Annotated in this window: 38 protein-coding genes, 1 tRNA gene and 1 pseudogene (1 of these 40 running past the window's edge); 20 read left to right on the top strand and 20 right to left on the bottom strand. The window is 65.3% G+C overall.

Annotation, left to right across the window (positions count from 1 at the left end):
* The first annotated feature begins 130 nt into the window (after positions 1–130).
* Positions 131–207 (top strand) — tRNA-Asp (locus tag RT688_RS01820).
* 182 nt (positions 208–389) lie between these two features.
* Here the strand turns inward: RT688_RS01820 and RT688_RS01815 are convergent.
* From RT688_RS01815 to RT688_RS01785, 7 genes are all read right to left on the bottom strand, one after another.
* Positions 390–1,553 carry a GGDEF domain-containing protein gene (locus RT688_RS01815; protein ID WP_313703140.1) on the bottom strand — a complete coding sequence of 388 codons (1,164 nt, stop codon included), beginning with the start codon at positions 1,551–1,553 and terminating at the stop codon, positions 390–392.
* Positions 1,554–1,823: 270 nt separating this feature from the next.
* Complete coding sequence (locus RT688_RS01810) at positions 1,824–4,073, bottom strand: YgiQ family radical SAM protein (protein WP_409521867.1); 2,250 nt, start codon at positions 4,071–4,073, stop codon at positions 1,824–1,826.
* Positions 4,074–4,239: 166 nt separating this feature from the next.
* The gene (locus RT688_RS01805) at positions 4,240–4,533 is read right to left on the bottom strand and encodes a DUF4404 family protein (RefSeq protein WP_313703138.1); all 294 of its coding nucleotides are present in this window, start codon (positions 4,531–4,533) and stop codon (positions 4,240–4,242) included.
* A gap of 12 nt (positions 4,534–4,545) precedes the next feature.
* On the bottom strand, positions 4,546–4,758 hold the full coding sequence (locus tag RT688_RS01800; RefSeq protein WP_312547380.1) for a VF530 family protein: 213 nt from the start codon (positions 4,756–4,758) through the stop codon (positions 4,546–4,548).
* Positions 4,759–4,947: 189 nt separating this feature from the next.
* Entirely contained in the window at positions 4,948–7,068 is a 2,121-nt protein-coding gene (locus tag RT688_RS01795) for a M3 family metallopeptidase (RefSeq protein WP_313703137.1), read from the bottom strand.
* Positions 7,069–7,209: 141 nt separating this feature from the next.
* Positions 7,210–9,333, bottom strand: coding sequence for a M3 family metallopeptidase (locus RT688_RS01790; protein WP_313703136.1), 2,124 nt, complete (start codon positions 9,331–9,333; stop codon positions 7,210–7,212).
* A gap of 89 nt (positions 9,334–9,422) precedes the next feature.
* Complete coding sequence (locus RT688_RS01785; RefSeq protein WP_313703135.1) at positions 9,423–11,558, bottom strand: M3 family metallopeptidase; 2,136 nt, start codon at positions 11,556–11,558, stop codon at positions 9,423–9,425.
* A gap of 217 nt (positions 11,559–11,775) precedes the next feature.
* On the opposite strand from RT688_RS01785, the gene RT688_RS01780 reads away from it, so the two are divergent.
* Positions 11,776–13,071, top strand: coding sequence for an FAD-dependent oxidoreductase (locus tag RT688_RS01780; protein ID WP_313703134.1), 1,296 nt, complete (start codon positions 11,776–11,778; stop codon positions 13,069–13,071).
* Positions 13,072–13,209: 138 nt separating this feature from the next.
* Here RT688_RS01780 and RT688_RS01775 read toward each other — a convergent pair whose 3' ends face one another.
* Positions 13,210–13,413 carry a SlyX family protein gene (locus tag RT688_RS01775; protein ID WP_313703133.1) on the bottom strand — a complete coding sequence of 68 codons (204 nt, stop codon included), beginning with the start codon at positions 13,411–13,413 and terminating at the stop codon, positions 13,210–13,212.
* A gap of 25 nt (positions 13,414–13,438) precedes the next feature.
* Positions 13,439–15,520: a UvrD-helicase domain-containing protein gene (locus tag RT688_RS01770; protein WP_313703132.1), complete on the bottom strand. Its 2,082-nt coding sequence runs from the start codon at positions 15,518–15,520 to the stop codon at positions 13,439–13,441.
* A 69-nt stretch (positions 15,521–15,589) separates the two neighbouring features.
* On the opposite strand from RT688_RS01770, the gene modA reads away from it, so the two are divergent.
* The 4 genes from modA to RT688_RS01750 all read left to right on the top strand — a co-directional run bounded on the left by modA (position 15,590) and on the right by RT688_RS01750 (position 18,445).
* Positions 15,590–16,360: a molybdate ABC transporter substrate-binding protein gene (gene modA, locus RT688_RS01765; RefSeq protein ID WP_313703131.1), complete on the top strand. Its 771-nt coding sequence runs from the start codon at positions 15,590–15,592 to the stop codon at positions 16,358–16,360.
* Entirely contained in the window at positions 16,357–17,055 is a 699-nt protein-coding gene (gene modB, locus RT688_RS01760) for a molybdate ABC transporter permease subunit (protein ID WP_313703130.1), read from the top strand. The genes modA and modB overlap by 4 nt, the downstream gene beginning before the upstream one ends.
* Positions 17,056–17,224: 169 nt before the next feature.
* A complete protein-coding gene (locus RT688_RS01755; RefSeq protein WP_313703129.1) occupies positions 17,225–17,710 on the top strand; it encodes an SRPBCC family protein in 486 nt (161 codons plus the stop codon).
* 174 nt (positions 17,711–17,884) lie between these two features.
* On the top strand, positions 17,885–18,445 hold the full coding sequence (locus tag RT688_RS01750; protein ID WP_409521866.1) for an REP-associated tyrosine transposase: 561 nt from the start codon (positions 17,885–17,887) through the stop codon (positions 18,443–18,445).
* Between the two features lie 101 nt (positions 18,446–18,546).
* Here the strand turns inward: RT688_RS01750 and RT688_RS01745 are convergent, their stop codons facing one another.
* The 3 genes from RT688_RS01745 to hemE form a co-directional block, all read right to left on the bottom strand.
* Positions 18,547–19,986, bottom strand: a complete 1,440-nt coding sequence (locus RT688_RS01745; RefSeq protein WP_313703128.1) for a dihydrolipoyl dehydrogenase — start codon at positions 19,984–19,986, stop codon at positions 18,547–18,549.
* Positions 19,987–20,033: 47 nt separating this feature from the next.
* Positions 20,034–22,040 carry a primosomal protein N' gene (locus tag RT688_RS01740; protein WP_313703127.1) on the bottom strand — a complete coding sequence of 669 codons (2,007 nt, stop codon included), beginning with the start codon at positions 22,038–22,040 and terminating at the stop codon, positions 20,034–20,036.
* A gap of 607 nt (positions 22,041–22,647) precedes the next feature.
* Positions 22,648–23,730, bottom strand: a complete 1,083-nt coding sequence (gene hemE, locus RT688_RS01735; protein WP_313703126.1) for a uroporphyrinogen decarboxylase — start codon at positions 23,728–23,730, stop codon at positions 22,648–22,650.
* A 154-nt stretch (positions 23,731–23,884) separates the two neighbouring features.
* On the opposite strand from hemE, the gene RT688_RS01730 reads away from it, so the two are divergent.
* The 5 genes from RT688_RS01730 to RT688_RS01710 all read left to right on the top strand — a co-directional run bounded on the left by RT688_RS01730 (position 23,885) and on the right by RT688_RS01710 (position 34,600).
* On the top strand, positions 23,885–25,822 hold the full coding sequence (locus RT688_RS01730) for a prolyl oligopeptidase family serine peptidase (protein ID WP_313703125.1): 1,938 nt from the start codon (positions 23,885–23,887) through the stop codon (positions 25,820–25,822).
* 32 nt (positions 25,823–25,854) lie between these two features.
* The gene (locus RT688_RS01725) at positions 25,855–29,988 is read left to right on the top strand and encodes a DEAD/DEAH box helicase (RefSeq protein WP_313703124.1); all 4,134 of its coding nucleotides are present in this window, start codon (positions 25,855–25,857) and stop codon (positions 29,986–29,988) included.
* A gap of 211 nt (positions 29,989–30,199) precedes the next feature.
* Complete coding sequence (locus RT688_RS01720) at positions 30,200–32,113, top strand: DUF885 domain-containing protein (protein ID WP_313703123.1); 1,914 nt, start codon at positions 30,200–30,202, stop codon at positions 32,111–32,113.
* Between the two features lie 293 nt (positions 32,114–32,406).
* Positions 32,407–33,879, top strand: a complete 1,473-nt coding sequence (locus RT688_RS01715) for an aldehyde dehydrogenase family protein (protein WP_313703122.1) — start codon at positions 32,407–32,409, stop codon at positions 33,877–33,879.
* Between the two features lie 160 nt (positions 33,880–34,039).
* Positions 34,040–34,600 carry a TetR/AcrR family transcriptional regulator gene (locus tag RT688_RS01710; RefSeq protein WP_313703121.1) on the top strand — a complete coding sequence of 187 codons (561 nt, stop codon included), beginning with the start codon at positions 34,040–34,042 and terminating at the stop codon, positions 34,598–34,600.
* A 21-nt stretch (positions 34,601–34,621) separates the two neighbouring features.
* Here the strand turns inward: RT688_RS01710 and RT688_RS01705 are convergent, their stop codons facing one another.
* A complete protein-coding gene (locus RT688_RS01705) occupies positions 34,622–34,969 on the bottom strand; it encodes a tRNA-binding protein (protein WP_313703120.1) in 348 nt (115 codons plus the stop codon).
* A gap of 267 nt (positions 34,970–35,236) precedes the next feature.
* Between RT688_RS01705 and RT688_RS01700 the strand changes: the two are divergent.
* The 9 genes and pseudogenes from RT688_RS01700 to RT688_RS01660 form a co-directional block, all read left to right on the top strand.
* Positions 35,237–35,578 (top strand): annotated as a pseudogene (locus tag RT688_RS01700) (DUF885 family protein); the annotation flags it as partial.
* Positions 35,579–35,961: 383 nt separating this feature from the next.
* Positions 35,962–36,750 carry an alpha/beta hydrolase gene (locus RT688_RS01695; RefSeq protein WP_313703119.1) on the top strand — a complete coding sequence of 263 codons (789 nt, stop codon included), beginning with the start codon at positions 35,962–35,964 and terminating at the stop codon, positions 36,748–36,750.
* A gap of 70 nt (positions 36,751–36,820) precedes the next feature.
* Positions 36,821–37,831 carry an alpha/beta hydrolase gene (locus RT688_RS01690; RefSeq protein WP_313703118.1) on the top strand — a complete coding sequence of 337 codons (1,011 nt, stop codon included), beginning with the start codon at positions 36,821–36,823 and terminating at the stop codon, positions 37,829–37,831.
* 116 nt (positions 37,832–37,947) lie between these two features.
* A complete protein-coding gene (locus RT688_RS01685) occupies positions 37,948–38,403 on the top strand; it encodes a MarR family transcriptional regulator (protein ID WP_313703117.1) in 456 nt (151 codons plus the stop codon).
* A 184-nt stretch (positions 38,404–38,587) separates the two neighbouring features.
* Positions 38,588–38,941 carry a hypothetical protein gene (locus RT688_RS01680; RefSeq protein ID WP_313703116.1) on the top strand — a complete coding sequence of 118 codons (354 nt, stop codon included), beginning with the start codon at positions 38,588–38,590 and terminating at the stop codon, positions 38,939–38,941.
* 155 nt (positions 38,942–39,096) lie between these two features.
* Positions 39,097–39,984, top strand: coding sequence for a DUF2167 domain-containing protein (locus RT688_RS01675; RefSeq protein WP_313703115.1), 888 nt, complete (start codon positions 39,097–39,099; stop codon positions 39,982–39,984).
* A 76-nt stretch (positions 39,985–40,060) separates the two neighbouring features.
* The gene (locus RT688_RS01670; RefSeq protein ID WP_313703114.1) at positions 40,061–41,017 is read left to right on the top strand and encodes a retropepsin-like aspartic protease; all 957 of its coding nucleotides are present in this window, start codon (positions 40,061–40,063) and stop codon (positions 41,015–41,017) included.
* The gene (locus RT688_RS01665) at positions 41,014–41,577 is read left to right on the top strand and encodes a hypothetical protein (RefSeq protein ID WP_313703113.1); all 564 of its coding nucleotides are present in this window, start codon (positions 41,014–41,016) and stop codon (positions 41,575–41,577) included. Before RT688_RS01670 ends, RT688_RS01665 begins: the two co-directional genes overlap by 4 nt.
* Positions 41,578–41,658: 81 nt before the next feature.
* On the top strand, positions 41,659–41,922 hold the full coding sequence (locus RT688_RS01660; RefSeq protein ID WP_313703112.1) for an MbcA/ParS/Xre antitoxin family protein: 264 nt from the start codon (positions 41,659–41,661) through the stop codon (positions 41,920–41,922).
* Positions 41,923–41,985: 63 nt separating this feature from the next.
* Here the strand turns inward: RT688_RS01660 and tatC are convergent, their stop codons facing one another.
* The 7 genes from tatC to hisF all read right to left on the bottom strand — a co-directional run.
* Positions 41,986–42,744 carry a twin-arginine translocase subunit TatC gene (gene tatC / locus RT688_RS01655; protein ID WP_313703111.1) on the bottom strand — a complete coding sequence of 253 codons (759 nt, stop codon included), beginning with the start codon at positions 42,742–42,744 and terminating at the stop codon, positions 41,986–41,988.
* Positions 42,745–43,245 (bottom strand): Sec-independent protein translocase protein TatB, encoded by a 501-nt coding sequence (gene tatB / locus RT688_RS01650; protein ID WP_313703110.1) that lies wholly within the window; start codon positions 43,243–43,245, stop codon positions 42,745–42,747.
* 15 nt (positions 43,246–43,260) lie between these two features.
* Positions 43,261–43,503, bottom strand: a complete 243-nt coding sequence (tatA, locus tag RT688_RS01645; protein ID WP_313703148.1) for a Sec-independent protein translocase subunit TatA — start codon at positions 43,501–43,503, stop codon at positions 43,261–43,263.
* Between the two features lie 136 nt (positions 43,504–43,639).
* Positions 43,640–44,014 (bottom strand): histidine triad nucleotide-binding protein, encoded by a 375-nt coding sequence (locus tag RT688_RS01640; RefSeq protein WP_313703109.1) that lies wholly within the window; start codon positions 44,012–44,014, stop codon positions 43,640–43,642.
* A gap of 113 nt (positions 44,015–44,127) precedes the next feature.
* Complete coding sequence (locus RT688_RS01635) at positions 44,128–44,469, bottom strand: phosphoribosyl-ATP diphosphatase (protein WP_313703108.1); 342 nt, start codon at positions 44,467–44,469, stop codon at positions 44,128–44,130.
* Positions 44,462–44,899, bottom strand: coding sequence for a phosphoribosyl-AMP cyclohydrolase (gene hisI, locus RT688_RS01630; RefSeq protein ID WP_313703107.1), 438 nt, complete (start codon positions 44,897–44,899; stop codon positions 44,462–44,464). Before hisI ends, RT688_RS01635 begins: the two co-directional genes overlap by 8 nt.
* Before the next feature lies 1 nt (position 44,900).
* Positions 44,901–45,619 carry the 3' portion of an imidazole glycerol phosphate synthase subunit HisF gene (hisF, locus tag RT688_RS01625; RefSeq protein ID WP_313703106.1) on the bottom strand. 43 nt of this gene lie beyond the right edge of the window, so 719 of the gene's 762 nt are visible here — the last part of the coding sequence; its start codon lies beyond the right edge, outside the window — the gene reads right to left on this strand; its stop codon occupies positions 44,901–44,903.

Genomic DNA, 45,619 nt, shown 5'->3' with positions numbered 1-45,619 from the left:
AATACCGGCCTGTCACGCCGGGGGTCGCGGGTTCGAGCCCCGTCCGCTCCGCCAGCATGAAAGAGAAGGGTCCGATAAATCGGGCCTTTTTTCTTGTCTTAGTAGTGGTCTTCGCAAGACCGAAAAAACTGGAGCGGTAGTTCAGTTGGTTAGAATACCGGCCTGTCACGCCGGGGGTCGCGGGTTCGAGCCCCGTCCGCTCCGCCAGCTTCAAGAAAGAAGGGTCCGATTCGTCGGACCCTTCTTTCGTTTACGCGTCGTAGGGTTGGACAGCTTCGCTGCCCACGCGGTGATCGATAGCGCCAAGATCGTCGCGCCCGCGCTGGTACCGCCAACAATCACCGCGTGGGCAAAACATCCGGGCTGCTGGCCCGGATGGTTTGCCCACCCTAAGCCGCGCGCCTGACCGCCCCACCCTCTTCGATCCGGTTACGTCCATTGCGCTTGGCCGCATACAGCCCGCGGTCGGCGCGCGCCAGCGCCGCCGGCAGGTCTTCGTTGGATTCGATCACGACAAGGCCGATACTGACCGTCATCGTGTAGTGGTTGCCGCAGGTGAGCAGGCGGATCTCCATCGTCGCCTGGCGCAGGCGCTCGGCGGCCTGCATGGCGCCGGCCAGGTCGGTGCCGGGCAGCGCCAGCGCGAACTCCTCGCCGCCCATGCGTCCCAGGATATCGTGTTCGCGCAGGATGCCGTCCGTGGTGCGGGCGAACAGCAGCAGCGCCTCGTCGCCGGTGGCGTGGCCGAAACGGTCGTTGAGCTGCTTGAAGTGGTCGATGTCGAGCATCAGGAGCGCGATCGGCTGGCGCTGGCGCAGCGCCAGCATGCGCGCCGCGTCGGCGCGGGCGAGGAATTCGCGCCGGTTCAGGAGGCCCGTCAGGTCGTCGGTGCTGGCCAGGCGCTTCATGGCGGCGTCGTTGCGCTGCTTGCACATCAGCAGGAAGCCGAAGCCGTTCACGATCATTAGCGCGTAGCCGGAGATGTAGGCAGTGAACTGGGTGGCCCCGAGTTCGAACAGGTCGAGCTGGCCCCGCTCGACGGCGCCTGCCGCCCAGACGACGATCGCCAGCCCGAATACCGCATCGTTGACGCCGATGATACGCTGCAGCAGTGACGGATTCTTCAGCGCCGGATGCAACAGCACATAGGCGGTCGAGATCGCACATAAGGCGAACAGGAAGGAAATCAGGAGCATCAGCTCGCTGTAACTGGCGCCCGCCAATGGCGCGGTGCAGGCCACCAGCAGCGCCAGGCCGGCCAGCGGATAAACGATGCGCTGCCAGTTGCGGAACCCGAAGAAGGTGCAGTAGGCCGCGACCTCGAGCGCGAGGCCGGCTATCCAGCCGACCGGTTCGAGCAAGACCAGGACCGGCACGCCCAACTGCGGACGTGCAAAGGCCATCAATTGGGTAGCGCCCGCGATCAGGCGCGCCCAGGTCCAGATGCGCAGGCCGGGGCTGGGTTCGGTGTCGCGTATGTAGGCGACCATCAGCAAGGCAAACGAAATGTTGCCGATGCCGAGCGCCAGCATGAAAGTTTGGATGTCGATCACTGCGCGTTCCTTGCGGGAGCGTCATTGCCGCCGCGCCGCACGCTTCCGGTGCAACGCTATCAAATTCACAACAACTATTTCCTAAAGGAACTATATTACAGACTTTCGTATGCTCCGTACGCACAATTGAAAGATTTAGGCGATGTCCTCGACTCCCAAGCCCGTACTGACGATCAAGACATGTCTATGCATGTCGCCAACGGACAACAACCGTGAAAAAGGCCAGTGCACGCATGGCGACGTGGCTGGCCTGACCGTGTTCCAGAACGTTTATTTGCGTCCGGCTTTCGGTTTCGCCTTGATGGTCGACAGGATCGAAGGCCGGTTCTTCTCCAGCGCGGCAGGCGCTCCACGGCCGCCGGCCTGGGCACGTTCCGGCTGGCGCCGCGCATTGGCCGCGATCTGGTGCGGCTGCGGCATGCCGTTGCCGCGCTTGCGCTCGCCCTGCGGCGCCGTGGTCTGGCGCGCGCCGGTCTGGCGTGCGGGCTGCTGGCGTGCGCCGGTCTCGCGCACCGCGCCCGCTCCGCCCTCTTCCGACGGATGCCAGGCCGGCACCAGGTGGCGCTCGCCATTGCCGATCAGGTCGCCGCGGCCTATCTTGGTCAGGGTTTCGCGCAGGATCGGCCAGTTCTCCGGGTGGTGGTAGCGCAGGAAAGCTTTATGGGCCTTGCGCATCTTGCCGCTGCGCGCGGTCTCCACGGTTTCCGAATCGTCCGTCACCTTGTGCAGCGGATTCTTGCGGCTGTGGTACATGGTCGTCGCCATCGCCATCGGCGTCGGCGTGAAGGTCTGCACCTGGTCGAGCTTGAAGTTGTTCTTCTTCAGCCACAGGGCCAGGTTCAGCATGTCCTCATCCGTGCTGCCCGGGTGGGCGGCGATGAAATAGGGGATCAGGTACTGCTTCTTGCCCGCTTCCAGCGAATACTTGTCGAACAGGCGCTTGAATTCGTCGTAGGCGCCGATGCCCGGCTTCATCATCTTCGACAGGGTGCCCTGCTCGGTGTGTTCCGGCGCGATTTTCAGCAGGCCGCCCACGTGGTGGGTGACCAGTTCCTTCACGTATTCCGGCGAGCGCACGGCCAGGTCGTAGCGCAGGCCCGAGCCGATCAGGATCTTCTTGATGCCGGGGATGGCGCGCGCCTTGCGGTACAGCGAGATCAGCTTGCTGTGGTCGGTACCCAGGTTGCTGCAGATGGTCGGGTACACGCAGGACAGGCGGCGGCAGGATTCCTCGATCTTCTTGTCCTTGCAGGCCAGGCGGTACATGTTCGCGGTCGGGCCGCCGAGGTCGGTGATCGTGCCGGCAAAGTTCTTCGTCGTGTCGCGGATCAGCTCGATCTCGCGCAGGATCGACGGCTCCGAGCGGCTCTGGATGATGCGGCCCTCGTGCTCGGTGATCGAGCAGAAGGTGCAGCCACCGAAGCAGCCGCGCATGATGTTGACCGAATAGCGGATCATTTCCCAGGCCGGGATGTGGGCCTTGCCGTAGCTCGGGTGCGGTGCGCGCGCATACGGCAGGTCGTAGACGTTGTCCATCTCGTCCATGGCCAGCGGCAGCGGCGGCGCATTGAGCCAGACGTCGCGGTCGCCGTGCGCCTGCACCAGGGCGCGCGCATTGCCCGGGTTCGATTCCAGGTGGAAGACGCGCGAGGCGTGCGCGTACATCACCGGGTCCTCGCTGACGGTTTCGAAGGACGGCAGGCGCACCACGGTCTTGCGTGCTTGCTCGCGCTTGGCGGCCTGGCGCTCTTCGCGCGTCATGATGAGGACCGGCTTGACTTCCGGTTCCGGCGCGGCGTTGTCGAGCGCGCAGGCCTTCGGGTCTTCCAGCGCCATCGCATACGGATTCGGCTGCTTGTCGATGCGACCCGGCACGTCCACGCGCGTGGAATTGTGCACGCTCCACTCCGCGTCCGGCAGCCAGCCTTGCGGCACCAGGAAGGCGGTACCGCGCAGGTCGCGGATGTTCTTGATGTTCTCCCCGGCCGCGATGCGGCGCGTCAGGTCCACCAGGGCGCGCTCGGCGTTACCGAAGATCAGCAGATCGGCCTTCGACTCGAACAGCACCGAGCGGCGCACCTTGTCCGACCAGTAGTCGTAGTGGGCGATGCGGCGCAGCGAGGCCTCGATCGAGCCGATGATGACCGGCACGCCGGGATAGGCTTCGCGCACGCGCTGGGCATACACCGTCACCGCGCGGTCCGGCCGCTTGTTCGGCTCGGCGTTAGGCGTATACGCGTCGTCCGAGCGGATTTTCCTGTCAGCCGTATACCGGTTGACCATCGAGTCCATGTTGCCGGCGGTGATGCCCCAATACAGATTCGGCTTGCCGAGCGCGCGGAAGGGATCCACGGAAGTCCAGTCCGGCTGGCTGATGATGCCGACCTTGTAGCCCTGCGCCTCGAGCAGGCGGCCGACCAGCGCCATGCCGAAGCTCGGATGGTCGATGTAGGCGTCGCCGGTGACGAGGATGATGTCGCACGAATCCCAGCCCAATGCGTCCATTTCGGCGCGGGTCATCGGGAGGAAAGGCGCGGCGGGTGCGCGGCTGGAGCGCTTGGGCACGCTCGCGAAGAGATTGGTTGGGGAGTTCATTGGCCGGCATTGTACCGGAAAACCATTTTTCCGGCTGCTCCCCGGCCTTAAAAATGGCTTGAATATCAATGACTTGTGGTTGAGATGCCGCTTAAATCCCCATGCTCGACAGGATATTGCCGAGTTCGCGCAGCGTGGTCGCCACGTTCGGATGGCGCGCGGTGAAGCGGGCACTCAGTTCCTGGGTGCGCGAACCCAGGCCGTAGGTGTTGGCGTCCAGGTCCTGGTCGGCGCGGCGTTCCAGCACCTGCTTGATGTCGCCGTCGAGCTGGCGCAGCAGCATCTGCAGTTCCTCGTCGACCTGCTCGGTCTCGGACAGGCTGCGGTGCAGCGTTTTGAGGTGCGCCTTCAGGTTCGATTCGTTCGATTCGTTCTCGTTCAGCATGTCTTTCTCGCTCTAGTTGGGGAAGCGGGTCTCGAGATACAGCTTCTCGACCTGCTCGCGCGCCCAGGGCGTGCGGCGCAGGAACTTCAGGCTCGACTTGATGCTCGGATCTTTTTGAAAGCAGTTGATGTCGATCCGGCGGCCGAGTCCGTCCCAGCCATAGTGCTCGACCAGGCGGGTTAACAGTGATTCTAAGGTAATACCGTGCAGAGGTTGAGCACTCATCGCTTGGGGTGGTTCGTCGTGGTGGAAAACGGGTGATTTATACACCGGATCGTGGTGTGCATGGACACGAAAGAACGCGTGGGCACAAGTGCCCACCCTACGCTTGCCGCCTTTCGTAGGGTGGGCACCCGTGCCCACGCGGTGATCGCTACCGGCCGATCGCTCGCGACCGCGCCGGTATCAACTGACTTACTCGCCCGTCAAACCACGGCGCTCCAGCAGCGGCTGCACTTGCGCATCGCGCCCGCTGAAGTTGCGGTACATCTGCATCGCGTCGAGCGTGCCGCCGCGCGAGAGCAGGGTCTTGCGGAAGTGGTCGCCGTTCTTGCGGGTCAGGCCGCCATGCTCCTTGAACCAGTTGACGGTGTCGGCGTCCAGCTTCTCGGCCCACAGGTAGCCGTAGTAGCCGGCCGAATAGCCGCCCGAGAAGGTGTGCGAGAAGTAGGTAGTGCGGTAGCGCGGCGGCACCAGCGCGAAGTCCACGCCCGCTTTCTTCAGCGCTTCAGCCTCGAAGGCCAGCACGTCGGTCGGGATCTGGTTCGGCGCCAGCTGGTGCCAGGCCTGGTCCAGCAGCGACGCGGCCAGGTACTCGGTGGTGCGGAAGCCTTCGTTGAACTGGGCGGACGCCTGCACTTTATCCAGCAGTTCCTTCGGCATCGGCTCGCCGGTCTGGTAGTGCTTGGCGTAATTCGCCAGCACTTCCGGCCAGGCCATCCACATCTCGTTCACCTGCGACGGGAACTCGACGTAGTCGCGCGGCACGCGCGCCAGGCGCGGGTATTTCACTTCCGAGAACATGCTGTGCAGCGCGTGGCCGAACTCGTGGAAGGTGGTGCGCACTTCGTCGTAGGTGAGCAGGGTCGGCTCGCCCGCGGCCGGCTTGGCGATGTTCAGGTTGTTGGCGATGACGGGTTTCGTGCCCAGGAGCTTAGCTTGGCCGACCAGGGCATTGGCCCAGGCGCCGCCGCGCTTGTTCGAGCGCGCGTACGGGTCGAAGGTGAAGATCGCCAGCTGGCTGCCGTCGGCGTCGAACACGTCGAAGGTGCGCACGTCCTCGACATAGGTCGGCAGGTCCTTGCGTTCCTTGAAGGTCAGGCCGAACTCTTTGTTTGCGGCGAAGAACACGCCGTCCTGCAGCACGCGGTTCAGCTCGAAGTAGGGGCGCAGCTGGCCGGCGTCGAAGGCGTAGCGCTGCTGGCGCACCTTGTCGCTGTAGAAGGCCCAGTCGTGGGCGGCGGCCTGGAAGCCGCCTTTCTCGGCATCGATCGCCTTCTGGATCTCGGCCGCTTCCTTCCTGGCGTTGTTCACGGCCGGCTTGGCGAATTCGGCCAGCAGCTTGTTGACGGCGCCGGTGGTCTTCGCGGTCTGGTCTTCCAGGTTGTAGGCGGCGTAGTTCGGGTAGCCCAGCAGCACGGCGCGTTCGGCGCGCAGCTTGGCGATCTGCAGCACGATGTTCTTGTTGTCGAACTCGCCGCCGCGCGAGCCGCGCGCCAGCGATGCGGCCAGCAGTTTTTCGCGGGTGGCGCGGTTGGTCAGTACCGACAGGCCGGCCTGCTGGGTCGTGTTCACGACCGGGATCACGAACTTGCCGTCCAGGCCGCGCTTCTTGGCTTCAGCCGCGGCGGCGTCGATCTGCTTGTCCGACATGCCGGCCAGTTCGGCGCGGGTGTCGACCACCAGCGCCGAGGCGTTGGCTTCCTTCAGCACGTTCTGGGCGAACTGGGTCGACAGCGCGGCCAGCTGGCCGTTCATCGCCTTCAGCTTGTCCTTGTCGGCGCTTGAGAGCTGGGCGCCGGCGCGCACGAAGTCGGTGTGGTAGCGCTCGAGCAGGTATTTCGACTCGGCGTCCAGGTTCAGCTTGTCGCGCTTGTCGTACAGCGCCTTGATGCGCGCGTACAGCTTCGGGTTCAGGCGGATCGCATCGTTGTGGGCAGCCTGCTTCGGCGCCAGTTCCTTGGCCAGCGCCTGCAGGGTGTCGTTCGTGTACGAGCCTTGCAGGGTGCCGAAGGCCGCGCCGACACGGTCGAGCAGGCGGCCCGAGCGCTCCATGGCGACGATGGTGTTCTCGAACGTGGGCGCCGCCTTGTTGTTGGCGATCGCTTCGATCTCGGCCGCTTCCTGGCGCATGCCTTCGGCAAACGCGGGCGCGAAGTGCTCGTTCTTGATCTTGTCGAACGGCGGGTACTGGAACTGCAGGGTGCTCGGCTTGGCGAACGGGTTCGACGCTTCGAGCATCGACGCCGGTTCGGCATAGGCCAGGTTCGCGACGGCGACGCTGGCGGCGATCAACAACATTTGGGGACGATTCATAAACACTTTCTTCTCGAATAACCCGGGCGGTCACCGAAGCCACCCGTAGGGTGGGCACTCCGTGCCCACGCGTGACCTGTGATCATTGTTGGCGGCACAAACGATGGACCCGAGGCCCAACCGCCAGCCCGCCACGTTCGATCACTCCGCCGTCAATCCACGACGCTCCAGCAGCGGTCCGATTTCCGGATCGCGGCCGCGGAAGGAACGGTACATCTCGACCGCGTCCATGGTGCCGCCCTTCGACAGCACCATCTGGCGGAAGCGCTCGCCGTTCTTGCGCAGCAGGCCGCCGTTTTCCTTGAACCACTCGCCGGCGTCGGCATCCAGGCGCTCGGCCCACAGGTAGCTGTAGTAGCCGGCCGAGTAGCCGCCCGCGAAGGCGTGCGAGAAGTAGGTCGTGCTGTAGCGCGGCGGGACCGGGCCGAAGTCCAGGCCGGCCTCCTTCAGCGCCTGCGCCTCGAAACTCTTCACGTCGGTCGGGATCGCCTTCGAGCCCAGCTGGTGCCATTTCTGGTCCAGCACCGCGGCCGCCAGGTATTCGGTGGTGCGGTAGCCCTCGTTGAAGCGCTGCGACGCGCGCAGTTTATCGAGCAGTTCCTTCGGCATCGGCGCGCCGGTCTGGTAGTGCTTGGCATAATTCGCCAGCACTTCCGGCCAGGCCATCCACATCTCGTAGACCTGCGACGGCAGCTCGACGTAGTCGCGCGGCACGCTGGTGCCCGAGAAGCGCGGGTACTTCACGTTCGAGAACCAGCCATGGGTGCCGTGGCCGAATTCGTGGAAGGTGGTGCGCACTTCGTCCCAGGTCAGCAGGGTCGGCTCGCCGGCGGCCGGCTTGACCAGGTTCAGGTTGTTGGTGATGACCGGCTTGTTACCCAGCAGCTTGCTCTGGGTGACCAGGGCGCTCATCCAGGCGCCGCCGCGCTTGTTCGCGCGCGCATACGGGTCGACGACAAAAATCGCCAGGTGGGTGCCGTTCTCTTCGAAGATGTCGTACACGCGCACGTCCGGGTCGTAGACCGGCAGGTCTTTGCGCTCCTTGAAGGTGATGCCCCACAGCTGGTTGGCGGCGAAGAAGGCGCCGTTCAGGACGTTGTTGAACTCGAAATAGGGCTTCAGTTCGTTCGCATCGAAGGCGTACTTGGCGGCGCGCACCTTGTCGCTGTAGTAGTTCCAGTCGGAGGCCGCGACCTTGAAACCGCCATTCTCGGCATCGATCACCTGCTGGATCTCGGCCGCTTCCTTGCCGGCGTTGCGCACGGCCGGCACGGTCAGGTCGGACAGCAGCTTGTTGACGGCGCCGGTGGTCTTGGCGGTCTGGTCCTCCAGCGAATAGGCGGCGTGGCTCTCGAAGCCGAGCAGCTCGGCGCGTTCGGCGCGCAGCTTGGCCAGCTTCAGCACGACGTCGCGGTTGTCGAACTCGCCGCCGCGCGAACCGCGCGCCATCGACAGGGTCAACAGTTTCTCGCGGGTGCCGCGATTGCTCAGGGTCGACATCAAGGGCTGCTGGGTCGTGTTCACGACCGGGAACACGAACTTGCCTTCCAGGCCGCGCTTCTTGGCTTCGGCGGCGGCGGCGGCGATCGCCTTTTCAGGCAGGCCGGCCAGTTCCTCGCGGGTGTCGACCACGAAGGCCGAGGCGTTCACTTCCTTCAGCACGTTCTGGCTGAACTGGGTCTGCAGGGCGGCCAGCTGGCTGTTCATCGCCTTCAGCTTGGCCTTGTCCGCTTCGGACAGCTGGGCGCCGGCGCGCACGAAGTCCTTGTGGTAGCGCTCGACCAGGTAGGCCGATTCGGCGTCGAGCTTGAGGCTGGCACGTTTGTCGTACAGGGCCTTGATGCGGGCGTACAGTTTCGGGTTCAGGCGGATCGAGTCGGCATGCGCGGCCAGCTTCGGCGCCAGCTCCTTGTCCAGCGCCTGCAGCTGGTCGTTGGTGTAGGAGCCGATCAGGGTCTGGAACACGGCCTGCACGCGGGTCAGCAGCTGGCCCGAGCGCTCCATCGCGACGATGGTGTTCTCAAAAGTAGGCGCGGCCTTGTTGTTGGCGATCGCTTCGACTTCGGCGGCATGCTGGCGCATGCCTTCGGCGAATGCGGGTGCGAAGTGTTCGTTCTTGATCTTGTCGAAGGCCGGGTAGCCGTATTGCAGGGTGCTCGGCTTGGCGAACGGGTTGGCGGCGTCGAGCGCGGCGCTCGGTGCGGCCCAGGCGAGGTTGGCCATGGCGACGCTGGCGGCGATCAGGAGCATGCGGGGACGATTCATGTGTCTCTGTTTATGGTGGTGGTGAATGATGTGGTGATGCATGCCGGCCTGTCTCCCGGCCGGCATGCACGCGAAGCGGGCGCCTGGAATTACTGCGCCGTCAGGCCACGACGTTCGAGCAGGGGCTCGATGATCGGATCGCGGCCGCGGAAGTTGCGGAACAGGTCCATCGCCTCGGCGGTGCCGCCGCGCGACAGCAGCGTCTTGCGGAAGTGGTCGCCGTTCTTGCGCGACAGGCCGCCGTTCTCGGTGAACCACTGCACGGTGTCGGCGTCGAGCTTTTCGCTCCACAGGTAGGCGTAGTAGCCGGCCGAGTAGCCGCCGTTCATCGAGTGCGAGAAATAGGTCGTGCGGTAGCGCGGCGGCACCGGCGCGAAGTCGACGCCGGCGTCCTTCAGCGCCTTCGCTTCGAAGGCGAGGACGTCGGTCGGCACCTGGGCCGGGGTCAGCTGGTGCCATTTCTGGTCGAGCAGCGAGGCGGCCAGGTATTCGGTCGTCATGAAGCCCTGGTTGAACTTCTTGGACGCGACCACCTTCTCCAGCAGTTCCTTCGGCATCGGCGCGCCGGTCTTGTAGTGCTTGGCGTAGTTGGCCAGCACTTCCGGCCAGATCGCCCACATCTCGTTGACCTGCGACGGATACTCGACGAAGTCGCGCGGCACGTTGGTGCCCGAGAAGTGCGGGTACTTCACGTCCGAGAACATGCCGTGCAGCGCATGGCCGAACTCGTGGAAGGCGGTACGCACCTCGTCGTAGGTCATCAGGGTCGGCTCGCCAGCGGGCGGCTTCGGGATGTTCAGGTGGTTGCCGACGACCGGGTGCTTGCCCAGCAGGTGGGACTGCGAGACGTACTCGTTCATCCAGGCCCCGCCCTGCTTGTTGGCGCGCGCGTAGGGGTCGAAGATGAAGATCGCGAGCGGCTTGCCGTTGGCGTCGATGACGTCGAAGGTGCGCACGTCCGGATCGTAGACCGGCAGGTCCTTGCGTTCCTTGAAGGTGATGCCGTATTCCTTGGTCGCGGCGAAGAACACGCCGTTGACCAGGACGTTGTTCATCTCGAAATACGGGCGCAGCTGGTTCTCGTCGAAGTTGTACTGGGCGGCGCGTACCTTGTCCGTGTAGAAGGCCCAGTCGTGGGCGGCGACCTTGAAGTTGCCTTTTTCGGCATCGATGATCTTCTGGATCTCGCCGGCTTCCTTTTTCGCGTTGTCGACGGCCGGCTTGGCCAGTTCGGCCAGCAGCTTGTTGACGGCGGCCGGGTTCTTCGCGGTTTCCAGTTCCTGCGAATAGGCGGCGTAGTTCGGGTAGCCCAGCAAGGTGGCGCGTTCGGCGCGCAGCTTCACCAGTTTCAGCACCAGGTCGCGCGAATCGAATTCGCCGCCGCGGCTGCCGCGGTTCATCGAGGCGGCCTGCAGGCGCTCGCGCACGGATCGATTCGTCAAGCTCGCCAGCGGCGGCTGGATGGTGGTGTTGACGATGGCGATCACGTACTTGCCGTCCAGGCCGCGCTTCTTTGCTTCGGCGGCGGCGGCATTGATCTCGGCGTCCGACAGGCCGGCCAGTTCCTCGCGGGTGTCGACGACCAGCGCCGAGGCATTCGCTTCCTTCAGCACGCGCTGCGAGAACTCGGACTGCAGGGAAGCGATCTGGCCGTTGTAGGCCTTCAGCTTCTCCTTGTCGGCGGCGGACAGCTTGGCGCCGGCACGCACGAATTCCTTGTAGTAGCGATCGAGCAGGAAGGCCGATTCGGCATCCAGGCCCAGACTCGCGCGCTTGTTGTACAGGGTCTCGACGCGCTTGAACAGTTTCGGGTTCAGGTGGATGGCGTCGCTGTGCGCCGCCAGCTTGGGCGACATCTCGCGGTCGATCGCATCCAGGCGGTCGTTGGTGTTGGCGGTCTGCAGGTTCGAGAACACGGCGGCCACGCGCGAGAGCATCTGGCCCGAGCGCTCCAGCGCGACGATGGTGTTATCGAAAGTCGGCGCCGCCTTGTTGTCGGCGATGCTCGCCACTTCGCGCAGCTGTTCGCGCATGCCGGCGGCGTAGGCCGGCAGGAAGTGCTCGTCCTTGATCTTGTCGAAGGCCGGGTAGTTGAACGGCAGCGCGCTCGGCTTGGCGAAGGGATTGGAGGCATCCAGGGTGGCGCCGGAGCCGGCGGGAGCAGCAAAGGCCGTGCCGGCGAACGCCAGGCTGGCCGCGATGATGAGCATTTGTGGACGTTTCATGGTCTCTCTCACGAACTCGAAGGGACTGCCCGCGGGATCGCCGCCGACAGCTGCGCGCCAGATCATAGCAGGGTTTATTGCCCTGTCGTCACTGTGAAACAAAAGCATACAAACATGTATATACAAGTGTATGCATGCTGTCATGACGTCGCGCGGCCGGGCGGCGCGGCATGCGGGCCGTGGTAGCATCGGCGCCTCCCCGACTGCGCTTCCGTCCATGCTTCCCCTTTCACCTTTCTATGACGCCATCGTCGTCGGCAGCGGTCCCGGCGGCGCCAGCAGCGCACGCGCGCTGGCCCATGCCGGCCTGCGCGTGCTGGTGCTGGAACAGGGCGGCGCCGAGCCTTTACAAGGCACGGTGACGCAGATGGCGGCAATGGCCGCCGTCCCCGGCAAGGGCGCCTATGTCCATCGCGACGCCTCGCTGCTGGTGGCCGGCATCACGGCGGGCGGCAGCTCGGCGATCAACTTCGCCACCGCCGCACCGCCGCCACGTGACATGTTCGAGCGTCACGGCATCGACTTGGCGCCGGCCCTGGCCGCATTGCGCGCGGAGCTGCCGATGGCGCCCCTGCCCGACACGCTGATCGGCCCGATGGCCGCGCGCATGATGGCCGCCGCGCAGGCCATGGGGCTCGACTGGCGCAAGCTCGACAAGATGATCCGGCCCGCCGCCTGCCGCAGCGGCTGCTGGCGTTGCGTCTACGGCTGTCCGTTCGGCGCCAAGTGGACGGCGCGCGATTTTCTGGACGAGGCATGCCGCCATGGCGCCCAGCTGGTCGAACATGCCCGCGTGCTGCGCGTGCTGGTGGAGGATGGCCACGCCGCGGGCGTCGCCGTGCAGGTCGGCGGCGAAACCTTGACGATTGCGGCGGCTATCGTGGTGCTCGCCGCCGGCGGCCTGGGCAGCCCGCGCCTGCTGCACGCGTCAGGCCTGGGGCCGCGGCACGCGCCCTTCTTCAGCGATCCGGTGATCGCCGTGATGGGCAGCGTGGACGACATCGAGGGCGGCGCCGAGGTGCCGATGGCGGGCGGCTTGAGCCTGATTGACGAAGGCGTCGCGCTGGCCGATCTCACCCTGCCGCAACCGATGTACGCGGCCTTCGCGGCCCAGGTCGGCCGTTTTGATCGCCTGTTTGCGCACAAGCGCACCTTGTCGATGATGGTCAAGATCCGCGACGAGATCGGCGGCAAGGTGACGCCGCGCTGGGCCGACAAGCGGCTGACCGGGAGCGACCGCCAAAAACTGCGGCACGGCGTGGAGATGGCGCAGGCGATCCTGCGCCAGGCCGGCGCGCATCACATCTTCCAGTCCTGGCATTTTGCGGCGCATCCGGGCGGGAGCGTGCGCATCGGGGAGGGAGTGGATGCCGACCTGCAGACGGCAACCAAGGGCCTGTTCGTCTGCGACGCCTCGGTCATTCCGGAGCCGTGGGGCTTGCCGCCGACCTTGACGCTGCTGTGCCTGGGCAAGCGGCTGGGTGGGTGGATCAGTGAAAACCGGGGCTTGTAGGGTGGGTTCTTGAACCCACGCGGTACGGCGGATGCGCACACATTGCGTTTGCGATGGACGCCGACATAGATCACAAGGTGCGGCCGCGTGGGCTCGAGAGCCCACCCTACGCAAAGCAACGGTGCGCCACGGCCCTGCTCAATAATGCGGCGGCCGCTCGTTGATCGGGCTCTGCCCGGCTTCCTGCAGCGTGCGCACGTGCTCGGCCAGCTTGGTGACTATGGCCTCCAGTTGATCGATCCGGCGTGCCTGCTGGTAGACGGTCCCGTTCAGGGAATCGACCAGGTCTTCCTGCTGCGCGAGCTTGATTTCGATGTCGACAAAACGGTCTTCGTGGTCCACGGTGCTTCCCTGGTTTAAACGGGCATTATGACATCAGCTTGGCCGCATCCGGCTTCGGCGTATTGAGCAGCGCCTTCAAATTCGCCAGGCGCTCCTTCGGGCTGAGCACCTCGCTTTCCTTCGGCGGCGCATCGCCCTCGTCCAGCGCCATCTCCTTGATGAAGCGCGACGGGTCGCAGTGCACCAGCTCGCCGGCGCGCTTCCTCTTCTTGCACCAGGTGACCTGCAGCGTGCGCTGGGCGCGCGTGATGCCGACGTACATCAATCTCCGCTCTTCCTGGATGCGCGCGGCGATCTTCTCGATCGGGTCGTCGGGGTCGCCCTTGTGCGGCAGGATGCCCTCCTCGACGCCGACCAGGAACACGTGCGGATACTCCAGTCCCTTCGAGGCGTGCAGGGTCGACATGCGCACCGCGTCCTGCTCTTCGTCCTGGCCTTCCAGCATCGACATCAAGGCCACCATCTGCGTCAGCTCCAGCAGGTTCTTTTCTTCGCCAGTGCCGTCGCGTCCGCCTTTGCCGCGTTCCTTCAGCCAGTTGAGGAACTCCATGACGTTCTGCCACTTGGCCTGCGCCGCGCGGTCGTCGAAGTTCTCGTACAGGTAGTGCTCGTAATTCATCTCCTTCATCATGTCGTCCAGCACCTCGGCCGCATTTTCTCCGCTGCCGGACGGTCCGGGACGCGTGGCGCGGCTTTCCAGCTCGTCGATGAAGCGGCAGAAGTCGCGCAGCGGGTGCAATTGACGGTCCTGCAGTTTCGCTTCGATGCCGCCCTTGCCGGCGGCCTCGAACAGCGAGCAGTTCCACTGCTTGGAGAATTCGCCGAGCACCTCCAGCGTCGCCATGCCGACGCCGCGTTTCGGGGTCGTCACGGCGCGGATGAAGGCCGGGTCGTCGTCCTGGTTCGCGATCAGGCGCAGGTAGGCGATGATGTCCTTGATCTCGGCCTTGTCAAAAAAGCTCTGCCCGCCCGACATGGTGTAGGGGATGCGCTCCTTGCGCAGGGCCTGCTCGATCACGCGCGCCTGGTGGTTGCCGCGGTACAGGATCGCGTAGTCGGTCCACTTGTTCTTGCGCTGGAAATGGTCGGCCGAGATCATGATCGCGACCTGGTCGGCTTCCTGCTCGTCGCTCTGCATGCCGAGCACCTTGATCGGCTCGCCCAGGCCGTGTTCGGACCACAGCGACTTCTCGAACAGTTTCGGGTTGTTGCCGATGACGGCGTTGGCCGCCTGCAGGATGCGCGTGGTCGAGCGGTAGTTCTGCTCGAGCTTGATCACGCGCAGGTCCGGGAAGTCGGTCTGCAGGGTTTTCAGGTTTTCGACCGAGGCGCCGCGCCAGGCATAGATCGCCTGGTCGTCGTCGCCGACGGCCGTGAACATCGGCTTCTTGCCGAGGCCCGTCACCAGCAATTTCACCAGTTCGTACTGGCAGGTGTTGGTGTCCTGGTACTCGTCCATCAACAGGTAGCGCAGGCGGCGCTGCCAGCGGTCGCGGATCGGCTCGTTGTTGCGGAACAGCTCCACCGGCAGGCGGATCAGGTCGTCGAAGTCGACCGCCTGGTAGGCCTGCAGGGTGGCGACATAACTGCGGTAGATGCGGCCGGCCTGGGCCTCGTCCTCGTCCTTGGCCTGGTTGATGGCGTCGTCGGGATCGACCAGGCCGTTCTTCCACAGCGAGATCATGTTCTGGATGCGCCGCACTTCCTGCTTGTCGGTCGTGACGGCCAGGCTGGAGACGATGGTGTAGCAGTCGTCGCTGTCCATGATCGAGAATTTGTCCTTCAGGCCGACGCCGGCCGCCTCCTGGCGCAGGATTTTCACGCCCAGCGAGTGGAAGGTCGAGACCGTGATCTGCTTGGCCTGCTTCGGCTGTTTCAGCAGCTTGCCGATGCGCTCCTGCATCTCGAGCGCGGCCTTGTTGGTGAAGGTCAGCGCCGCGATCGTGCGCGGATCGTAGCCGCGGTCTTCGAGCATGTACGCGATCTTCTGGGTGATCACCCGCGTCTTGCCCGAGCCGGCGCCCGCCAGCACCAGGCAGGGGCCGTCGAGGTAGAGCACGGCTTCGCTTTGCGGCCCGTTCAGGCCGAACTTTGGTGCATTAGACATGGGAAATATTCTTGAGGACAGCCGAGCATTGTAGCGAAGCCGGGATGGCCGCGCGCTACAATGTTGGGCATGAAAAAATTCTTCGTACTGTTGCTGGCGAGCATGCTTGCCATGCCGGCGCTGGCGCGTCCGCTGCTGGTCGCCGCTGCCAGCGATCTCGGCTATTGTATCGATGAACTCGCTGCCGCGTACCGGAAAACCGCACCCGACGCCGAGCTGAAAGTCTCGCTTGGTGCATCTGGCAACTTTTTTGCGCAAATTCGCAACGGCGCGCCGTTCGAGGTCTTTCTCTCGGCCGACATGGACTACCCGCGCCAGCTGGCGAAACTTGGCGCGGCCGATGGCGCCACCCTTGCTCCCTACGCGGTCGGCCGCATCGCCCTGTGGACGCTCGACCCGCAGCTCGACCCGAACAAAGGCCTGGCCGCGCTGCTGGGCGACAAGCGCGTGCGCCGCTTCGCGATCGCCAACCCGATCACCGCGCCCTATGGCAAGGCGGCCAGGGCGGCGCTCGAGCGCGATGGCCTGTGGCAGGCGGCGCAAGCCAAGATCGTGATCGGCGAAAACATCGCCCAGACCGCGCAGTTCGTCCAGAGCGGCAACGCCCAGGCCGGCATCATTTCGTTTGCGACCCTGCACTCGACCAGGCTGAAGGGCGCCGGCCGCTATGCCCTCATCCCCCAGGATGGGCTGGCGCCGATCGAGCAAGGCGCCATCGTTACCCGCGCCGGCGCGGCCAACCCGCACGCGGCCGGCTTCCTGCGTTTCCTCGGCTCGCCCGAAGCGCGGGCCATCCTCGCACGCAACGGTTTCAACCTGCCGGCGGGCGCTGCCGAATGACGGATTGGCAGTTCCCGCCCGAGCTGTGGGACGCGATCGGCCTGACCCTGCGCCTGGCCTTCGTCACCTCGGCGGTGCTGTTGGTGATCGGCATTCCGCTCGCCAACTGGCTCAACAACAGCAAGCGCCGCGGCGTCATCTTCATCGAGACCCTGGTCAGCCTGCCGATCGTGCTGCCGCCGACCGTGATCGGCTTTTATTTGCTGATGCTGATGGCGCCGCAGCAGCCGCTGGGCGCGGCCTGGATGACGGTGTTCGGGCATTCGCTGCCGTTTTCCTTCGCCGGATTGGTGGCCGGCTCGGTCGTCTACAGCCTGCCCTTCGCGGTGCAGCCCTTCCAGGCGGCGTTTCGCGGCGTGGGACGCGAGATGGTGCAGTCGGCGCTGGCCCTGGGCCTGACCAAGCGGCAAGTCTTCTGGTCGATCGTGCTGCCGCTGTCGAAGCACGGCATCCTGACCGGGGTCTCGCTCAGCTTTGCCCACACGATGGGCGAGTTCGGCGTCGTGCTCATGCTCGGTGGGAATATCCCGGGACAGACCCGGGTCGCCTCGATCGCGCTCTACGATGAAGCGCAGAAGTTGAATTATGGCGCGGCGCACGCATATGCCCTGGTGTTGCTGGCCATTTCCTTTGCCATCCTGATCGGGATCGCTTTCCTGCAACGCAGGCAGAATGCGATCCTGCTGTCCAATTGAGCGGTAATCAAGAGCGTTTAACAAAGCCTTCATGGCAAGGCGCAGCATCGATGACAGTACGTTTGTACGGCAAGACGATGCAACGCAGCCATGGAGGTTTTGTTAGACGCTCGATCGGTTACCATCGCCCCTTTGGCGCATTGCGCCTTCGATACGAGCACGAGAAACGATGAAATTTGAACACCTGATCGAAATTAACGACCCGCTCAACCCGCTGATCGACACGATCACCCGCGAGCAGCTGTGGCGCGGCCTGGTCATCCGTGCCGAATCGCCGAAAATGTTCGTGCCGCACCTGGACGAGTGCCAGATCGGCGAGCGCAGCAGCGGCAGCTTCACGCGCCGCCTGCGCTACGTCGACCTGGTAATCGAGGACACCGTCGTGCTCACGCCGCTGCAGCAGGTGCGCTACGAGGTGCCGGCCCAGGGCGAGATCCAGGCGTCCAGCCTGACCATGACGATCGAGGCCCCGGACGAAGCCCGTCTCTTCGTGCGCTTCCGCTACGACGACGGCACCGGCGAACACGTCGACGAAGCGAACACGATGTACGACGAATTCAAGAAGTCGGCCTACCAGGAAGCGGACCTCGACACGATCCGCATCCTGCGCCAGCTGGCGGCGCAGGGGAAGCTGGATGGGAGTTGTCTGAACTGATGCCGATGCACGATTACCCGGCCACGCCTGGGTAATCGTGCTGCATCCCGTACGGTGGGCACTCTGTGCCCACGCGAAACGCTGCATGCCGACTGCTGGGATCGAACTGATGCGATGGCGTACCGTTGACGTGTGTCATTGATCACACGCGACGCCACCCGGATTGCGCCATGCCTGCCCTACAATCCGCGGCACCATGTCCCGCTACCGCCGCGCCCGCGATGGCCACACCTATTCTTCACCCTGGTCTCGTTCCGGCGCCGGCCCATCCTCTGCTACTCCCCCATCCGCCCTGCCCTGCGCTCGGCCTTGATCGAGGTGCGACAACGGCGCCCGTTCGACATCGATGCCTGGGTCTTGATGCCGGATCACCTGCATTGCATCTGGACCTTGCCTACCGGTGACACCGATTACTCGACCCGCTGGGCACTGATCAAACGCCTTGTATCGCGTTCATGCGCACATGAGATGGATGACGGCTGGCGGCCGAGTACCTCACGCGTCAAGCACCGCGATTCCATCATCTGGCAACGCCGCTTCCACGAACACATGATTCGCGACGAACGGGATTTCGAGCGGCATGCGGACTACATCCATTTCAATCCGGTGAAACATCGGCATGCCGACAGCGCGGCGGCGTGGCCGTTTTCGACGTTTCATCGGTATGTGCGCGAGGGGATATACCCGGCGGATTGGGGTGGGACGACGCACGCGGCACGCGTGGAGTGGGAATAGCGCAGGTGCGTGACCGAAGCCAGAGGCGCGGAGCGACAGGTTTCGGCAGCAGACCACGGTCACGCACGTAACGCGTGGGCACGGCGTGCCCACCCTACGAGTTACGTTCCCGGTTCTGAATCAGCGGGATCGGTATGGTTCGCCCCCTTCGCCAGGTTCGCCGCCAGGTCGCGCAGCGCGGTGCGCACGCCTTCCTCGATCACGGGGTGATAGAAGGGCATCTCGAGCATCTGCGGCACGGTCAGGCGGGCCTGCACGGCCCAGGCCAGCAGGTGGGCGATGTTCTCGCCGCGCGGGGCGATCATCTCGGCGCCCAGGAAGCGGCAGGTGCCGTATTCCGCATACACGCGCAGCATGCCCTTGTTCTGCAACATGACCCGGCTGCGGCCCTGGTTCTCGAACGAGACCTTGCCGATGGCGAACTTCGGCCGTCCCCCCTCGCACAACGCCTTGTAGTTCTTGCCCAGGGTAGCGATGTTCGGTTCGGTGAAGGCGATCGCCAGCGGCGTGCGGCGCAGGCCCGGGCGCACGTCGGGGAAGCGGCCCGCGTTCTCGCCGGCGATTTTGCCATGGTCGGCCGCCTCGGCCAGCAGCGGCAGCTCGTTGTTCGCGTCGCCGGCGATGAAGATGTGGCTATTCCCGCACTGCATGGTGCGGCTATCGAAAGCCGGGACGCCGTTCGCCTGCAGTTCGATCCCGGTTTCCTCCAGCCCCATGCCGTGCACGTTCGGCGTGCGGCCGGTGGCGAGCAGGACGTACTGGAAGCGTTCGCTGGTTTCCTTGCCGAGCGCGTCGCGCGTGGTGAGCAGCACCTCGTCGCCCTGCTGTTCTGCGCGCACGACCTCGGTCTGGAAACGCAGGTCGAGTTCCTGCGACAGCGTGCGCGTGGCCGCGTGCAGTACCTCGGGGTCGCTCAGGTGGGCGACGCTGCCGCCGCGCGCGAAAAGCGCGGTACGCACGCCCAGGCGCGTCAACGCCTGTCCCAGTTCGAGGCCGATGACGCCGGTGCCGATCACCGCCACCGAGCGCGGCAGATCGTCCCAATAAAACACGTCGTCGCTGGTGACGATGTTCGGGCCGACGTTCTTCAATTGCGGCAGCACCACCGGCGTGGAGCCGGTGGCGATGACGATTGTCTTCGCCTCGATCTCGGTATGCTCGTCCACCCGCAGCGTGTGCGGCCCGGTGAAGCGGGCGTGTCCCTGGATCTTGTCCTGGGCCGGAAAATGTTCGACGCTCTCGAGCACGAAGCCGACGAAGCGGTCGCGCTCGCGGCGCACGCGCTCCATCACCGCGCGCCCGTCGATGCGTTTTTCTCTCGGATGGACGCCGAAGCCGGGCGCCAGGTCCAGCATGTGGGCCGCGTCGGCGGCGGCGATCAGGAGTTTGCTGGGCATGCAGCCGACCCGCGCGCAGGTGGTGCCGTAAGGTCCGCTTTCGATGGCGACGGTGCGTGCGCCCTCGGCACGCGCGGCGCGGTAGGCCGACATGCCGGCGGTGCCGGTGCCGATGACGGCCACGTCCACATTCAGTTTGTTCATCTTGTCCCTCGTTTGCTGTGCCGCCATGACGATACGCTTTTTCGGGTTCAGATGTCGAGCGGATCGACCTCGAGCGACCAGCGTACCCGCGTCTTCATCGCGCGCAGCAGGGCCATCCACTCCTTCAGGAAGGCCTGCAGCGCCGGGCGCGAGCTCGACTCCACCAGCAGCTGGGCGCGGTCGACGTTGTGGACCCGGGTCATGGTCATCGGGATCGGGTCGTTCAGCGTCACGGCATCGGTCGGCAGGATGTCCCGCGCTTCCTCGAGGAAGGCGATGGCGTTGGCCAGCTCCGGCGCCTCGGCGCGCAGCAGGGCCTGGTACATGTAGGGCGGCAGCGCGGCCTGCCTGCGCTCTTCCAGCAGGCTGCCGGCGTAGCGGTCGTAGTCGTGGCGCACGACCGCCGAGTACAGCGGATGCTGGGCGTAGCGGGTCTGGATCAGCACCTCGGAAGCCAGGCCGGCGCGGCCGGCGCGGCCCGCCACCTGCATCAGCTGGGCGAACAGGCGCTCGCTGGCGCGGTAGTCCTGCGAGAACAGGGCCGTGTCCGGGTTCAGGATGCCGACCAGGGTCAGCTTCTTGAAGTCGTGGCCCTTGGCGACCATCTGCGTGCCGATCAGGATGTCGACCTCGCCGCGGTGCACGGTGTCGAAGGCTTCCTGGGCGCTGCCCTTCTTGCGGGTCGAGTCGGCGTCGATGCGCAGGATGCGCGCCTGCGGGAACATCGCCGCCAGCCCTTCCTCGAAGCGCTGGGTGCCGCGGCCCAAAGGCTGCAGGTCGATGTTGCCGCAGGTCGGGCAGTGACGGGGGATGCGCAGCTCCAGGCTGCAGTGGTGGCAGCGCAGCCGGTGTTCCGGCTTGTGCAGCACCATGAAGGAGGTGCAGCGGGTGCAGTTGCTGATCCAGCCGCAGGACTCGCAGGTGATCACGGGCGCATAGCCGCGCCGGTTCAGGAACAGCAGCGACTGTTCGCCGCGTTCGAGGCGCCCACGCAGCGCGGCCAGCAGGCCGGAAGTCAGGCCCTCCTTCGGCTTGTCGCGTTCCATGTCGAGCAGGCGCACGGTGGGCAGCACGGCGTCGCGCACGGCGCGCTCGCGCAGCTCCAGCTTGCGGTAGCGGCCGGTCTGGGCGTGGTGCCAGCTCTCCAGCGAGGGCGTGGCCGAGCCGAGCACGATCGGAATCGCCAGCTGCCAGGCGCGCCACACGGCCAGGTCGCGCGCCGAATAGCGCAGGCCTTCCTGCTGCTTGTACGAGGGGTCGTGCTCCTCGTCGATGACGATCAGCTTCAGGTGCGGCAGCGAGGCCAGGATCGCCAGGCGCGTGCCGAGGACGATACGGGCCTGTCCCACGTGCGCGGACAGCCAGTGCAGCATGCGCTCGCCTTCCGACAGGCTGCTGTGCAGGGTGGCCAGCATCAGGCCCGGGAAGCGCGCGCGGATGTTCGCTTCCAGCTGCGGCGTCAGGTTGATCTCGGGGACCAGGATCAGGATTTGCGCCTGCGGGTCGCGCGCCAGCACCTGGGCGCAGGCCTGCAGGTAGACCTCGGTCTTGCCGCTGCCGGTGACGCCGTACAGCAGCAGCGGCGTGAAACCGCGCGCGCCGCCGATGGCGTCGGCCGCCTCGCGCTGGGCCGGGTTCAGCGGCGGCATGCCGGACGGCGTGGCGTCGTTCGTCACGTCCAGCTTGGCCAGCTTTTTCAATGCGCGGTCGAGCGCGACCGTCTTCGGCACCCGTAGGTTCTTCGGCAGGCCGGGCAAGGCGACTTCACCCAGCGGACGCTGGTAATAGTCGGCCGCGAAACCGGCCAGCGCCAGCCACTCCAGCGACAGCGGCGCCAGCTGGCTGCGCACCGCCAGCGCATTTTTCAGCTTGTCCGGCGGGACGTCGGTCTCGTCCTTGATCGCGACAATGATCCCCATCGCCTCGCGCCGACCGAAGCTCACCAGCGCCAGTTGGCCAACCTGCGGCGCGGCGCCGTCCTCGTACGACCAGCCGTAGTCGAACACGCTGTTGAGCGGGGTATCGAGGGCGATTTGTAGGATGCAGTAGGGCACGTCGTCTGGGTGTGGAAAGCTGTGGAAAACTTTGTGGAGAATGAAGCGCTTGACCGGTGGAGAAGTTTACGTTAAGTCAAACCAAGCATAGACTGGCGGAAATACAAGAAAAATTACACGCACAAAATCAATTACTTACAAACGCCGAAGTAGTCCACAGCAACTTGATTCCCGCTCTGCAATGATTGTGTATAACCCGCGTTTTCCTTGTTTTGCATGCACCAAGGTAATGAAGATTTAAACAATTATCTGCGAAGCTTTTCCTAAGTGCCGGTAAACACGAGGGTTTTTATTGCTGAGTTGTTCGTGCTGTTGATAACTTTGTGAACAAGGGCCTGAAAAACGGCGATTTTGCTGGGAAAACTAGTTTTCAGAACAGCAACCTCAAGAAATAAACGCAGAAAAATCGTTTATATTCAATAGCTTGCCGTTTCTGTTCACTCATCCAATTGTCCACAGGCGGACGGCTTGCATTTTTGAAACATGTGAACAAGTGTGATTTTGCTGCGCTGCCCCGTGGTATGCCGCGCTGCCTGCGCGCCGGCCGGCAGGGCAAAACGCGCTGCGGCGCACGATCGTGCGCCGCGGGCATCCGGCAAGGGCTTCGTCAGCCGGCGCGCTGGCGGCGGCTGAAGCTGTGGACAGCTTCCACCATCGCGCTCACCGATTCCGGCGGCGTGAACTGCGAAATGCCGTGGCCGAGGTTGAACACGTGGCCCGAACCGGCGGTCGGGGCGCCATAGGCGGTGAGCGAACGTTCGACTTCGGCGCGGATCTGCTCCGGCGAGGCGAACAGGATGGCCGGGTCCAGGTTGCCCTGCAGCGCGACACGGTCGCCGACCAGGGCGCGGGCGCGGCCCAGGTTGACGGTCCAGTCCAGGCCCAGCGCGTCGGCGCCGATGTTCGCCATTTCGTCGAGCCAGATGCCGCCGCCCTTGGTGAAGACGATCGCCGGAATGCGCACGCCGTCCTTCTCGCGCTGCAGCTGGCCGAGCACCTGCTCCATGTACTTCAGCGAGAATTCCTGGTAGGCGCCGTCGGCCAGCGCGCCGCCCCAGGAGTCGAAGATCATGACGGCCTGGGCGCCGGCATCGATCTGGGCGTTCAGGTACTGGGCGACCGCCGTGGCGTTAATCTCCAGGATCCGGTGCATCAGGTCCGGACGGGCGTACAGCATCTTCTTGATGGTGTGGAATTCGCGCGAGCCCTGGCCTTCGACCATGTAGCAGGCCAGCGTCCACGGGCTGCCCGAGAAGCCGATCAGCGGCACGCGGCCATCGAGGGCCGTGCGGATCTGCGTGACGGCCTTGAACACGTAGTCGAGCGCGTCCATTTCCGGCACGCGCAGGGCCAGCACGTCGGCTTCGGTCCGCAGCGGACGCTCGAACTTCGGGCCTTCGCCATCGGCGAAATACAGGCCCAGGCCCATCGCGTCGGGCACGGTCAGGATGTCCGAGAACAGGATCGAGGCATCCAGCGGATAGCGGTCGATCGGCTGCAGCGTGACTTCGGTGGCGTAGTCCGGGCTTTTCGCCAGTCCCAGGAACGAGCCGGCGCGCGCGCGGGTGGCGCGGTATTCCGGCAGGTAGCGCCCCGCCTGCCGCATCAGCCACACGGGCGTGTACTCGGTCGGCTGGCGCAGCAGGGCGCGCAGGAAGGTATCGTTCTTGAGCGGGGCAAATTGTGGCATGGCTGTCAATATTTGGCGTCGTGAAGAGGGGTATTATCGCATCCTTGGAGGTGACTGAGCATCTCGCCGGGTTTCGCGTGGCGGGCGCGCCCACCCGACGAAAAACGGGTCCACTCTTATAATGCGGTTCCATCCCCTTTTCGACGCCACCACCATGACCGACCCGCACCGCCCACAGGCCGCGCCCTGCGGCACCTGGACTTCCCCGATCAGCGCCGCCGTGGTTGCGGCCGGCGCCATGCCGCTGTCGCAGCTCGCGCTCGACGGCGACGACGTGCTGTGGCTGGCCGGCCGCGCGAGCGAAGCCGGCCGCACCACCCTGCTGCGCCGGCGCGCGGGCAGCCAGGCCGAGCTCACGCCCGCCCCCTTCAACGTACGCAACCGCGTGCACGAGTACGGCGGCGGCGCCTATGCGGTGGACGGGGGCACGGTGTGGTTCTCGCACCATGCCGACAACCGCCTGTACCGCGTCGAGGACGGCGCCGAGCCGGTCCTGATGACGAAGGAGGAAGCCGTGCGCTACGCCGACTTCGTGCCCGACCGCGCGCGCCAGCGCCTGGTCGCGGTGCGCGAAGACCACCTGGCGGGCGAGGCGCACCCGGTCAATACGATCTGCGCGGTCGGCTTCGACGGCAGCGAGACGATCCTGGTCGACGGCAACGACTTCTATGCGGCGCCGCGCCTGTCGCCGGACGGACGCCACCTGGCCTGGCTGTGCTGGGACCATCCGCGCATGCCCTGGCAAGGCACCGAGCTGTGGGTGGCCGATGTCGCCGCCGACGGCAGCCTGGTCGACGGCCGCATGGTCGCGGGCGGCATGGATGAGTCGATCTGCCAGCCGGAGTGGTCGCCCGACGGCCTGCTGCACTTCGTCTCCGACCGCAGCGGCTGGTGGAACCTGTACCGCTTCGAGCACGGCGTGGTGCATGCGCTGTGCCCGCGCGAGGCGGAATTCGGCGGCCCGCATTGGGTCTTCGGCGGTTCGATGTACGGCTTTCGCTCGGCCGACGAGATCGTCTGCACCTATATCGAGGAAGGCGTCAGCCGCCTGGCGCGCCTGTCCACGCGCGGCTGCACCCTGACGCCGATCGACACGCCCTACCAGGAAATCCGCGAGCTGCGCGTCAGCGCCGGCAAGGTGGCGCTGTTGGCCGGTTCGCCGACGATCGCGCTGGAACTGGCCCTGGTCGACGTCGAGACCGGCGCGCGCGAGGTGCTGGCGCGCTCGATCGAGACCCTGCCCGACGAGGCTTACTTGTCGGTCCCGCGCAGCATCCGCTACCCGAGCGCGAACGGGCGCACCGCCTACGCCTTCCACTACGCGCCCACCAACAAGGACTATGCGCCGGACGATGGCGAACTGCCGCCCCTGATCGTGATCGGCCACGGCGGCCCGACCGGCATGGCGACCAGCACCCTCAAGCTGGCCACCCAGTTCTGGACCAGCCGCGGCTTTGCCGTGCTGGACGTGAACTACGGCGGCAGCACCGGTTTCGGGCGCCACTACCGCGACCTGCTGCGCGGCCAGTGGGGCGTGATCGACGTCGAGGACTGCGTGGCCGGCGCGCGCCACCTGGCTGAACAGGGCCTGGCCGATCCCGAGCGCCTCCTGATCCGCGGCAGCAGCGCCGGCGGCCTGACGACCTTGTCGGCGCTGGCCTTCCACGACGTGTTCAAGGCCGGCGCCAGCTACTACGGCGTGTCCGACCTGGCGGGATTGGACGCCGACTCGCACAAGTTCGAATCGCACTACAACGAATACCTGATCGCACCGAAGGCGCAGGCGGCGGCCGTGTACCGCCAGCGTTCGCCGATCCACCACACCGCCTCGCTCACGCGCCCGATGATCTTCTTCCAGGGCCTGGACGACAAGGTGGTGCCGCCCCAGCAGTCGGAGGCGATGGTCGAGGCGCTGCGCGCGCGCGGCGTGCCGGTCGCCTACATCACGCTCGAGGGAGAGGGCCACGGCTTCCGCAAGGCCGACAGCGTGGTGCGCACCCTGGAAGCCGAACTGGTGTTCTACCTGCGCGTGTTCGGCATTCCGGTGCCGCCCGCGCTGCCCGAGGTGGAGATCGAGAACCTGGCTGCGTGAAGGACCAAATGCGGGATCAAATGCAGGATCGAATGCGGGACCACGTGCGCGACATCTTTGCCGCCGGCACCGAACGTCAAAAGATGACGCTCGGCGTGCTGGCGCTCGTCGGCGAGCCGATGGGCCGCACGCGCCTGCGCGAACATCTCGACGCGCTGGGCTACTTCGACTCGGACGACGAGCTGGCCGCCGACCTGGCGCTGCTGCTCGAGCGCGGCCTGGTCGGAGAACTGGCGTCGCGCGGCACCGTCATCACGCCGGAGGCCGCGTGGCCGGCGATCGACTACCTGCTGTACATCCGGCTGTTCACCGAAACCCGGGAAATCTACCAGGGCCTGACGCCGCTGCGGCGCGACTGGCAAGGCAACCCGGTGCTGCGCAGCTACCGCCAGGGCGTGGCGCTGCTGCGCATGGCCCTGGTCGGCAGCGACGGCCCGAAGGAAGTGGCGCCGCTGCTGGCGGCCTGCCTACGCTGCCACGAGGCGGCCTACCTGCATCCGCTGGTGGACATCTGCGCGCGCCCTTTCGAACCGGAGATGATCGAACGCATCAACACTGCCGTGCGCGACGACGTGCTGGCCGTGTTGATCAACCATGTCCAGCGCGAACCCGCCGCCGCGCCCGCAATCCGCGCCTATGCGGAGGACCACGTCGCCGCAGGCGGCGCGTCGATGGCCCTGCGCCTCGCCCTGGCCGAACACCTGATCCTGTGCGGCAGGCTGGACGACGCCGGCGCCTTGCTCGCGGAGCTGGACGACTCGGCCGCCCTGTTCTATCGCAGCGTGATCCTGCTGCTGCGCGATCACCTCGACGAGGCGCTCGCTGGTTTCGATGCGGCCCTGAAACTGCTGCGGCGCGAGACCGGCAAGCGCAAGGCGATCTTTGCCGGCATCGGCGGGCACCTGTACGTGGCCGCGCTGCTGCGCCGCGGCGACGCAAAACATCAAAAAGCCGTCGAGAGCTACCTCGACAGCGCAACGCGCGCGGTACAAAGCCACGACACCGCCGTCTACCAGCAATTGAGCATGCTGCGCCAGATCCGCGGCGGCACCGTCGACGCCGAGGTACTGCCTTCGCGCAGCTGGGAAAGCGCGCTGCAGCCGGTGATGTTCCGGGCGCTGCTGCACTGGTGGCTGGGCATGCCGCAGTTATCGAACCGGCGCGCGCAGCTCGAGGAGAGTCTGGCGCTGTCGGAAGCCGCCGGTTTCGACTTCCTCAGCGCCCAGCTGGCCGGCCTGCTCGGACAATTGGGCGGGGTCGGTTTCGAACAGCGCGCCATCGCCCTGCGCCAGCAGCATCGCTTGAGCGACATGACGCTCTGGTTCGAGCGCGAGCAGCCCTGGGAACGCCAGTTGAACGCCCTGATCAACCTGCAGCCTGCCGTCAACGTCGAGGTGGTGAAGGAATCGCGCCTGGTCTGGCTGCTGCGCTACGACGCGCACCTGGGCGGCATCCAGGAAATCGAGCCGCGCGAGCAGAAGCGCGATGCGCAGGGCGGCTGGAGCCGCGGCCGCCCCGTTGGCCTCAAACGCCTGCTCGACGAGGCTGGCTCGCTCGACTTCGTCACGGCCCAGGATCTGCAGGTGGTGGCCAGCATCGGCGCCCAGCGCCAGCATTACGGCAGCGGCCTGCGCTACGATTTCGACCTCGACAAGGCGGTGGCCGCGCTGGTCGGCCACCCGCTGCTGTTCTGGTTCGATGCCCCGGGTACCCGGGTCGAACTGCTGCCGGGCGAACCGGAGCTGCTGGTGAAGGCCGACCGCGCGCACGTGACGATCTCGCTGCGCCCCCCCGTGCGGCTCGGCGACGGCGACGTGGTCGTCACGCGCGAATCGCCGACCCGGCTGCGCGTGGTGCGCATCCGCGACGAGCACCACCGCATCGGCGCCATCGTCGGCGACGGCCTGGTGGTGCCTTTGGAGGCCGAAGTGCGGGTGCTGCAGGCGATCGGCGCGATCTCCTCGATCGTCACGGTGCAGTCGGACATCGGCAGCAGCGCCGCCGACCTGGAACGCATCGACGCCGACCCGCGCCTGCACGTGCACCTGCTGCCCTACCATCAGGGCCTGCGCATCCGCATCCTGGTGCGCCCGTTGCCGGACAACGGCGCCTATTACGCGCCGGGCAGCGGCGCCGAGCGCGTGATCGCCGACGTCAACGGCGTGCGCACCGAAGCCAGGCGCGACCTGAACGCCGAGCGCGAGCGCCAGCGCCAGTTGCTGGCGGACTGCCGCGCGCTGGAAAGCGCCGAGGAAGAGCACGACGAATGGCTGCTCGGCCAGCCGCTGGCCTGCCTGGAACTGGTGAGCGAACTGCAGGAACTCGACCCCTCCCAGGTCGTGATCGCCTGGCCGGAAGGAGAACCGTTCAGGGTCAGCAAGAAGGTCTCGTCGAAATCCGTGCGCCTGACCATCAAGCGCGACAAGGACTGGTTCGCCGCCAACGGTGAAGTCGTGGTGGACGAAAACCGCGTCCTCGACCTGGTCTCGCTGCTGGAAAAGCTGCGCGGCAGCGAAGGCCGCTTCGTGGCCCTGGGCGACAACCAGTTCCTGGCGCTGACCAACGAACTGCACCGCCGATTGACCGACCTGGCCGCCTACACCGACGCCGACGAGGAAGCGCTGCGCGTACATCCGCTGGCCAGCTTCGCGCTGGAGGAACTGGCGCTGGACGCCGGCGGCGTGGAAAGCGACAAGGCCTGGCGCGCGCACCTGCAGAAGATGGCCGCGAATGCCGAGTACGCGCCGCAGCTGCCGAGCACCCTGCAGGCCGAGCTGCGCGACTACCAGCGCGAAGGCTTCGAATGGCTGGCGCGCCTGGCGCACTGGGGCGTGGGCGCCTGCCTGGCCGACGACATGGGCCTCGGCAAAACCCTGCAGGCGCTGGCGTTGATCCTGCTGCGCGCGCCGAACGGCCCGACCCTGGTGGTCGCGCCGACCTCGGTCTGCACCAACTGGATCGCCGAGGCCGCGCGCTTCGCGCCGACCCTGAACGTCAAACTGTTCGGCCCCGGCGAGCGCGCCGACATGGTCGATGGCGCCGGGCCGTTCGACGTGGTCGTCGCCAGCTACGGCCTGCTGCAGCTGGAAGCGCCGCTGTTCGCGAAGAAGACCTGGCACACGATCGTGCTCGACGAGGCGCAAGCCTTCAAGAACGCGGCGACGCGCCGTTCGCAGGCGGTGATGGCGCTGCGCGGCGCGTTCCGCATGATCGCCACCGGCACCCCGCTGGAAAACCATCTGGGCGAGTTGTGGAACCTGTTCCGCTTCATCAATCCGGGCCTGCTCGGGACCGCCGACCAGTTCCAGCTGCGCTTTGCCGGCCCGATCGAAAAGGCCCAGGACAAGCGCGCCGAAGCCGGTGCGCGCTCGCGCCTGCGGCGCCTGACGCAGCCCTTCATCCTGCGCCGCACCAAGAGCCAGGTGCTGACCGAGCTGCCGCCGCGCACCGAGATCGTGATCCCGGTCGAGCTGACGCAGGAAGAGACGGCGCTGTACGAATCGCTGCGGCGCGAAGCGCTCGACAAGCTGGCCGCGCTGGAGGCGCCCGAGAGCCAGAAGTCGATCGCGATCCTGGCCGAGATGATGCGGCTGCGGCTCGCGGTCTGCAATCCGGAACTGGTCGCGCCGGGCATCGGCATCGCCAGCAGCAAGCTGGCCACCTTCGCGCGCCTGATCGACGATTTGCTGGACAACCGCCACAAGGTCCTGGTGTTCAGCCAGTTCGTCGACCATTTGACCCTGATCCGCAAGCACCTCGACGCGCGCGGCATCATGTACCAGTACCTGGACGGGTCGACCCCGATGCAGGAGCGCAAAAAACGGGTCGACGCCTTCCAGGCCGGACAAGGAGAGCTGTTCCTGATCAGCCTGAAGGCCGGCGGGGTCGGCATCAACCTGACGGCGGCCGACTACGTGATCCACATGGACCCGTGGTGGAACCCGGCGGTCGAGGACCAGGCCTCGGACCGGGCGCACCGCATGGGCCAGCAGCGCCCGGTGACGATCTACCGCCTGGTGGCGCGCCACACGATCGAGGAAGGCATCGTCGAACTGCACCACCACAAGCGCGATCTGGCCGAGAGCCTGCTCGAAGGCGGCGACATGGCCGCGCGCATGTCCCCGGGCGACATGCTGGCGATGCTGCAGCAGGGCCTGGCGCGCTGAACCTTCATTTGCCGTCGGGCTGCGATCCGTGTGATCATTGCCGCTTTTGCAAGCGAACCCGATGGTGGACGAGGAGCGCGGCGGCCGTTCGTACGAAACGTGACGGTTTGTTTCAGCCGCCCGCAAGCGGCCTGAATGGTGCTACTCTGGCGCGCTGGCCCGCATATCGCCGGGGCCGCGCCCCGATCTACACTCCACAGGGCAGATGACGATGATGAAAACAAAACTCGCGCTGGCAGCGATTGTCGCCAGCCTCGTGCTGGCGCCCGCCAGCGCCAAGCCGACCAAGACCGCCAAACCGAAGGCGGCGAAGGTAGTCAAATCCAAAGCATCCAAGGCCAAGGCGCCCGCCGCCAAAGGCAAGTCGAAAGGCAAGGGCAAGGCCGTCGCTGCGGCCGCCGCCACCGGCGCCGCCGTCGCCGCCGCCGCGCCGCGCCAGGCCGCATCCGAAAAGCGCCTCGACCGCCGCGCCGACTCCTACAGCATGCAATACCTGACCGCGCTGTGGCGCATCGATCCGGAAGGCGGCATCGCAGTCGGCAAGTTCGACGCCGCCGCCAACCTGACGATTCCCGACGACGCCACCCGCGCCAGGAAGCTCGCCTTCGCCAACGAATGGCTGGAGAAGTTCCGCAAGCTCGACCAGCGCCAGATGTCGCCGCGCCAGCGCACCGACATCGCGCTCCTGATCAACAAGCTCGAGACCGACGTCTGGCGCTTGAGCACCTTCCGCGAATTCGAGTGGAACCCGTCGCTGTACAACGTGGCCCAGCCGCTCGACCTGATCCTCAACACCGAGTACGCGGCCAAGCCCCAGCGCCTGCGCACCATCCTGCGGCGCCTGGCAGACGTGCCGGCCTACTACCAGGCGGCGCAAGCCACGATCAAGAACCCGACGCGCGAGCACACCCAGCTGGCGATCGCGCAGGCGCCGGGCACGCTGGCGGTGCTGGCCGACCTCGGCCAGGCGGCGCAGGACTCGATACTCAACGTCCAGGAAAAAGCCATCTTCGCCCAGCGCATCGCCAACGCCGGCACCGCGGTGCTGGGCTACGTCGACTACCTGAGCAACCTGGACAAGACGCTGGCGCAGAACGGCCAGGCGCGCCCCTTCCGGATCGGCAAGGCGCTGTACGAGCAGAAGTTCGCGCTCGAGATCCAGTCGGCCAGCAGCGCCGAGCAGACCTACCGCAAGGCCCTGGCCGCGCGCGAGGAACTGCTGGGCCGCATGGACGCGATCTCGGACGAGCTGTGGCCGCGCTACATGGCGAACGTGACCAAGCCGGCCGACCGCTTCAAGAAGATCGGCATGCTGATCGATAAGCTGTCCGCCCGCCACGTCGCGCGCGAGAACTTCCTGCCCGAGATCCGGCGCCAGATCCCCGAGCTGCAGGACTGGGTCATCAAGCACGACCTGCTCACGCTCGACCCGAACAAGCCGCTCGAAGTGCGCGAGACGCCGATGTACCAGCGCGGCGTGGCCGGCGCCAGCATCGACGCGCCCGGCCCCTACCGCCCGAAGGATCGCACCTACTACAACGTCACGCCGCTCGATGGGCTGTCGGCGGAGCAGGCCGAGAGCAGCCTGCGCGAGTACAACGAGTGGATCCTGCAGATCCTGAACATCCACGAAGCCATTCCCGGCCACTACGCCCAGCTGGTGCACGCGAACCGCTCGCCCTCGCTGGTGAAATCCCTGTTCGGCAACGGCGCCATGGTCGAGGGCTGGGCCGTGTACGGCGAGCGTATGATGCTCGAATCCGGCTACGGCGGCAACGCGCCCGAGATGTGGCTGATGTACTCGAAGTGGAACCTGCGCAGCGTCACCAACACCATCCTCGACTACTCGGTCCACGTGCTGGGCATGCAGCAAAACGAGGCGATGGATTTGCTGGTGCGCCAGGCCTTCCAGACGCGCCAGGAAGCGGTCGAGAAATGGCGCCGCGTGCAGCTGTCGTCGGTGCAGCTGACCAGCTACTTCAGCGGCTACGCCGAGATCATGGAACTGCGCGAGCAGCGCAAGCAGGCCCTGGGCGAGCGCTTCAACCAGAAGGCCTTCCACGACCAGTTCCTCAGCTACGGCAACGCGCCGGTGAAGATGATCGCGGAGTTGATGCGCGACTGACCCTTCGGCGAACCACGAGAACCGGGACCACGTGTCCCGGTTTTTTTTCGTGGTACGGCGCTCCTCCTCGCCGGGCATGTTCGTGCCCGCCTCCCGCCCGGCGGCGTCATCTCCAGCACGCGCACGGTTCAGTCCCCTGGAAAAAGGCCTTGTAATTATATAAGTGATCGTTTACTCTTATATTAATAACGACGCAGGACGGTAGTTCACCGGCGCCGGAATACGATCAGACCACCGGCCACCGCACCTGTCTGCATCGATCAACCAGCGGATTGCTCTGAAAGGAAAGTATGATGGAACGCTCGACGATGACGAAAGCAGCGGGGAACTGGATCAACGGCGCCTGGAACGATGGCGGCACGCTCAGGCAGGCCGTCAGTCCCTCGAACGGCCAGCCGCTCGGCAACTACCTGGACATCGGCCCGGAAGAAGCGCGGCAGGCGATCCAGGCCGCGCGCAGCGCCTTCGATACCACCAGCTGGTCCAGGGACCGCTCCCGGCGCTCGCGCGCCTTGTTCGAACTGGCCGACGAAGTGGCGAAGCGGGCGGACGAGATGGCGCTGATGCTGGCGCGCGAAGGTGGCAAGTTGCTGGCGCAGACCCAATGGGAGCTGCAGGTCACGGTGGACTGGCTGCGCCATGGCGCCGCGACCGCGCTGCTGCAGACCGGCGGTCGCGCGCTCGAAGCCGCCCCCGGCCTGCACTTCCACTCCGATCCCGAAGCGCTTGGCGTGGTTGGCGTGATCTCGCCCTGGAATTCGCCGGTCATCCTGTCGGTGCGCGCGGTCGCGCCGGCGCTGGCCGCCGGATGTACGGTGGTCCTCAAGCTGCCGCACCAGACGGCGCTGACCAATGCCCTGTTCGCCGCAGCGGTCGCCGCGACAAGGTCCCTGCCGCCCGGCGTCCTGAACGTGATCACCGAAACCGGCAGCATCGGCGCCGCGATGCTGGTCGATTCGACCGACGTCAACATGATCAGCTACACCGGCAGTACCAAGGTGGGCCGGCTCATTGCCGCCAACGGCGCCAGGACGCTCAAACGCCTCAACCTTGAACTGGGCGGCAAAGCACCGCTGGTGGTCTTCGACGACGCCGATCTCGAGGCCGTAGTCCCGCAGATCGTCGCCGCCCTGGTCGCGATGAACGGCCAGTTCTGCTGCACCGGCGCGCGCGTGCTGGTCCAGCGCGGCATCGCAGACAGGCTGCGCGCGGCGCTGGTGGAGGCCTACCGCAACGTCCGGCTCGGTGCCAGCGATGATCCCGACGCCCAGCTCGGCCCGCTGATCGACAAGGCAAGCGTGCAGCGCGTGGATAGCGTGGTGGCCGAGGCCGCTTCCTATGCCAGCATCCTCGTGCGCGGCGGGCCCGTCACCGAAGGTCCACTGGCTGCGGGCGCCTTCTACCGCCCCAGCCTGATCGAAGTCGAGTCCCTCGATGCCTACGTGGTCCAGAACGAGGTCTTCGGCCCGGTCCAGACTTTCGAGATCTTCGACGACGAAGCCGACGCCATCGCGCGTGCGAACGCCACCGAATATGGTCTTGCCGCGTCGGTCTTTTCCCGCGACATGGCACGCTGCCGCCGCGTCGGCAAGGCGATCCAGGCCGGCCATATCTGGATGAACTGCTGGGGGGTCATGTCGGAACACTTCGAGCAGAGCGGCTTCAAGCAAAGCGGTATCGGCGTCCTGTGCGGTCCGCGCGCCATCGAGCAGTTCCAGGAGATCAAGGTCTACGCCTCGGTCGAAGCGCCGCCGGCTGCAGCCTGAGCCGGTACCGGCAGCGCGCGCCACCGGCGCGCGGCCTGCCGGACCGGGCAAGGCTTCCGCTTTGCGTGAAACGCCTGTCCCTTATAATCCGAGCATGAAAACCAGCACCAGCAAAGCCCCGCGCGGCCGTCCCGTGAACGAACAGGCGCGTGAAGAACGCATGGCGCAGATCCTCGATGGCGCCCGCAGCTGTTTCCTCCAGCGTGGCTTCCACGCGGCCTCGATCGCGGAGATCAGCGCCGCCGCAGGCGTCAGCACGGCAAACATCTACCAGTACTTCCCGAGCAAGGAAGCGCTGATCGTGACCCTGATCGAAGTCGACCTACGGCGCCACTACGATTTCATCGCACGTTTCTGGAATACGGATTTCAGCCGGGCTGCCATCGAGGAGGTGTTGGCGGACATTTTCCTTACGCCGCAGGGACACGCGGTCGCGGTGCTGCGCGCCGAGATCGCCAGCGAGGGCGCACGCAATCCGCAGGTCGCCGAACTGCTGCGCAGTTCCGAAGCAGGCCTGCTCGAAGCCGTGCATCAAGGAATACGCGCCGCCCGCAAGAATGGCCGATTCACTGCCGACCTCGACCCGGACGCGGTCGCCGAGCGCCTGTCGCTCGTGTTCGAAGGGCTGATGCGCCTGTATCTGTTTTCTCCCGCCGACGGGAAAAAATTCATCGCACAGTATTACAGCCAGCTGGCCGATACCTTGCAGCTGGACGCTTGAGGCGCCCACGAGGCGGCGCGCTCACAGCAACCGGGTGCCGAGCGGCACCTCATGCTCCGGCACGCACAGGCTGACGTTGCCCGAGGCGTCGTGGAAGCCCGTCACCAGGCATTCGGACATGAAAGGGCCGATCTGCTTCTCGGGGAAATTCACGACCGCCACGACCTGCTTCCCGACGAGCGCCTGCGGGTCGTACAGCGCCGTGATCTGGGCGCTTGACTTGCGGATGCCAATCTCGCTGCCGAAATCGATCTGCAGTTTATAGGCCGGCTTTCTCGCCTCGGGAAAGGCTTCGGCGGAGAGGATGCGCCCGACACGCAGTTCTACCTTCATGAAGTCGGACCAAGCGATTTTTTCGGTTTTTTCCATTACCAAAAAATACACCATATACGCGGCGCAAGCCAGAGGCCGGTGCCCGGCATGCCATATGTACGGGTAAATGCCGCATAGATCGTTAATAAAATCGTTTTCAATTAAATAGTGCGCTATCTATACTGCGTCACATGGATGGCAAACGCAGCGCCGCAACCACGGCTCCCGATGGCGCCAGGGCTGCAGCGCTATCCTGCAGCAACTCGTAACACGGCAGTTGAAGCAAGCACAGGCTGGACCGCTTCATCAGGCCATTTTCAAGCCAAGATGTGGCTGATGTACTCGAAGTGGAACCTGCGCAGCGTCACCAACACCATCCTCGACTACTCGGTCCACGTGCTGGGCATGCAGCAAAACGAGGCGATGGATTTGCTGGTGCGCCAGGCCTTCCAGACGCGCCAGGAAGCGGTCGAGAAATGGCGCCGCGTGCAGCTGTCGTCGGTGCAGCTGACCAGCTACTTCAGCGGCTACGCCGAGATCATGGAACTGCGCGAGCAGCGCAAGCAGGCCCTGGGCGAGCGCTTCAACCAGAAGGCCTTCCACGACCAGTTCCTCAGCTACGGCGACGCGCCGGTGAAGATGATCGCGGAGTTGATGCGGGATTGATCGTCTTCGCAGCGCACCACGGGGAACCGGGACCATGTGTCCCGGTTTTTTTTCGCCTCGATGGAGGACTCGTCAGGCACCCGGTCTCTCCCGCGGCACCGGCGGCGGGCGCCAGGCGGATGCGACCCGGCGCCGACAATGTAAAAAAATAATCTATAAATCGCTTGCAATTAAATAGCGCGCTACTTATACTGCTTCACATGGATCGCAAACACAGCGGCAAACCAGTCTCTCTCCCGAGACCGATCAAGCCCCGTGTACGCGTTCCGGCAACACAGGTAACACGGTAGTAGAAACGGAAGATGCAGGACCGGCTCGTCCAGCCGGCTTTTGCCAAATAAGTAGCACACTATTTAATAGCACATTAAACGAAAGGAAGCACCATGAAAGCCATCAAGCACATCGCCCTCGCCCTCTCGGTCCTCGGCAGCGCCGCCGTTCCAGCCATCGCTGCCCCTGCGGCGCAGGTCAAGCCAACCGTCATCCTGGTGCACGGCGCGTTCGCCGATGCGACCAGCTGGAATGGCGTGGCCGCCAAGCTGCGTGCCGACGGTTACAAGGTCATCGGCGCCGCCAATCCGCTGCGCAGCGTCAAGGGTGATGCGGTCTCGGTGGCCAACATCGTCAAGAGTGTCGACGGTCCGGTGGTCCTGGTCGGCCACTCCTACGGCGGCGCCGTCATCTCGGCCGCAGCACAGGGCCAGGCCAACGTCAGGAGCCTGGTCTATGTCGCAGCTTTCGCACCGGACCAGGGGGAGACTGCCCTTGAACTGTCCGGCCGCTATCCGGGCAGTACCCTCGGCGGCGCGCTCGCCAAGCCGGTGCTCCTGGCGGACGGCGGCAAGGATTTCTACATCGACCAGGACAAGTTCCATCAACAATTCGCCGCCGACCTGCCGCAAGCGCAAGCCGACCTGATGGCTGTCGCCCAGCGTCCAATCGCCGAGGCCGCCCTGACCGAAGCAGCGGGCGCCCCGGCATGGAAACGGCTGCCGTCCTACTTCATCTACGGCACCGGCGACAGGAATATCCCGGCTGCGGCACTGGGCTTCATGGCCGAACGCGCCAAATCCCGCAAGACCGTCGAGATCCCCGGTGCTTCCCACGTGGTCATGAGCTCGCACCCTGCTGCCGTCGCCAGACTGATCGAAGAAGCGGCCAGCGCCGAATAAGCCGCAGACAGGTTCCACAATCAAAACCAATAAGTAGCACACTATCTAATCGCACGTTAAGGAGAGCACCATGAAAGCCACCAAGACCCTGATCGCCGCCGCCCTGATCGCCGCAACGGCAAGCGCCGGCGCCGCCAGCCTGCCCGGAGTGGAACGCCAGACCGCCAGCTTCCTGAAAGCCATCGAAGGCGGCAAGCCGATCGAGCAGATGACGCCGCAGGAAGCCCGCGCCGTGCTGGTCGGCGCGCAGGCTGGCGCCGAATCGAAGCTGGCCCCGGCCGAGGTCAGCGAAAGGACCGTCGACCTGGACGGCAAGCCGGTGAAGCTGACCATCGTGCGTCCGGCCGGCGCCAAAGGGGTTCTCCCGGCATTCATGTTCTTCCACGGCGGCGGCTGGGTGCTGGGCGACTATCCAACCCACGAACGCCTGGTGCGCGACCTGGTGGCCGGTTCCGGCGCGGTGGCCGTGTTCGTCAACTACACGCCTTCACCGGAAGCCGGCTACGGCGTGGCCATCAACGAAGCGTATGCCGCCACCCGCTGGGTGGCCGAGAACGGCGTCCAGATCGGCGTGGACGGCAAGCGTCTGGCCGTGGCGGGCAACAGCGTGGGCGGCAACATGGCGGCCGTCGTCAGCCTGATGGCCAAGGAGAAAGGAGCCCCTGCCCTGCGCTCCCAGGTCCTGTTGTGGCCGGTGACCGATGCGCGCTTCGACAGCCCGTCCTACCAGCAATTCGCGAACGGTCACTTCCTGACTCGCAACATGATGAAGTGGTTCTGGGATAACTACACCCGCGATGCCGCCGCCCGCCGCGAGATCCATGCTTCGCCGCTGCGGGCCAGCTTGGAGCAACTGCGAGGCTTGCCGCCGGCGCTGATCCAGACCGCCGAGTTCGACGTGTTGCGCGACGAAGCCGAAGCCTACGGCCGCAAGCTCGATGCTGCCGGCGTCGACGTGAAATCGGTACGCTATAACGGTATGATCCACGACTTCGGCCTGCTCAATGCGCTGAGCGACGTGCCGGCGGTGCGCAGCGCGCTCGGCCAGGCGGCGCAGGAACTGAAACTGCGTCTCCAGTAACAAGACCGCCACCTGTGGAACCGGGCCGTGCCATGCGCGGCCCGGTTCCGTTCCGGTTGCACGACAAGCGTTACAAATAGCTTGCAACTAGATAGTACGCTACCTATACTCGCGACATGAACCGCAAAGACAAACCCGTGGAAGGCGTCCCCCAGCTCGACGACCAGTTGTGCTTCGCCCTGTATTCGACCTCGCTGGCGATGAGCAAGCTGTATCGCAAGCTGCTGAAGAAGCTGGACATCACCTATTCGCAATACCTGGTGCTGATGGTCTTGTGGGAACAGGACGAACAGACCGTCTCGCGTATCGGCGAGCGCCTCCTGCTCGACTCGGCCACCCTGACCCCGCTGCTCAAACGCATGGAACAGGCCGACCTGGTGCACCGGGTGCGCGCGGCGAACGACGAACGCCAGGTCATCATCTCGCTGACCGAACGCGGCAGCGAAATGCGCAAGGAAGCCGCCGCGTTTCCATCCCAGGTGGTATGTGCCAGCGGTTGCGGTTTGCAGGATATCGCGGCCCTGAAGAAGCAGCTCGACCAGTTGCGCGCGAGCCTGACGGACAACGCCTGACGGCGCTGCCCGCGTCCTGGCGCTCTCTGGAGCGCTTCACAACTGTGCAAAGCCGCACAAGCGGCATGCTTGCGCTCCACTTGTGTGCAATTGTTCGCTGGCTACAATAAGTTGGCGACTTCCCGTCGCGCCAGGAACGCCTAAAAAACCTCCAGCGCAAGGCGCATCGTCGAAAACAGTACGCTTGTACGGCAAGACGATGCAGCGCCGCCATGGAGGCATTGTTAGGCGCTCTACAGCAACGCCCAAGGTCGTGGCGGCATTGAAAGCCCGCTTCGGTGCGGACCAGGTCGGCGAGATCGTCCCCGCGTCCGCCAGCGAGGATTTCAGCTGGTTCGCACGGGCATGGGATGTTCCTTCCGTCTATTGGGCAGTGGGTGGCACCGATCCGAAGCTGTACGACCGGCTCGAGCGAGAGGGCAAGGTCAACGAGATCCCTTCCAACCATTCGCCCCAGTTCGCGCCGGCCCTCACGCCGACGGTGGGCCGGGGCGTCGAGGCGATGCTGGCGGCCGCGGGCCCCTGGCTGGCGCCGTGAGCGCCGACCAGGCGCTGCGGTAAATACGGCGGAACGCTTGAAAGTTTAAATTCGACAACAATTGGTGAGTATTCGACGCTATCGGGTCCCCTACAATAACGACAAAAAGGCGGCGGGCGGCACCGCGCCTGCGCGCCACCACACGGGGAAATGCCATGAAAGCGGATTCGTTTGCGCGCACCGCCAGTGCGCTGGTCTTGTCGTTCGCCTGCGCCGGTGCCCATGCACAGTCCGGCAAGATCGACCAGGAAGCCGAGATGAACGCGGCGATGGTGGCGGTCCGCACGGTCGTCAAGACCGGGCCCGCCGAGATCGACCTGGGCAAGCAGGCGACCCTGAAACTCCCCGCAGGCTATTCCTTCGTTCCCCAGCCGCAGGCCGACCAGCTGCTCAAGGCCATGGGCAATGGCGAAGACCCTTCGCGGCTCGGCATCGTCCTGCCGCCCGACAGCGACAGCTTCGTGGTGCCCCGCTACATCGACGCCGGCTACATCAAGGACGACGAAGCCGCGGACTGGAATGCCGACGAACTGCTCGCCAGCCTGAAGCAAGGCACCGAGGAAGGCAACAAGGAGCGCCAGGCCCGCGGCATGCCGGAAATGGAGATCGTCGGCTGGAGCCAGAAGCCGACCTACGACAAGGCATCGCAGCGCCTGGTGTGGGCGATCGAGAGCAAGGACAAGGGTACGACGAAGGCGGAACACGGCGCCAACTACAACACCTACGTGCTGGGCCGCGAAGGCTATTTGTCGATGAACCTGGTATCCGGCTTCGATTCGCTGGCGGCGAATAAACCCTTTGTCCAGACCCTGCTCGCGCAGACCAGCTTCAATGCCGGCAAGACCTATGCGGACTTCGATGCCGGCACCGACAAGGTGGCGGAGTACGGCATCGCGGCGCTGGTAACCGGTGTCGCGGCCAAGAAGCTGGGCCTGTTCGCGGTGATCGCGGCCTTCCTGGCCAAGTTTGCCAAGGTCATCCTGATTGCAGGCTTCGGGCTGATGGTGGGACTCGGCAAATTTTTCAGGCGCCGCAAGGCCTGATGCTTCCACCAGATATACCTCCGCCACGGCGGCGCCGCTTCGCGTGCACGGCCGTGTTTCTCATGCAATCGCCGGCTTGCACGGCACCGATACATTTTTCATGACCAATCAATCCGGACTCCTTCGTTCTTCCCGCGCCATCCTGGGCGCGGTGCTCGCCCTGGCTTTTTCCTCGGGCTGCGCGCATGCCCAAACCTGCAACCTGGGCGAGCAGACCGTCGTTCCGCTGACGCTGGCCGGCGCGGCGGGCTATCCGCTCATTCCGGTGACGGTCGATGGCCAATCGGCCCATGTGCTGCTCGAAACCGACAGCCGCGTGACCCTGCTGAACCGCGCGCCGCTCGAAAAACTCGGCATCGCGATCCGGAAGGTGGAAACGACCTATACGGTCGACATGATGGCCGTCCAGCTGTCGCAGTTTTCGGCGGCCGGGATCGACACGAAAGGCTATTTTTCGGTCATCGATTCGGATAGCGATATCCTCGGCAGTCTCGGCATGAATTACTTCAACCGCAGGGACATGGAGCTCTGGCTGGCCAACAAGGAGATGCGCCTTAGCCGGCCCAGCGGCTGCCGCAAGGCTTTTCTTGCGTCCTGGGATCCCCAGGCGCATGTCGTCGATGTCGAGATCGACCAGTCGCTGCGGGATTGGCGGCCATGGTTCAAGGTGCGCATCAACGGCACCGACGTGAACGCCATCATTGCCACCAGCTCGCCCTATTCCTACCTCGACCTGCATACCGCTGCGCGGCTCGGCATCAAACCGGATTCGCCGGGGGTGGCGCAAAGCGGCGAAGTCATCAGCTGGCGCGACAAGACCATGAAAGTCTGGCGCGCGCCGGTCACGGAGATGTCGATCGGGAAGTACAAGGTGCCCAATCCCCGGCTTTACCTGTTCGACATGACCCTGTCGGGCGAAATGATGGTGCTTGGGCTCGACTTTCTGCGCAACCACCGGGTCCTGATATCGATGAGCCAGCGCCGTCTGTACATCACCCACCTCGGCGGGCCGACGTTTTCGGAGCCCGAATGAGCGCCTCGCTGCGCGGCCTGGCGCTGCTCTGCTCCGCCCTGCTGGTCCAGGACGCCTGGGCCTGCCGCGTTCCTCCCGCCAACCAGCTGATGGGCGTGGACGAACAGATCGCGCTGGCGTCCGACGTTTCCCTGGCCCAAGTGGTCGCAGCGACGCCGCTCGAGGGCAATGTGGTCGAGTACCGCTTCGTCGTCCTGCAGCGCCTGGCAGGCCCGGAACGGAGAACGTTCACGCTGCGCGGCCGCGCGGCCGGCACGCCGGCATTCCTGGCCGGCGGTACTGCGAACGCCGGCGAACGCGCGAGCGCGAGCTTCGACCATCACACCGCGCCGGCATTTTGGCAGCGCGGTGGCGGCCGGACCACGAATGGCGCCGACTGCGCGATTCGTCCAGCCTTCACGCTGGGCCACAGCTACCTCGTGTTCCTCGATTCGCCGTGGACCTGGCGCAGTTTCGAAAGAATCGAGGCCGTGGACGGTGCCGTCGACGAGGGCGACCGCTGGCTGGCTTATGTCAAGGCCGGGCTGGCACGGCGAGCGGTCGCGCCGAGCGGCAGGTAGAAGTCGTCTTCAGGCCCGCCAGGGTCAAGCATTGTCGGCGCGGCGGGTATGATGTGCATTTTCATCGGACGACGACACCCCATGAGCACCGAAGGACCACTCACCCCCGACGCGATGACCGCCCTGCGCGAGCGCTTCGCAGCCCAGTCGCGCAAGGCCCAGGCGTATTACGCGGTCATGCACGAAATCAAGGCCGTCGTCGGCAACGACGACGCGGCCAATGCCTGGATGAACGCGCCACTGGAAGCCTTCGGCAAGCAGACGCCAGCCGAGCTGGTCGCAGCTGGACGCGAGCACGAGGTGCTGGACGCCATCCGCAAGCTCAAGGGTGGCGCGGCGAAATAAGGTCGCCGCCTTGCAGGCATAAAAAAACCGGAGCAGGCTCCGGTTCTTTTTCGATACGTTCGCTTAAGCGGTTTCTTCCGGCGCCTGCGTCATGCGTACGAACATCGGCGCCACCAGCAGGCCCAGCTCGAACAGCAGGCACATCGGGATGGCCAGCGCCAGCTGGCTGACCACGTCCGGCGGCGTGACGATGGCCGCGATGACGAAGGCGCCGACGATGATGTAGGGGCGCACCGACTTCAGCTTCTCGATGCTGACGATGCCCATGCGCACCAGGATCACGACCACCACCGGCACCTCGAAGGTGGCGCCGAAGGCCAGGCACATCGACATCACGAAGTCGAGGTAGTTTTCGATGTCCGGCATCACCGCGATCGAGGATGGTGCGAACTCGGCGATGAAGTGGAACACGCGGCCGAACACGAGGAAGTAGCAGAACGCGACGCCGCCGATGAACAGCAGCGAGGACGAGATCACCAGCGGCAGCACCAGGCGCTTTTCGTGCGCGTACAGGCCGGGAGCCACGAAGGCCCAGATCTGGTAGAACACCCAGGGCAGCGCGATGATCAGCGCCACCATCAGCGTGACCTTCATCGGCACCAGGAAGGGCGAGACGACGCCGGTCGCGATCATCTTCGCACCCGTCGGCAGCGACTGCAGCATCGGGAAAGCGAGGAAATCATAGACCTCTTTCGGCCCCGGCCAGATCATCAGCGCGATACAGACCACCGCCACGCCGATGATGGCTTTGACCAGGCGGTCGCGCAGTTCGACGAGGTGGGAGATGAAGGTTTCTTCGACTGGCGCTTCTTCGGTCGTCATCTAGAAAAAAGAACTATTGGAGGATTTCACGCCGGGCCGGAACTTGCGCACGCGTGCGGCGCCCGACAATACCCGGGTCTTGCCGCCGTGGCGGTGCTTGTACCAGGCGGGAACGGCGGACGAACGCACCAGCTTCTTGCGGCGGAAGTCGCGCGCCTTGCGCTCGACGTCTTCGACGGTCGCGCTGAATGTGGACGCGGGCGGCGTCGGCTGGATATCGCCCTGCCAGGCCGATTCCACTTCCTGCCTGGCGCTCGAGAAATGATGCTCGACGTCGGACTGGAATTCGGCGGCGCTGTCGGCCACTTCCTTCTGCAGGTTGCGCAGCTCGTCGAGCTGGATCTCGCGGCTGACCTCGGACTTGACGTCGTGCAGGTAGCGCTGGGCGCGGCCGTACAGGGTGCCGGCCATGCGCGCCACCTTCGGCAGCTTCTCGGGGCCGATCACGATCAGCGCCACCACGCCGATGATGGCGAGCTTGGACAGTCCCAGGTCGATCATGGCGCGACGACGGGATTACGAACGGTGCTTTTCGCGGGTTTCGACGTCGATCGTCGACTTGTCCGCCACTTGCTGGGTCGGCGCTGCGGGATTGGCCGCGTTGCTTGCCGACTTTTCTTCCTCGCCGCGCACGCCGTCCTTGAAGCCCTTCACGGCCTTGCCGATGTCGGAACCGACGTTACCCAGTTTCTTGGTGCCGAACAGCAGCACCACCACGACCAGCACGATTACCCAGTGCCAAATGCTCATCGAACCCATCATTTTCTCCTTCATGGGCACGGGTGCCCAAAATCAATGCAACTTGTATGCAAACTGCTGGCGCAAACTGATGCGCAAAACTTACGCGCCAGTATACGCCAAGCAGCGCCTGCGTAACCGTCCTGCGGGAATATTGTCAGGTGCCAAGACCACGCCAGGGACGCGGACCGCCATACATGTGCAGGTGCAAGTGATACACCTCCTGGCCGCCGTTCGGACCGCTGTTGATCAGGGTCTTGTAGCCGCCGCTGCGCTTGCCTTGCGCATCGACGGTCACGCCGACGCCGTGTTCGGCCGCCAGCTTCGGCGCCAGCGCCAGCATCTTGCCCAGCAGCGCAGTATGCGCTTCGGTCGCGTCCGACAACGTGTCGATGTGTTCCTTCGGGATCACCAGCAGGTGCACCGGCGCGGCCGGGTTGATGTCCTTGAATGCCAGCAACGCCTCGTCTTCGTAGACGACGTTCGCCGGAATCTGCTTGGCGACGATCTTGCAGAAAATGCAGTTATCCATGTTGTCTCCAGTGTGCTTGCCGCAACGGCAGCGCCGGGCAATCCCAGCCATCGTAACCGAGAACGATGACGGCGCAATGACGCACCGCGCAAGAACGGTTGAACGACGCGGTGTTACGCGTCCTTGCGCGCGGCTTTTTCTTCCAGGCCAGACACGCCTTCGCGGCGCGCCAATTCGTCGACCACCTGCTGCGGCGTGAGGTCGAACTTTGCCAGCAGCACCATCGAATGGAACCACAGGTCGGCGACTTCGTACAGCAGCTTGGCATTGTCGCCCGAGACGCGCGCGTCCTTGGCGGCCATCACGGTCTCGGTGGCTTCCTCGCCGATCTTTTTCAAAATGGCGTCGTCGCCCTTGGCGAACAGCTTCGCCACGTAAGAAGTCGCGGGGTCGCCGCCGTTGTCCGGCTTGCGCGATTCGATGGTGGCCGCCAGGCGGGCCAGGGTGTCACTCATGGGTTTTCTTCGTATTCGTGTAAATCGTTTCCGGATCGCGCAGCACGGGGTCGACCGCCTGCCACTCCTCGCCGTCGAACTTCTGGAAGAAGCAGGAATGGCGCCCGGTATGGCAGGCGATGCCCCCGGCCTGCTCGATCTTCAGCAGCACGACGTCCTCGTCGCAGTCGAGACGGATTTCCAGCACCTTCTGGGTGTGGCCGGACTCTTCTCCCTTGTGCCAGAGCTTCTTGCGCGAGCGGCTCCAGTAGACGGCTTCGCCCAGCTCCACCGTGCGCGCCAGCGCGTCGCGGTTCATCCAGGCGAACATCAAAATGTCGCCCGTGGCCGCTTCCTGGGCAATCACCGGCACCAGGCCGTTCTCGTCCCAGCGCACTTTTTTCAGCCACTTCGCGTTCGGGGTCGGCGTCGTTACGATCGTGTTCGTCATGTCAGTCCATCCGCATCGGAATGCCGCGTTCAGCCATGTAGCGCTTGGCTTCGCCGACCGTGTGCTGGCCGTAGTGGAAGATCGAGGCAGCCAGTACCGCGTCGGCATGGCCTTCGAGTACGCCGTCGGCCAGGTCCTGCAGGCCGCCGACGCCGCCCGAGGCGATCACAGGAATACCGACGGCATCCGACACCGCACGGGTCAGGCCGAGGTCGAAGCCGGACTTGGTGCCGTCGCGGTCCATGCTGGTCAACAGCAATTCGCCCGCGCCCAGTTCCTGCAGCTTCTTCGCCCACTCGACGGCATCCATGCCGGTGGCGTTGCGCCCGCCGTGGGTGAACACTTCCCATTTGCCGGGCGCGACCTGCTTGGCGTCGATCGCCACCACGATGCACTGCGCACCGTGCTTTTGCGAAGCCTCGAACACCAGTTGCGGGTTCTGCACCGCCGAGGTGTTCATGCTGACCTTGTCGGCGCCGGCGTTGAGCAGGCGCCGCACGTCCTCGACCTTGCGCACGCCGCCACCGACGGTCAATGGAATGAACACGGTGGAGGCGACCGCCTCGATGATCGGCAGGATCAGGTCGCGGCCGTCGCTCGACGCGGTGATGTCGAGGAAGGTGATCTCGTCGGCGCCCTGCCCGTCATAGCGGCGCGCGATCTCGACCGGGTCGCCGGCGTCGCGCAGCTCGGTGAAGTTGACGCCCTTGACGACGCGGC

Origin of the sequence: Massilia sp., from assembly GCF_032106685.1 — a bacterium.
Classification (GTDB): domain Bacteria; phylum Pseudomonadota; class Gammaproteobacteria; order Burkholderiales; family Burkholderiaceae_D; genus Telluria.
This window is presented reverse-complemented; position numbering and strand designations above follow the sequence as displayed.

Bases quoted from the DNA above. Each gene is read 5' to 3' on its own strand.
- modB (WP_313703130.1), top strand. From the start codon at position 16,357: ATGACGGATTGGCAGTTCCCGCCCGAGCTGTGGGACGCGATCGGCCTG.
- RT688_RS01810 (WP_409521867.1), bottom strand. From the start codon at position 4,073: ATGACCCGCGCCGAAATGGACGCATTGGGCTGGGATTCGTGCGACATC.
- RT688_RS01785 (WP_313703135.1), bottom strand. From the start codon at position 11,558: ATGAAACGTCCACAAATGCTCATCATCGCGGCCAGCCTGGCGTTCGCC.
- RT688_RS01800 (WP_312547380.1), bottom strand. From the start codon at position 4,758: ATGAGTGCTCAACCTCTGCACGGTATTACCTTAGAATCACTGTTAACC.
- RT688_RS01745 (WP_313703128.1), bottom strand. From the start codon at position 19,986: ATGAACAAACTGAATGTGGACGTGGCCGTCATCGGCACCGGCACCGCC.
- RT688_RS01695 (WP_313703119.1), top strand. From the start codon at position 35,962: ATGAAAGCCATCAAGCACATCGCCCTCGCCCTCTCGGTCCTCGGCAGC.
- modA (WP_313703131.1), top strand. From the start codon at position 15,590: ATGAAAAAATTCTTCGTACTGTTGCTGGCGAGCATGCTTGCCATGCCG.
- RT688_RS01770 (WP_313703132.1), bottom strand. From the start codon at position 15,520: ATGTCTAATGCACCAAAGTTCGGCCTGAACGGGCCGCAAAGCGAAGCC.
- tatB (WP_313703110.1), bottom strand. From the start codon at position 43,245: ATGATCGACCTGGGACTGTCCAAGCTCGCCATCATCGGCGTGGTGGCG.
- RT688_RS01780 (WP_313703134.1), top strand. From the start codon at position 11,776: ATGCTTCCCCTTTCACCTTTCTATGACGCCATCGTCGTCGGCAGCGGT.
- RT688_RS01805 (WP_313703138.1), bottom strand. From the start codon at position 4,533: ATGCTGAACGAGAACGAATCGAACGAATCGAACCTGAAGGCGCACCTC.
- RT688_RS01690 (WP_313703118.1), top strand. From the start codon at position 36,821: ATGAAAGCCACCAAGACCCTGATCGCCGCCGCCCTGATCGCCGCAACG.
- RT688_RS01755 (WP_313703129.1), top strand. From the start codon at position 17,225: ATGAAATTTGAACACCTGATCGAAATTAACGACCCGCTCAACCCGCTG.
- RT688_RS01660 (WP_313703112.1), top strand. From the start codon at position 41,659: ATGAGCACCGAAGGACCACTCACCCCCGACGCGATGACCGCCCTGCGC.
- tatC (WP_313703111.1), bottom strand. From the start codon at position 42,744: ATGACGACCGAAGAAGCGCCAGTCGAAGAAACCTTCATCTCCCACCTC.
- RT688_RS01790 (WP_313703136.1), bottom strand. From the start codon at position 9,333: ATGAATCGTCCCCGCATGCTCCTGATCGCCGCCAGCGTCGCCATGGCC.
- RT688_RS01795 (WP_313703137.1), bottom strand. From the start codon at position 7,068: ATGAATCGTCCCCAAATGTTGTTGATCGCCGCCAGCGTCGCCGTCGCG.
- RT688_RS01720 (WP_313703123.1), top strand. From the start codon at position 30,200: ATGATGAAAACAAAACTCGCGCTGGCAGCGATTGTCGCCAGCCTCGTG.
- RT688_RS01715 (WP_313703122.1), top strand. From the start codon at position 32,407: ATGGAACGCTCGACGATGACGAAAGCAGCGGGGAACTGGATCAACGGC.
- RT688_RS01665 (WP_313703113.1), top strand. From the start codon at position 41,014: ATGAGCGCCTCGCTGCGCGGCCTGGCGCTGCTCTGCTCCGCCCTGCTG.
- hemE (WP_313703126.1), bottom strand. From the start codon at position 23,730: ATGCCACAATTTGCCCCGCTCAAGAACGATACCTTCCTGCGCGCCCTG.
- RT688_RS01725 (WP_313703124.1), top strand. From the start codon at position 25,855: ATGCGGGACCACGTGCGCGACATCTTTGCCGCCGGCACCGAACGTCAA.
- hisI (WP_313703107.1), bottom strand. From the start codon at position 44,899: ATGACGAACACGATCGTAACGACGCCGACCCCGAACGCGAAGTGGCTG.
- RT688_RS01640 (WP_313703109.1), bottom strand. From the start codon at position 44,014: ATGGATAACTGCATTTTCTGCAAGATCGTCGCCAAGCAGATTCCGGCG.
- RT688_RS01705 (WP_313703120.1), bottom strand. From the start codon at position 34,969: ATGGAAAAAACCGAAAAAATCGCTTGGTCCGACTTCATGAAGGTAGAA.
- RT688_RS01710 (WP_313703121.1), top strand. From the start codon at position 34,040: ATGGCGCAGATCCTCGATGGCGCCCGCAGCTGTTTCCTCCAGCGTGGC.
- RT688_RS01635 (WP_313703108.1), bottom strand. From the start codon at position 44,469: ATGAGTGACACCCTGGCCCGCCTGGCGGCCACCATCGAATCGCGCAAG.
- RT688_RS01685 (WP_313703117.1), top strand. From the start codon at position 37,948: ATGAACCGCAAAGACAAACCCGTGGAAGGCGTCCCCCAGCTCGACGAC.
- RT688_RS01675 (WP_313703115.1), top strand. From the start codon at position 39,097: ATGAAAGCGGATTCGTTTGCGCGCACCGCCAGTGCGCTGGTCTTGTCG.
- RT688_RS01730 (WP_313703125.1), top strand. From the start codon at position 23,885: ATGACCGACCCGCACCGCCCACAGGCCGCGCCCTGCGGCACCTGGACT.
- tatA (WP_313703148.1), bottom strand. From the start codon at position 43,503: ATGGGTTCGATGAGCATTTGGCACTGGGTAATCGTGCTGGTCGTGGTG.